Here is a 57671-nt window from a genome sequence, read left to right on the forward strand (position 1 = left end):
GGTGCGCCCACGACCTCTCCCGCCTCGCTGAACGAGGCGGTTGTCAAGACCGTGTTCTACGCCGTGATCGCCACGCTGGCCGTGGCCCCGCTGGCTCTCGGCGACCACGGGTGGTACTACCAACTGCTGGCCACCCGGCCGATGGTATGGCTGGGCGAGATCTCCTACGAGATCTTCCTCATCCACCTGATCACCATGGAGTTCGCGATGGTGTACGTGGTACGGGCGCACGTCTACACCGGCTCGATGCTGTACCTGTTCGTGGCGACAATGGTGCTCACCATCCCGCTGGCCTGGCTGCTGCACCGTTTCACGCGGGTGCGGCAGAACTAGCGGCCGGCGCCGAGCGGGGCCACCGTGGGGACGACGAACTCCTCGATCATCGCCCGCTCGTCGGCCTCGTCGCTGCCCGGAAACAGCAGCAATGACGTCAGAACCCGCACCACCCAGCGCGCCCGGCGTTGCACGACGGCGGGATCCTCCGGGCCCAGCGAGTTCACGAAGGCGGCGGCCAGCGCCGTGATCACCTCGGAGCGCCCGGCCAGCTCCCCGCCGATCGGCGGGCGGCTGGCCGCGAACCACGACGCCAGCGCGGGGCTGTCGCGGACCATCCGCAACACCGCGGTGATGCTCGCGACCAGCCGCTCGCGTGGGTCGTCGATTCCCTCGATCCGCTCCGTGACCGCGCGGCTCAACCGGTGCGTTTCGCGGTGCACATACGCCGTCCGCAGCGCCTCGCGGTTGTCGAAGTAGCGGTACAGCGTCGCGCGGGAACACCCCGCGGCAGTGGCGATTTCGCTCATCCCGATCGTGGTCGGGTCGCGCTCGGTGAAGAGCCGCTCGGCGGCGTCGAGGATCCGGTCCGCGGCCACCTCGACGCGCCGGGTCCCCAGCCAGTCGCCGGGCATCAGGATTTCACCCGGATGGGCACCGACAGCGGGCGCCGCACGTAACTGCCTCCCGCCCAGACTATTCCAGGGTAATCCACGTCGAAGTCAGGGCAGCGGTCCAGCAGCTCGGTCAGCGCAACCCGGGATTGCATGCGGGCCGCGGCCGCGCCCAGGCAGTGGTGCGCGCCGTGGCTGAAAGTGAGGATGTTGCGCGGGCGCCGGGTCACGTCGAGTTCGCCTGCGGTGGGCCCGTATTGGCGTTCGTCGCGGTTGGCCGAACCATAGAGCAGCAACGCCCTGCGCCCGGCTGGGATCGTCGTGTCACCGATCGTCACGTCGCGGGTGACCGTGCGCGCCAGACCCTGCACCGGCGAGGTGAGGCGGAGCAGCTCGTCGACCGCATCGGGGATGAGGCTCGGGTTGTCCACCAACAACTCTCGCTGGTCGGGTCGCTGGGCGAGCAGCGGCACCGATCCGCCCAGCATGCCGGTGACGGTGTCGTTGCCACCGGTGACCATCGTGAAGGTGAACGCCAAAATCGACAGGGTGCCCGAAATGTCGCCGTCGGCACCGACCCCGGCGGCGACCAGGTGGGAAATGGTGTCGTCGCCGGGCTCGGCGCGGCGCCGTTCGATGAGCCCGGTGAAGTAGGCCATCATCGACCCCACCGCATCACCGACGGTTTCCAGCGCACCCCCGACGCCGCCTTCGGCGGTGTTTGCCGCGACGATCGCCTGGGTCCAGCCGTCGAACTGCGCCCAATCCTGCTCGGGCACCCCGAGATAGTGCGCGACCACCATCGACGGCAGCGGCTTGAACAGCTCGGTGACGATGTCGCCGCCGCCGTCCGCGCGCAGCCGCTCGATGCGCTCGACGACGAACTCGCGCACCTTGGGCTCCACCGCCTCGACCTGTCGCGGCGTGAAGCCGCGTGACACCAGTTTGCGGAACTCGGTGTGCGCGGGGGGATCCTGCATCACAAACGGCGGATTATCCTGCAGTCCAATCATTTCCAGGTCGCCATAGCTGACGGTCAGCCCCTGGGCGGAGGAGAAGGTCTCGTGGTCGCGGGCCGCCGCCCAGACGTCGGCATGGCGGGACAGCACGTAGTAGTCGTCCTCGGGATGTTTGGGAGGCACGACGTGGTGAACGGGATCGTGTTCGCGCAGCGCGCGATACATCGGCCAGGGGTTCGGCCACGTCTCGGCGGTGGCGAGCTCGAACCTGACCTGAGGGCTGTGAGACATCAACGCCGTCATGTCTCATTTGTACGACAGTCTCCGCGAGATGTCAACAACCCGCCGAACGTACGGTGTGACCAAGGAGGCAACAAGCGTTCAGCGGGCCGCCGACCCCGTCGGCCGCGGGAGCCTTGACTGCGAGCCTCCCAGCGTCAAACTTGCACCAGACGCAAACTTGCGCGCCCCGCAGCTTTCGCTATTCTGGCGTGCATCGACACCTCATCACCGAAGCGTTCGGGGCACGGACTGCGCGAGCGCAAGAAACTGCAGACCCGCGACGCGCTAGCCGCAGCGGCGGCGCGGTTGGCGCTCGAACGCGGGCTCGACGCGCTGCGGGTCGAAGACATCGCCGCCGCCGCGAACGTCTCAGCGCGCACTTTCAACAATTACTTCGACAGCAAGTACGCGGCGCTGACCGCGCGCTACGTCGATCGAATGCGCCATGCCGCCCTCGCCTTGGAGGAACGCCCGGACGGCGAGCCGCTTTGGGAGGCGATCATCGAAGCTCTGCTGGAACAATGGGGCAGCTACGGTCGCGGGCACACGCAGCCGGACCGGGCGACCATCGCCGAGCTGCGGCTGATCTATGGGGCGCCGGCACTGCAAGGCGACATTCTGGCCGACGCCCTGTCCGTTGGCCACCCGTTCACCGCGGCCGTCGCAGCCCGCGTGGGGGCCGATGCGGACGGGGACCTGTACCCGCGGCTGGTGACTGCGGTCGTTACCGCCGCAACTCAGGCGGCGATCGCCACCTTCCTGGCGGCTGATCCGCCCGTCGCACTGGTACCGCTGCTGCGCCACGCCCTCACCGAAGTCGCCGCCGGTCTGCCTGAGCCGAAGCGAACCGATACCGCATGACCGAGGTGGCCCCGGCTTTCCTCGCACCGGTGAACTGCCGACACGGGGCGCCGATCTGGAGCGAAAAATGAAGCGCGACGGGCTCAAATGGCTGACCGACCCGGGAGCAGGAGATCACCAGTGACAGATGCGAGTGAGCTCGGAATGATCCAGGAGGTCGCTGAACGCTGGGGCAAACTCCTCGGGCAGTGCTCCCCGATGCATATCCCCGACGGCGCCGCCGACCTACCGCTACACGTGACTCACTGGGGTGACACCGGGCCGGACGTCTTACTGGTCCACGGTGGCGTCCAGGGCGGCATCGGTGGCGGCCCGGCCAATTTCGGCGGGCAGCGACCGCTGGCCGATCAGGGATGGCGGCTTAAATTGGTCGACCGCCCCGGCTTTGGGGCCAGCCCGTCGCGCGGGCCTGACAACATGCAGACCGACGCCGAACTGATCGCCGGACTTCTGGGCGACCGCAGCCACCTAATCGGCCACTCGTTTGGCGGTGCCGTGGCGCTGCTCGCAGCGGCCCAGCGTCCCGCAGCGGTCGCCTCGCTGATCCTGATCGAGCCGGCGCTACAGGCGATGGTCGCCGCCGACACCGAAAGTATGGCCGCCCCCGATGTCCAGGAGGGGACCCGGATCGTGGTGGATGCGCTGCTCGAATCCGAGACGCCGGCCGAGTTCGCCCGGTCTTTCGCGCAGCGTCTCGGCAACGGCGCGGCCGAGGGGCCCAACCCGTCTGCGGCAATGCTGGAAGTGGACCCCGCACGCGCCCACGGCCTTGGCTGCTCGCTGCTGCAGGCACAGATGGCGACGCCAGAAGTGTTGACGAGGGCAGCCAAGACCGTCGTCGACGCGCAGCTTGCGGTGTTGGTGATATCCGGAGGGTACACACCGAACCAGGATTCGGTCGGGCGGGCGCTGGCGCGTTTGCTGGCAGGCCGTCACGTCATCGTTCGTTCACCGAATCACTTTGTACAGGAAGAGAACCCAGACGAATTCAACGAGGTCGTCGACGCCTTCATGCGGGACAGCGACGGCGCGCACTAAGCCGGTTGGCGTTGCCGCTCCGATCTGCCGCCACCTGGGCGAATCGATCGAAGCCGCCCGGGCACCGCGGTCACCGCGCTGGCTGTCAGGCACTGCATCAAGGACCAAACCGATTGGGGCCCTCTATCCGAAGACGGCCAGCTCCATGCCTTTGTCGAGCGGCAGGGAAGTGCTGACGTAACCGTTCTCGGGGGTGTGAATGTAGTTGAGGTAGCTTCGCTTCGGGTCGAGGTTGACGTTGTCACCGAGGATGAGTGCGCCGGGCGCCAGGACCGGCTCGAGGATTTTGACGACCTCCAGGTCGAGATCGGGCCAGCCGTCGAGTAACACGAACTGCACCGGGCCTTCGATTGTGGTGAGGGTGCTGCGGGCGTCGCCTTCCAGGATGGTGATCAGGTCAGCGACCCCGGCTTCGGCAAACGTTGCGCGGGCCGCCGCCAGCTTGCGAGAGCTCATCTCGGTGGTGACGATGTGTCCGGTTCCGTTGTCGCGGACGGCGGCTGCCAGGTGCAGTGTCGAGATCCCGTACGACATGCCGTATTCCACGATCGTCGTCGGTTTGACCGCACGAACGAGGCTGTAGAGCAGTCGGCCCGATTCGGGGGCTACGGACAGGTAGTAGTCCTGGCACGCGTCGGCCCGTTCGTCGATCGGGTAGTCAGTAGGAGACATGCCCTGTCGGCGCTTGCTATCCAGCTGCGCATTGGCGAATAGGCGAGTGATGATCGAGGCGTATTGAGGTTGATTGAGGGTCGCAGTCACCCCGCTAGACTAGACGCACCGTTGCGTATTGTCTAGAAAGGCATGGTGTTAGGTGAGCAGTGTGTCCGATATCCCATCGCATCGCGGCAACCGGCACGGGCGCAGTGAGGCCGCACGTGCGGCCGTTCTTCGCGCCGCCGACGACCTACTCGTGGAGAAAGGCTTCATGGCAGTGACCGTCGAGGGCATCGCCAAGGCGGCCGGAGTGGCAAAACAAACCGTCTACCGCTGGTGGAACTCCAAAACCGAGGTCTTGATGGATGCCTTCCTCGAAGACGCGGCCGCCGACCTTGAACCGCCCGACACCGGCACTCTCGAGACTGATCTGCGCGCACACTTGCGCTCCACAGCAGCATTCCTCACCGTCGACGACGCCGGCGCCGTGTATCGCGCACTCGTGGGTCAGGCGCAACACGATCCGGAGCTTGCCAACACATTTCGAGCCCGCTACCTCAGCGATCAGCGAAGTCGAGACCAAAAGCCGTTCGAACGTGCAATCTCTCGCGGTGAGTTATCACCCGACACCGATATGCCCGCGCTGGCGGAGAAGCTCGTGGGGCCCATGCACTATCGGGTAATCGTGACGGGTGAACCGATCGATGACACCTTCATCGACGCCGTTATCGATGACGTCCTGTCGATATGCCATCTTCGGTGGACGCCGGATGCGCCACCGCCGGAGACGCGCACTGCACCAGCACCCGATGGCAAACCCAGGCGTCAGTGCTAGTTAAGAATCGCTAGTTAAGAATCGCCCCGGCATGCCCGGAGATGCTCTTCACCACGCCGTTTGGCAACGTCCAGCAAGCGCGCTCAGATGGCCGCGCCCGGGTTCAGGATGCCCTGCGGGTCCAGCGCAGCCTTGATGCGGCGGTTGAGGTCCATCACCTCGGGGCCCAGGTAGCCGGCCAGCCACGGCCGCTTCAACCGGCCGACGCCGTGTTCGCCGGTGATGGTGCCGCCGAGGCCGACGGCCAGATCCATGATCTCGCCGAAGGCGAGGTGGGCACGCGCGGTCATGGCGGCGTCGGCGGGGTCGTACACGATCAGCGGGTGGGTGTTGCCGTCGCCGGCGTGCGCGATCACCGAGATCATCAGGTCGCGCGCTGCCGCGATCCGTGCGATCCCGGTGACCAGCGCGCCCAGGGCCGGAAGCGGGACCCCGACGTCTTCGAGCAGTAGCGACCCCTTGGTCTCGACGGCGGGAATGCAGAACCGGCGGGCCGCGACAAATGCTTCGCCCTCGTCGGGATCGTCGGTCGCAAACACCTCGGTGGCGCCGTTTTCGGCGAACACCGCGGCCATCACCTCGGCATCGTCGCTGCCGGCCCGGCCGCGCTCGTCCGAGCCGGCCACCAGCATCGCCGCGGCCGAACGGTCCAGGTCCATGTGCAGGGTGTCCTCGACGGCGTTGATCGCCACCGAATCCATGAACTCCAGCATCGAGGGCCGAAGCCGGGCGGTGACGCCGAGCACCGCCTCGACCGCAGCCTCGACCGAGGCGAAGCCGGCCACCACGATGCTGGACGCGTTCTGCTTGGGTACGAGCCGCAACGTCACCTCGGTGACGACGCCCAGCGTGCCTTCACTGCCGACGAACAGCTTGGTCAGCGACAGGCCTGCGACGTCCTTGAGCCGCGGGCCGCCCAGCCGCACCGCGGTGCCGTCGGCCAGCACCACCTGCATGCCCAGCACGTAATCGGTGGTGACGCCGTACTTCACGCAGCACAATCCGCCGGCGTTGGTGGCGATGTTGCCCCCGATGCTGCAGATCTCGTACGACGACGGGTCCGGCGGGTACCAGAGGCCGTGCTCGGCGGCAGCTTTCTTCACCTCGGCGTTGAACAGCCCGGGCTGGCACACGGCGGTCCGGGTCACGGGGTCGACGGAGATGTCACGCATCTTCTCCGTGGACAGCACGATCCCGTTGTCCAGCGCGGTCGCCCCGCCGGACAGGCCGCTGCCGGCCCCCCGCGGCACCACCGGGACGCCGTTGGCGGTGGCCCAGCGCAGCACGGTCTGCACGTCCTCGGTGCGCCGCGGCCGGACCACGGCCAGCGGCTTGCCGGCCGACGGGTCGAGCGCGCGGTCCTGCCGGTAACCCTCGGTCACGGTCGGATCGGTGACCACCATCCCGGCGGGCAGCGCGGCGATCAGACTTGCCAGCGGATCAGGGTTCACGCGCCGATCCTACGGTTGTCCGGCCACCTCCGGGGCCCCGTCGAGCTCGCGCAGCGAGGGCAGCGCGCACGCAACGGCGCCGACCACCAGGATGGGCACCGCCAGCGTCAGGAAGGTGGCCTCGAGCCCGGCGGCGTCGGCCAGCGGGCCGGCGACCAGCAAGCCGAGCGGGCCCGCCGCGTAGGTCAGTCCCGTCATCACCCCGACCACCCGGCCGCGCAGGTGGCGCGGCGCGCGGGTCTGCATGACGTAGTTGTAGATCGGCTGGATCGGCCCGTAGACCAGTCCGGTCACCGCGCACAGCACGAGGATGACCGGCAGCGGCGGCAGGAAGGCGATGCCGGTCGTCGCGGCGCCGAAGGTCAGGGTGGCGGTCAGCACGGCCGTGCGCCGCCGCGTGCGGTTCGAGAGCACGGCGTAGCCGAGCGCGCCCGCCACGCCGCCGACCCCGAGCGCCATCAGCGCCCAGCCCAGCTGGGCGGGCTGGTGATGGTCGCTGAAGTACTTGGGAAACAGCACGCTCTCCATCGGCAGATACAGCGCGGTGACGACCAGGTCGATCAGGCCGAGCGTGCGCAGCACCCGCAGGTTCCAGACGAACCGGACGCCCTCGGCGATCCCGGACGCCAAGCCCTCGGGCCGGGTCGCGTGGTGCGGCCTGCCGGCGCCCTCGAGCCGCAACGCCGCGATGCCGAGGAAGGAGAACCCGAAGCACCCCGCCGTGACCCACATGGTGTTGACGCCGCCCACGGTGGCGATCATCAGCCCGCCGATGCCCGGGCCCAGGATGTACGCGAGGTTGAGGATCGCCTCGTAGACGCTGTTGGTGCGGTCCAGCGACCAGCCGGCGCGGGCGGCGGCCTCCGGCAGCATCGACTGGCGCGCCGTGGCCCCGGCGGGATCGAACGCGGCCGAGAAGAACGCCAGGACGGCGAGCCCGGCGACGTTGACGGCGTGGCCACCGAGGAACCAGGCGAGCAGCGGGACGGCGGCCACGGCCAGCCCCGACAGGGAGTCGGAGACCAGCGACACCGGGCGGCGCCCGAAGAAGTCGACGGCCGTACCGGCCACCAGCGTGGAGATCACCAACGGCACGGTCATGGCGGCGGCCACGATGGACGCGTCGCGCGCGCTGCCGTCGTGCTGCAGGGCCAGCCACGGGAACGCGACGAGCGAAATGCCGGTGCCCCCGGTCGCCGTCATCGTGGCGAACAGGATCAGAAACGCCGGACCGCGGCTGCTGTTTGTCATCGGAGGTCGCGGCTGAATGTAGCGCCAGAGGACGTCGGGAGCCACCGGATTTCGTCGCGGCCACCGCCGGAATGCAGGATGTTCATGTGCTCGCCCACCCGAACACCGGCTGGCCCTTCGGGTCGCCGGTGGGTCCCGGAACCGGATGGCCGGGCGACCCCGCCACGCCGCAGACCCCGGTGGCGGGCGACGCTGCGCGGGTGGCCGCGCTGGCCGCCGAGGCCGGATCCATCCCCGAGCTCGACGCCCTGGTCAGTGTCTGCCGGGCCTGCCCGCGGCTGGTTCAGTGGCGCGAGGACGTCGCCGTCGTCAAGCGCCGCGCGTTTGCCGACCAGCCGTACTGGGGACGCCCGGTGCCGGGCTGGGGGTCGGAGCGGCCGCGGCTGCTGATCGTGGGGCTCGCGCCGGCCGCGCACGGCGCCAACCGGACCGGGCGGATGTTCACCGGCGACCGCTCCGGCGATCAGCTGTATGCGGCGCTGCATCGTGCCGGGCTGGTGAACCAGCCGACCAGTGTGGACGCCGCGGACGGCTTGCGTGCCAATAAGATCCGGATCGTCGCGCCGGTGCGTTGCGCGCCCCCGGCCAATGCCCCTACGCCGGCGGAGCGCGACACGTGCCGGCCGTGGCTGGACGCCGAATGGCGGCTGGTGTCCGACCATGTCCGCGTCATCGTGGCCTTGGGCGGTTTCGCCTGGCAGCTGGCGCTGCAACTGCCCGGGGCCCCGGGGGTGCCGAGGCCGCGTTTCGGACACGGCGTCGTCGCGGAGCTGAGCTCGGGGGTGCGGTTGCTCGGCTGCTACCACCCGAGCCAGCAAAATATGTTCACCGGTAGGTTGACTCCGATGATGCTCGACGACATCTTCAGCAACGCGAGGAAGCTGGCAGAGATCTAGTGACTGACGTTTTGGTTTCCGGCGCCAGTGTGGCCGGTCTCACAGCGGCGTATTGGCTTTCCCACCACGGCTATTCGGTGACCGTGGTCGAACGCCATCCCGGGATCCGGCCCGGCGGTCAGGCGATCGACGTGCGCGGTCCGGCGCTGGTGGTGCTCGAGCGCATGTGGTTGCGGGCGGCCGCCGACCATCTCAGGACACGCATGCGGGGTTCCTCCGTCGTGGACGGCGAGGGCAACGAGCTGTCCCAGGACACCGAATCCACACCTACCGGCGGTCTGATCGCCGGCCCGGACATCGAGCTCCTGCGCGACGACCTCGTCGAATTGCTCTATCAGGCAACGCAATTGAAAGTCAATTTCATCTTCGGCGACAGCATCGTGGCGCTGCACGACGAGGGCAGCTCGGTCGGTGTCACGTTCGAGCGCGCCGCCGCGCGCAACTTCGACCTGGTGATCGGCGCCGACGGGCTGCACTCCAACGTGCGCCGGCTGGTCTTCGGCCCCGAGGAGCAGTTCATCGAGCGGTTGGGGACGCATGCCGCGATCTTCACCGTGCCCAACTTCTTGGACCTCGACTACTGGCAGACCTGGCATTACGGGGACTCCACCATGGCCGGTGTCTACAGCGCCCGCAACAACACCGAGGCGCGGGCCATGCTGGGCTTCATGGATCCCGACCTGCACATCGACTACCGCGACACCGAAGCGCAGTTCGCCGAGTTGGAGCGGCGGATGGCCGGCGATGGCTGGGTGCGGCCGCAGCTGCTGCAGTACATGCGTTCGGCGCCGGACTTCTACTTCGACGAGATGGCGCAGATCAAGATGGAGCGCTGGTGGCAGGGCAGGGTGGTGCTGGTCGGCGACGCCGGTTACTGCTGCTCGCCCCTGTCGGGACAGGGGACCAGCGTCGCGCTGCTCGGCGCCTACATCCTCGCCGGCGAGCTCGCTGCGGCCACCCAGGACGGCGAAGTCGACCACCGACTCGGCTTCATCAATTACCAGCAGGCTTTCCAGGACTATGTGAACCGCAACCAGTGGCTGGTCGTCGACAACATCCCGGGCGGCGCGCCGATCCCCCAGGAGGTGTTCGAGCGCATCGTGCAATCGATCACCATCAAGGACTACTGAGCACCGGGAACGTTCCCGCGACACCGGGTGTTGAGTAGGGCGTGCGTCTTTCCGTTCTTGATCTCGTCCCGGTGCGCACGGACCAGACGACCGGCGACGCGCTGGCGGCCACCGTGCAGCTGGCGCAGGCCGCGGACCGGCTGGGCTTCACCCGCTACTGGGTCGCCGAGCACCACAACATGCCGTCAGTCGGTGCCACCAGCCCGCCGGTCCTGATCGCATATCTGGCCGCGCAGACCTCGCAGCTGCGGCTCGGGTCGGGTGGTGTGATGTTGCCCAACCACGCGCCGCTTGCGGTCGCCGAGCAGTTCGCCCTGCTGGAGGCCGCCGCTCCCGGCCGGATCGACCTGGGCATCGGCCGGGCGCCCGGCTCCGACCCGGTGACGTCGTACGCGCTGCGGGGGACACGGGACGATCGGGACATCGAGAACTTCCCCGAATACCTCGACGATGTGGCGGCGCTGATGAGCGCGCGCGGCGTGGTGGTACCGCTGCGTTCGGGGGAATACCGGCTCAAGGCCACCCCCGCCGCCGCCGGCGAACCGCGGTTGTGGCTGCTGGGCTCGTCGATGTACTCCGCGCATCTGGCGGCCGCCAAGGGTCTGCCATACGTGTTCGCTCACCACTTCTCCGGCAGGGGCACCGAGGAGGCACTCAGCCTCTACCGGTCGCGGTTCAAACCCAGCGCGCATACCCCCGAGCCCGTGACGTTCCTGACGGTGAACGCCGCGGTGGCCGAGACGCGGGACGAGGCGACCGCGCTGATGTTGCCCAACCTGCAGATGATGGCGCGGCTGCGCACCGGGCAGCCGCTCGGGCCGCTGCCGTTGGTCGAGGAGGCCGACGGCGCCGGGCTCACTCCGGAGCAGCAGCGCATCGTCGAGGAAGGGCTGCGGCGCGCCGTACTTGGTTCGCCCGCTGAGGCCGCCGACCAGCTGCGCGCGCTGGCCGAACAGTTCGATGTCGATGAGGTGATGGTGCACCCGGTCGCGTCGGCCCACCGCGGCACGGATCCTCGGACCGCGCCGGCGCGGGTGGCGACCCTGGAACTGCTGGCCAAGGAGTTGTTCTGACGGATCAGTCGACGACCCCGACGTGCGACCAACTGGTTCCATGGTGCCGGGCCCGACCGGCGATCCACACTTCGAGCTCGTCCGCGGGCAGCGGCGGGCTGTGCACGAAACCCTGAGTGATGGTGCAGCCGTACCGGCGCAGGGCGTTCAGCGTGATCTCGTCTTCGACCCCTTCGGCGACGAGGTCGGCACCCAAGCTGTGTGCCAGCGCCACGGTGGACCGCACGATCGCGACGGAGCGCGGATCGTGGGCCAGGCGGGCCACGAAGACCCGGTCGAGCTTGAGCTCGTCGACGGACACGTCCTGCAGGCGCGCCAGCGACGACCAGCCGGTGCCGTAATCGTCGAGCGAGATGCGGAGCCCGAGGCGCTGCAACTCGGCCACTGTGTTCCGCGACCGCACCGAGTCGACCAGCGCGCTCTCGGTGATCTCGACGATCAGCGCGTCGGAGGGCAGCCGCTGCGACCGCAGCAGCCGCTCGATGGTGCCCACCAATTCGAGATCGAGCAGGTTGGTCGTCGAGAGGTTCACCGCGACGGCCAGGGTCAACCCCTGCTCTCGCCAGATCCGAAGTTGTTGCAGGGCAAGCGTGAACGTGCGGTTCGCGATTTTGCGCATCAGCCCCGCGCGTTCGGCGGCGGGCAGGAACTCCTCGGGTGACAACAGCCCGCGGGTGGGATGCTGCCAGCGCAGCAGCGCCTCTACGCTGTGTACGCTGCCGTCGAGCGCGTTGACCTTGGGCTGGTAGTACAGCGTCAGCTCGTCGCCGTTCAACAGCGCGGCGCGGATCTCCTCGACGACATTCGGGTCGTTGTCCCGGTAGGTCTCGAACGTCGAGTCGTACACGGCGATCTTGCTTTTGACCGATTCGGCCTGGGGGATCGCCGTCTCGGCGCGGGTGAGCAACTCCTGCGGGTGGTCGCAGTGGTCGGGGCACAGCGCGATGGCGATGCGAGCGTCGACCTGCAGGGTGATCGGATCCAGCGCGAACGGTTCACTGAGGGCCTCGAGCAGACGGCCGGCCTGGGCGCGCGCGGTGATGAGGTCGGATCCCTCCGCCAGCAGGACCGCGAACTCGTCGTCGCTGACGCGGGCGAGCAGATCCTCGTCGCGGACGGTCTTGGCGAGCCGCTTCGCGATGTTGCGCAGCAGCTCGTCGCCGAAGCGTTGACCGACCGAGTCGTTGATCTCCCGGAACTCGTGGAGCGTGAGCAACAGCAGCGCCTGGCGTGCCGACGCCGCCGGCGCGCAGTCCGACGAGGCGGTCAGCGCGGTCGCCAGGGAGCGCCGGTTCGGCAATCCGGTCACGTCGTCGGTCATGGCGTGTTTGTGGTTCTCGGCCAAGACGCTGATGTCACGGAAGGTGACGGAGAAACGTGCGGCGGTTGCGACCAGACTCAGCGCCGCCAGGGTCGCGGCCAGCCGCGAGTCGTGGGCCAGAACCACGACCCCCAGCGCCACCACGGTGCAGGCGATCGGCTTGACGTACGGCTCGATTCCCTGTCCCTGCTTGGCCGGCACCGACGACGATCGGGCCCAGCTGGCGCTGGCCACCAGCAGCGACGACAGGGGCCACAGGGCGTCCAGTGTGGAGCCGACACGGTAGGAACCGGCCGAGGTCTCGAAAAGATAGGCCGTGTCGGCCACCGCGAACAGGGCCAGGCCCGCTACCAGAAACAACCAGCGAAAGTTGTTGCGCCAGCCGATGATCGGCATGATGCCGGCGGCCAGGGTGAGCAGGATGAGATCGCCCCACGGATAGACCAGGCCCACGAGGACGGTCGCCGGGGCGCGGGTGGCGGCGGCGTGGAACGGCCCGGCCCGCAGCGCCGCCGCCACCGCGGCCACGGTCAGCGCGCAGACCAGGCAATCCAGTCGGAGGGGTACCGGCACCCGCTTGAGCCGGGCCCGCATCAGCAGCACCAGTCCGGCGTAGACGAACGGGTAGTAGGCCAGGTATTCCGGATCGGCGACCGAGGGGGACTGCCCCGCCGGCACACGCAGCGCGTAGACCACGTCGCCCATGGCCGACAACGCCATCCCGGCGGCGATCAGTGCCCAGGCCGACCGGTCCTCGACGACGCGATACGCGCGCAGGCCGATCAACGCGGCGGCCGAGAGATTCAGCGCCGGATAAAGAGCGCTCGACAGCACGCTGTGGCCGGCGTCCGGGTCCAGGATGCTCAAGGCGGTATACGCGGTGACGCCGAATGCCAAGGCCACCAGCGCAACCTGGACCGACGACGGCGGCCAGCGAGCGGTGGTGGACGCTTCGGCGCTCTGGTCCCGAGACGGCGCGGCGGCGCCGGCGATCAGCGCCGGCGTGGCGACCGCGGAGGCCCCGGGAAGCGTCAGCGCATCGGTCGAGTCGTCGGACGGGGAGAATGGTGCGTCGGGCACGAAGCTGCGGATGCATTGGCCGCCTTCGCGTTTGGCGGCATACATGGCCAGGTCGGCATGCCGCAGGAGCTGATCGACGGTGCAATCCGACGCGGGGCCGGCCGCCGTCAGACCGATGCTCGGCCGCGCTTCCACGGGCACCCCGTCGATCACCACAGCCGCGTTGAACGCGTCGAGGATGCGCTGCGCTACCGCCTGCGCTTCCTCGACCGAACCCTCGACCAGCACCGCGAATTCGTCTCCGCCGAGGCGCGCGACAATGCCGGATCCCTTCAGCGAGGCGCTGAGCCGCTCGGCCACCCGGATCAGCAGCTCGTCGCCGGCCGGATGGCCCAGCGCGTCGTTGACCGATTTGAAGTTGTCGAGGTCGAGGCACAGGACCGCAATCGGTGCCGCGTCGTCACCCCGCCGGGCGACCCCCTGTTCCAGCCGATGCAGGAACTGTGCCCGATTGGGCAGCCCGGTCAGGCTGTCGCGGAACGCTTCTCGCGCCACTTCGGCCAGCAGGGCCTGGTTTTCGACGAGCACCACGAATTGTCGCAGCAGCACCGCGGCCACCAGGATGCCCAGCAGCGCCGCCATCACGCTGTGCTGCGTCCGGGCCACGTTGTGTACCCACCCGAGCACGGCGGCGACCAGCAGCGGCAGGTAGGGCAGCCACATCCGGATGCGAAACCTCATGACGTCCCGGGGCGCAACCATGGGCTTCTCGGTGACACTCGCGATGGCGGCCACCGCCATCAGGCCCAGCCCGGCCACCCGCCCCAGGTCGGCCAGCGCGCCGGCGTGATAGCTGCCCAACCCCGTCTCGAACACCACGGTGATGTCGGCGACGGCGATCAACGTGGCGCCGGCGGCCAACAGGCCCCGGCTCGGAAGGTCACCGGGTCGGACCCGCGACAACATCAGAAGACCCGTCGTCATGATGACGACGTCGGCGAATACCTGGGCGAGCGTGGGCAGCCGCGAACCCGTGTTCTCGCCCAGTTGCTTCTCGATGACGAAGACCCACGAGATCACGAAGAGCGAGGTCGCCAGGATGAGGCCGTCGAGGACCAGACGCCGGGGGCTATGGCGAGACACATGGGATAAGAGGGTCAAGGACATCATGACGCCGACCGGGTACACGAGCAGCGTCACCTCGGCCGTTGCCGGATGTACCGCGTGTTCGAGTTGCGGCCGGACGTCGTAGACGGCCCAGATGACCTCGCCGACCGCCCAGCCCAGGAGGGCCGTCGTCAGGGACAGCCAGCCGATTCTGCGGCGCAGATCGCCGCGGCGGGCGGCGTAGCCGGCGCACACCGCCGCGAATATCAGGCACAGCACCGACACCGCCTCGTCGACCGGCAGGGTCGCATACGCGCCGCGCAACCCGAAAATCGTCGAGGCGACCACGCACGCGGCCGCCAGGCCGTACACGCCGGCGATCAGCCAAACCACGGGGGCGGGCAGTCCCAACCGCCGCCACGGATTGCCCGTCCAGCGTGTCATAGCCGCTCCAGCCGATTCCGCCCCGCTGTGATTTTATATGCGCGTTATGGCGCGCTGCTCGCATTAAACCGCTTTTGCCGTCCCGGGTTGGCGGATTCGCGGCGGGTCGCCCGATTAGTGCGGTGTCAGCGCAAAGATCGATATGGGCCGCGACGTCCGGTCTTGGTAATTGCTGTAGCGGTTGGCGTTGTTCTGGTTCACAACCGCCCACAACCGCGGGTAGTCGGCATCACCGGGGCTGACCTGCCGCGCCGTCACCGCGAACCGTCTGGGGCCGACGTTGATCTCGCAGTCCGGGTGCTTGCGCAGGTTGTGGTACCAAGCGGGGTTGGTGTCGGCGCCCGCCTTGGAGGCAACGATCAGATACGAGTCCCCGTCTTTGGCATAGGTCAGCGTCGTGGTGCGCGGCCGACCCGTCTTAGCCCCGGTCGTGTGCAGCAGCAGGCTCGGGGGCATCCCCGGGATCCGGTGCCCGATCCGGCCGTTCGTCTTCTGGTAGATCGTGTCGTGGATGCGCAGCATCGGTATCAGCGCGAATTGCTCGAACGAACTCGAAATGCCCATAGCTCAGTCTTGCTGATTCGCATCGATCCGGGTGAGGGCCTCCCTGAGGAGCCGCCCGGTCGATTCCCGGTCGGGGTCGCGGCGCAGCAGCATCCCCCTGGCGACCGAGAGCTTGTCGCCCGTGCGCCGCGGCAGCACATGCAGATGGATGTGGAAGACCGTCTGGAAGGCCGCACGGCCGTCGTTGATCGCCAGGTTGGTCGCGTCGGCCAGTTCCGTGGCACGCGCGGCCTGCGCGATGCGCTGGCCGACGGTCGCCATACCCGCCAGCGTCTCGGCCGGGGTGTCGGTGAGGTCGGCGCTGTGCCGCTTCGGGATCACCAGGGTGTGGCCCCGGGTGAACGGCCGGATGTCGAGAATCGCGAGGTAGTCGTCGTCTTCGTAGATCCGGATGGCCGGCGCCTGGCCGGCGACGATCGCGCAAAACACGCAGGACATGTCGCCCACGGTACTGGTCGGTCGGTTGTGGGTGGCCCCGGACCAGTCAGGGCCCGGACCCGCGGGAAAGTTACGCTGCGGCGGTGAAAGATCTCGCCTTCGCCGGCGCCGCGGCACAGGCGCGGATGCTGGCCGACGGCACCGTGACCGCACCGGATTTGCTCGAGGTCTACCTGGACCGGATCGCGCGCCTCGACAGCGAGCTGCGTTGTTACCGGGTGGTGCTGGCCGACAGCGCACGGTACGAGGCCGCGGTGGCGCAGGATCGCCTGGATGCCGGCGAGCGGCGGCCCCTGCTCGGCGTACCGATCGCGATCAAAGACGATGTCGACGTCGCCGGCCAGGTGACGACCTACGGCAGCGGGGGGCACCGGCCCGCCGTGACCGACGACGCGGAAGTCGTCCGGCGACTTCGCGCCGCGGGCGCGGTCGTCCTCGGCAAAACCAATGTGCCCGAGCTGATGATGATGCCGTACACCGAGTCCCTCACCTTCGGCGCCACCCGCAACCCGTGGAACCCGCGACGCACCCCGGGCGGCAGCAGCGGCGGCAGCGCCGCCGCGGTGGCTGCGGGCCTTGCGCCGCTGGCGCTGGGTTCCGACGGCGGCGGCTCCATCCGCATCCCGGCGACCTGGTGTGGCTTGTTCGGCCTGAAACCGCAGCGCGATCGCGTGTCGCTGGAGCCCCACGACGACGCCTGGTATGGCCTGAGCGTCAACGGGCCGATCGCAAGGTCCGTCCGGGACGCCGCGCTGTTCCTGGACGCGACCTCGTCGGTGCCGGGCCCCGAGGGCGAGTTCGTTTCCGCAGCGGCCCGCGATCCGGGCCGGCTGCGAATCGCGTTGAGCACCAAAGTTCCCACACCGCTGCCCGTGCGGGTCGGCAGGGAGGAGCTGGCGGCGGTCGACCAGGCCGGCATGTTGCTGCGGGAGCTGGGCCACGAGGTTGTGCGACGCGATCCCGAGTATCCAGCGGCGGCGATCTTCGCGAACTACCTGCCGCGATACCTGCGCGGCATCAGCGACGACGCCGATGCACAAGCCCACCCGGAGCGTTTGGAACCGCGCACCCGCAACCTGGCGCGCCTGGGATCCTTCTTCTCCGACCGGCGGATGGCGGCCGTGCGCGCCGCCGAGCCGGCGGTCAGCGCCCGGATCCAGTCGATCTTCGACGACGTCGACGTAGTGATCACCCCGGGCAACGCGTCGGGCCCGTCCCGCATCGGCGCCTACCAACGCCGAGGTGCGGTGTCGACGCTGTTGCTGGTCGCGCAGGCCGTTCCCTACCAACAGATCTGGAATCTGACGGGGCAGCCGGCCGCCGTGGTGCCATGGGATTTCGACGGCGACGGGCTGCCCTTGTCGGTGCAGCTCGTCGGCCGCCCCTACGACGAGGCGACGCTGCTCTCGTTGTCCGCTCAGATCGAGACGGCGCGCCCGTGGTCCCACCGGCGCCCGCCGGTTTCATGACGCGCCCGGCTACGCCGCGCTCGCGATCGCCGCGGTGATTCGCGGCGACCCGCTTCGCCCGGCTACGCCGCGCTCGCGATCGCCGCGCGCCAGGCTTGTAGCTTCGTCTCTAGGCGCACGGCGTGGGCCGGGCTCGTCGACGGCAGCCGCTCGTAGCGGACCCCTTCGACCGCATGCGCCAGCCTGCGGTACAACTCGGCGGCCTTCGCCCCGTTGAAATAGACCCGAGTGATCCGGGGGAACTCAGCGAAGAGTCGTTGAAAATCGTTGACTGCCAATTCGTTCGGGTCGATCCGCGCGTCAGCGCTGCCGACGCGCCGGCATTCGCGCACCACGTCCCAAAGGGCGACACCATGCGAGCGCAGTGCGCTCAGCCGTGCGTCGTACGGTGCGTCCGGGCAGAATCCGAAGAGCTCACCGGCTATCGGCCAGAAGGCATTTCGTGGGTTGGCGTAGTACTGGCGCACGGTCAGCGATTGCGTGCTGGGAAACGAGCCGAGGAACAGCAAGCGGGCATGGTCGTCGACCACCGGCGGGAAGCCCTGCAGCAGCGGTGTGCTCATCGCCCCCCATCATCGCCTGCCCGCGTTGTACGTTGTCGTCGTGGAGGGCCACGGCGCCGCTGGGGGCGATCAAGACATCGACGATCTGCTGGAGGGGCTCGAAGGCGCCGCGCGCACCGAGCGGGCCGAGCTGGTGCGCTGGCTGCTCGGGCAGGGCGTCACCGCCGACGAGATCCGGTCGACCAGCCCGCCGCTGCTGCTGGCCACCCGCCACCTCATCGGCGACGACGGCACGTACGTGTCCACCCGGGAGATCAGCGAGACGCACGGCATCGACCTGACGCTGCTGCAACGGGTGCAGCGCGCCATCGGACTGGTCCGCGTCGACGACCCCGACGCGGTCGTGCACATGCGCGCCGACGGTGAAGCCGCGGCGCACGCGCAGCAGTTCGTCGAGCTGGGCCTCGACCCCGATCAGCTGGTGCTGGTGGTCCGGGTGCTCGCCGAAGGGTTGTCCCGCGCCGCCGAGGTCATGCGGTACACGGCGCTGTCGGCCATCATGCGGCCCGGCGCCAGCGAGGTGGAAATCGCCAAGAGCTCAAAGGAATTGGTGGGCCGCATCGCACCGATGCTGGGTCCGATGATTCAGGACATGCTCTTCATGCAGCTGCGCCACATGATGGAGACCGAAGCGATCAACGCGGCGGAGCGGGCCGCCGGCAAGCCCCTGCCCGGCGCGCGGGAGGTCACCGTCGGCTTCGCCGACCTCGTCGGCTTCACCCGGATGGGCGAGGCGGTGTCGGCCGAGGAGCTGGGCCAGGTGGCCAACCGGCTGGCCGACCTCGCCCGCGACGTGACCGTTCCGCCTGTGCGGTTCATCAAGACGATCGGCGACGCGGTGATGTTCGTGTGCCCCGAACCCGTGCCGCTGTTGGACGTTCTGCTGAAACTTGTCGACGCCGTGGACACTGACAACGAGTTCCCCCGGTTGCGGGCGGGTGTTGCCTCCGGGATGGCGGTCAGCCGGGCCGGTGACTGGTTCGGCAGCCCGGTCAACGTGGCGAGCCGGGTCACCGACGTCGCGCGTCCGGGCGCCGTGCTGGTCGCGGACTCGGTGTGGGAGACCATCGACGGCAGCGGCGAGTTTCAGGGGTCCTTCGCCGGCGCGCGTCGCTTCAAGGGCATCAAAAGCGAGGTCAAGGTTTTCCGGGTCCGGCGAGGAACGTGAGAGACCGCCCCCACGCATGGGCAGGCCCGGGCGACTCAGGGGGGCGGGGACGCCGACTTGCGCGGGTCCAACGCGGCCGGTTTGCTACCCCATTCCGGCGCTTTGAATTGGTCGCTTCCGGGCCTGCTTCGCTACCAAAAATACAGCGCCAACCACCCCTGATCAACGCTTTTGTCATTCCCTGACGCGCTCGTCAAACGGAAGAGCCGCGGGCCGTGTCCCCGGACCCGGCGCACGCGGCCGTTCACCGCGAGCGAACGACCTTCTGCAAGTGATGAAACGATGTAATCATGTAATCATGAAATCGAATCACATCCACGGACGGCGGCACGGCCGTCCCGGCGGCTGGCAGCAAGCCCAGCAGCCCGACGCCACCGACGCCGCCGAATGGTTCGCCGGCCGGCTGCCCGAAGCCTGGTTCGAGGGTGACCCGACGGTCGTCGTCGACCGCGAAGAGATCACCGTCGTCGGAAAGCTCGCCGAACCCTCCGAGCAAGAGGAAAGCGAGGCCCGCGCGGCCGGACGGGCCTCGCGGTTCCGCGAAGAGACCCGCTCGGAGCGCATGCGGATCGCCGACGAAGCGCAGGACCGCTACGGGCGCAAGGTCTCCTGGGGCGTCGAGGTCGGCTCCGAGCGAATCTTGTTCACGCACATCGCGGTTCCGGTGATGACGCGGCTGAAGCAGCCCGAGCGCCAGGTACTCGACACGTTGGTCGACGCCGGCGTGGCCCGCTCCCGCGCCGATGCGCTGGCATGGTCGGTTCGGCTCGTGGGTGAGCACGCCGAGGAGTGGCTGGCGAAGCTGCGTGACGCAATGTCCACGGTCGACGACCTCCGCGCGCAGGGCCCGGATCTCCAGCAGCCGTGAGCCCGGGCGGCGTCGGCCACTAGTCGGCGGTGATCTTGCCGGCGATCTTGTCGGCGATCGCGGTGCCCTGGTTGCTGATGTGGTACCCACACGCGTTGACGTCGACCACCACGTTGTTGGCCACGCTCATCGCGCGCTGGCACTCCCAACCGTCCGCGCCCTCCTGGGAGTCCATCACCGCGATCTTCGGCGGCGCACCCTGCACCTGCGCAAAGGCCCAGCGGTAGGTGTTGCCCTTGTTGGTGACGGTCACCGTCTGGCCGGCGCAGGCCTTCCACTTGTCCGCGGAACTCTGCAGGAAGCTGTTGGCCTTCTCGGCGGAGGGAAAAGCCACCACGGCCTGGTTGACCCAGTGGTCGTAGTTGTCTCCGGGTTCGGACGACACCACGCCGCTCACGCCTGTGTAGCCGGTGCCCGCGTACACCGGGTCCTGGGTCGTGTAGAGCGCTCCCTGGCAGTCCGGCAGTGACAACGTCACCGCAGACGCGTCCATCGACTGCATCGGCTTTCCGGGCTGCATGGCCGAGGAGCCCATTACCGAGTTGACCTCCGCGGGGCCCAGCAGCAGGGCGCCGAGGCGCCCGGCCGGTATCGGGTCCGGGGGCGCAACCAGCCTGGGCCGCAGCACGAGCCAGAGGGCCGCCCCGCTGACCACGACCACCAGCACCCCGGCGACGGCGGCGACGATCGGCCAAGGGCTTCGCCCCGGTTTCGGCGGGGGCCGGTTCCAGGCCGGCGGGCCGGTCGACGGTGCGCCGGGCGGCGCGCCCCAGTTGCCACTGCCGTAGAAGGCGGGTGCCGGCGGCGGAGGATAGGCCGAGGGCATCGGGGGTGTCGCCGCCGGAACGGGGGGTGGAGCGGCCGCGACCGTGTCGGGCAGGGTGGCTTCCCGGCTGCGCCGCAAGAGGGCCAGGGCCTGATTCTGGTCGGGGTCGTCCAGGGCTTCGTGCGCGGCCAGGGCCAGATCACCGGCACTGGCGTAGCGTTCCTCCGGCTTTTTCGCCATGCCCCGCGCGATCACCGCGTCGAAGGCCGTCGGGACGCCCGGGCGCGTGACGCTGGGCTGCGGGATGGGGTCCATGAGGTGGGCGGTCACCAGGGCTCCCGCGCTGTCGCACTGGTAGGGCGCCGCTCCGGTGAGGCATTCGTGCAGGACGCAGGCGAGCGCGTAGATGTCGGCGCGGTAGGTCACTTCGTCGCTCGTAAACCGTTCGGGCGCCATGTATTTCCAGGTACCCACCGCCGTGCCCAGCTGAGTGATCTTCTCGTCGGTTGCTGCGCTGGCGATGCCGAAGTCGACCAGGTACGCGAAGTCGTCGCGGGTCACCAGGATGTTCTGCGGTTTGACGTCGCGGTGCATCACCCCGGCGGCGTGGGCGGCGTCGAGGGCCGAGGCGATCTGGGTGACGATCGCGACCGCTCGCGGCGGGGTCAGGGGGCCGAAGCGCCTGAGCACGCTGTCCAGGTCGGTGCCCTCGACAAGGCGCATCTCCAGAAACATCTGACCGTCGATCTCGCCGTAGTCGTGAATCGGCACGACGTGGGGTTCCTGCAAACGCCCGGCGATGCGAGCCTCGCGCTTCATCCGCTCCCGGAAGACGGGGTCCTTGCTGAACTGTGCCGAGAGCAGCTTGACCGCCACGGTCCACCCTTTGACGGCGTGCTCGGCCTCGTACACCTCGCCCATGCCACCGCGGCCCAGCAGCCTCTTCAGGTGGTAGGGGCCGAAGGTCGAGCCCACTCGAGAGGACTGTTCGTCGACCATCTCCGATCCTCCCAAAACGCCCTGGGGGCGCCGGCCAGGCCGGCGATTCCCGGGCGGGCCGGTCGGGGCAAGCCCGCATCCAGCAACCATGACGGTAAGCCTCCGCCCGGTCGGTCGCACGATAACCCGCGACATTCGTCGAGCGTGTCGGAGCCTGACGTTCGAGGTCAGGCCCTCGTCATCGCGTAATAGGCGCCCCGCCTGGCCAGTAACTCGACGTGGCTGCCTTGTTCGACGATCCGCCCCGCCTCGACGACGAGAATGCGGTCGGCGTCGCGGATGGTCGAAAGCCTGTGGGCGATAATGAAACTCGTTCTGTCCTGACGAAGCTCGCGCGTGGCGCGCCGCACCAGCGCCTCGGTGCGTGTATCGACCGCGCTGGTCGCCTCGTCCAGGATCAGCAGCTGCGGGCGGGCCAGGAACGCGCGGGCGATGGTGATCAACTGCTTCTCGCCGGCGCTGATGCTGCCGCCGTCGCCGCTTACTCGCGTCTGGTAGCCGCCGGGCAGCGTGTGCACGAACTGGTCGACGTAAGCGGCCCTGGCCGCCTCGGTCACCTCGTCCTCCCGGGCCTCCGGGCGCCCGTAGGCGATGTTCTGCGCGATCGTCCCGTCGAACAACCAGGTGTCCTGTAACACCATGCCGATGCGTGACCGCAGCGAATGCCTGCTCACCGTGGCGATGTCAACCCCGTCGATCAGGATCTGGCCGGCGCCGACGTCGTAGAACCGCATCAGCAGGTTCACCAGGGTGGTCTTGCCGGCTCCCGTGGCCCCCACGATCGCCACCGTGCTGCCCGGCTCGGCCACCATCGAAAGGTCGTGGATCACCGGAGCTCCGGGACGGTAGCCGAAGCTCACGTTCCGGAACTCGACGCGGCCGCCGGCCTGCCCGCGGGCGTCGGGCACCGGCAACGCCGCCGCCGGGTTCGGCGACTCCTCGGGCTCGTCGAGCAGGTTGAAGACCCGCTCGGCGCTGGCCACCCCGGACTGCAGGCTGTTGTACATCCCCGCGACCTGGCTCAGCGGCGAATTGAATTGCCGCACGTATTGAATGAACGCCTGGATGTTGCCCAGGGTGATCTGCCCGGTCGCGATCTGCAGGCCGCCCAGCACGGCGACCGCGACGTAGCCGAGGTTGCCGATGAACGCCGTCGCCGGCGCCACCAGGCCCGAGACGAACTGCGCGCCGAAGCTGGCCTGGTACACGTCGTCGTTGAGTCTGCGGAACTGTTCACGCGCGGCGGCCCGGTGACCGAACGTCCTGACGACCGTGAATCCGCTGTAGGTCTCCTCGATATGGGCGTTGAGACGCCCGACGCTGGTCCACTGGGCCGCGAACAGGCGCTGCGAGCGCCGCGCGATCGCCCGCGTCGCCAGCAGCGACATCGGCACGGTGAGGAGGGCGATCAGGGTCAACACCGGTGAGATGGACAGCATCATCGCCAGTACCGCCGCCACGGTCAGGATCGAGGTCAGCAGCTGGCTGATCGTCATCGACACCGAGGACTGGACGTTGTCGATGTCGTTGGTGACCCGGCTCAGCACCTCGCCGCGTTGACGCCCGTCGAAGTACGACAGCGGCAGCCGGTGGATCTTGTCCTCGACGTCGCCGCGCAACGCGACCATGGTGCGTTGCACGGTGACGTTGAGCAGCCGCGCCTGCGCCCAGATGAGCAGGGCGGAAACCAGGTACAGCGCCAGCGCCAGCGTCAGCGTCCGCGCCACCGCGCCGAAGTCGACGCCCTTGCCCGGCACCACGTTCATCCCCGAGAGCAGGTCGGCGAACGCCCGGTCGCCGCGGGCGCGGGCCGCGGCGACGGCCTGGGCCTTGGTGATGCCGGCCGGTAGCCGTCGCCCGATGACGCCGTTGAACAACAGGTCGGTGGCGTGGCCGAGGATGCGCGGCACGATGACGCCGATCGCCGTGCCGGTGACCCCCATCATCAGCACCGCGATGGTCGGCCCCCGTTGCGGCGCCAACAGTCTCACCAGCCGGGTTGCCGGAGCCCAGAAATCGGGGGACCGCGCCGCCGGGACCGCGTCCGCGCGGGGTTTCTGGTTCGCCGAGGTCATGGAATGCCCCCGACCTCCGCGCCCACCGACTGTGAGTCCGCAAATTCCGCGTAGGTTGCGCAGTCGGCCAGCAGCGATTCGTGGCTGCCCGCACCCACCACGCGCCCGTGGTCGACGACGATCACCTGGTCGGCGCGCGCCGCGGTCGAAATCCGTTGGGTGACAAGGATGACCGTGGCGTCGGCGGACGCCTCGCGCAGCGACGCGCGCACCCGCGCTTCGGTGTGGACGTCGAGCGCGGCGAAGGCGTCATCGAACAGGTAGATGGCCGGCCGACGGATGACGGCCCTCGCGATCGCCAGGCGCTGCCGTTGGCCGCCGGACAAGTTGATGCCGCCTTGGGCGACGCGCATGTGCAGCCCGTCCGGGTGCGCGCGGACGAACCCCTCGGCGTCGGCCAATCGCAGTGCGTCCCACATCTGTTCCTCGGTGACCGGTCGTTGCGGCGTCGCGCCGTAGCGCAGGTTGTCCGCGACGGTCCCGGAGAACAGGTAGCCGCGCTGGGGGACGAGCCCGATCGCCGACCAGAGGCGCTCGGTGTGGTAGTCGCGGACGTCGACGTCGTCCACGAGCACCGCGCCCGCGGCGACGTCGTAGAGCCTGCAGATCAGCGACACCAGCGTCGACTTCCCCGACCCGGTGCTGCCGACGACGGCGGTGGTGGTGCCGGGCACAGCCGTCAGCGAGACATCTTGCAGCACTGGGCGATCGGCTCCCGGATAGGTGAACGTGGCGCCGTCAACCCGCACCACGCCGGTGATCCCACCTTCGGGGTACTTCGGGTTCTGCGGGTTCTCGACCGCGGCACGGGTCGACAGCACCTCGGTGATGCGTTCGGCGCACACCGCGGCGCGCGGCAGCACCACCAGGGTCATCGTCGCCATCAGCACCGCCATCAGGATCTGCGTGAAGTACGCCAGGAACGCGGTGAGCGAGCCGACCTGCATCTGACCGCGGTCGATGCGCAGCCCGCCGAACCAGATCAGCGCGACGCTGGAGACGTTGATCGTCAGCGTGGTCACCGGCAGCATGACCGCCTGCCAGTTGCCCACGGTGAGCGCGGTCGTCGACAGCGCGCGGTTCGCGCGGGCGAAGCGGTCACGTTCGAAGTCTTCGCGGCCGAACGCCCGTACCACCCGAACACCGGAAAGTTGGTCGCGCATAACCCGATTGATGCCGTCGATCAGGCCCTGCATTCGGCGCAGCAGCGGCAGCATGTGCGACATGACCCAGTAATTCGCGATGCCCATGACCGGAACGCTGACCAGCAGCAGCCAGGTCAGCGCGGCCTCCTGATGGATGGCCATGAAGATCCCGCCGACGCACATGATCGGCGCGGTCACCAGCACGGTCCCCGTGATCTGGACCAGGTACTGGATCTGCCGGACGTCGTTGGTGCTGCGCGTCAACAGGGTGGGGGCGCCGAAGCGGTCGGTCTCTTGCTCGGAGAACCCGGTGACGTGATCGAACACCGCCCCACGCAGGTCGCGCCCGAATCCCATCCCCGTTCGCGACCCGAAGTAGACCGCCCCGACCGCGCACAGGCCCTGCAAGGCGGTCACCGAGAGCATCACCAGCCCGAGCCGGACGATGGTCGCGGTGTCACCCTTGGCGACGCCGTCGTCGATGATCGTGGCGTTGACCGTCGGCAGATACAGCGACGCCAGGGTGCTGATCGACTGCAGCGTCATCAGCACCGCCACCAGCCGGCGGTACGGCCGGATGTACTGGCGCAGCAGTGCCAGGAGCATTGGGTAACTGTCGCACACGGCGTGGCGCGCGCCCGTCAGCCACCGCGTGGTGGCTTCCGCAACCGCCCGCGGGGCCCGCCGGGTCGAAACGCCTGATCAGACGGTGCGTCGGTGGTTGACCCGCGGGGCTGCCGCTACAGTGCATCGTGTGGACCAGCAGCAGGCCGACGAAGAGCAGACAAGAGCGGGAAGCCGTGCGCCGTGACCTCAGGACGCTGGCTCTCGTCGCGTCAGCCTTGACGATAGCGATGCCGGCGGTCGCGGCCTGTTCGGATTCCGGGGGAAACAAGCCGGGGGCGACCGCGTCGTCGGCGCCCGAAAACGGGGAGGGCCGCCACGGGCCGATGTTCCCACAGTGCGGGGGCATCAGCGATCAGACCGTGACCGAACTGACCAAGGTCACCGGGCTGATCAACACGGCGCGGAACTCGGTCGGTTGCCAGTGGCTTGCGGGCGGTGGCATCTTGGGCCCCCACTTCTCCTTCTCCTGGTATCGCGGCAGCCCGATCGGGCGTGAACGCAAGACCGAGGAGTTGTCGCGCGCAAGCGTCGACGACATCAACATCGACGGCCACGGCGGTTTCATCGCCGTGGGAAACGAGCCCAACCTGGGCGACTCCCTTTGTGAGGTGGGCATCCAGTTCCAGGATGACTTCATCGAGTGGTCGATCAGCTTCAGCCAGAAACCGTTCCCGCCGCCGTGCGACATCGCCAAAGAGCTGGCCCGTCAGTCGATTGCGAACTCGAAATGAATCATTGGATGTGTCCGGGTCGGCGCGGCAGGACCTACGTCCGCGCCTTTGCGATCGTCGCGATCGCCGCGCTGGTGCTGTTGACGGGTTGTTCGAGGTCGGTCGGCGGGACGGCCACCAAGGCCGGCGGCAACGTTCCGCGCAACAACAATTCGCAGCAGCAGTACCCCAACCTGCTCAAGGAATGTGAGGTCTTGACCAGCGACATCCTGGCCAAGACCGTCGGTGCCGACCCGCTGGACATCCAGAGCACCTTCGTCGGCGCCATCTGCCGGTGGCAGGCCGCCAACCCGGCCGGTCTGATCGACATCACCCGGTTCTGGTTCGAGCAGGGCAGCCTGGGCAACGAGCGCAAGGTCGCCGAGTTCTTGAAGTACAAGATCGAGAACCGGGCCATTCAGGGCATCGAGTCGATCGTGATGCACACCGACGACGCGAACGGCGCCTGCGGGGTGGCCAGCGACGCCGCCGGAGTGGTCGGCTGGTGGGTCAATCCCCAGGCGCCGGGCATCGACGCCTGCGGGCAGGCCGTCAAGCTGATGGAGCTGACGCTGGCCACCAACTCCTGACCTCAGCGCAGGACGTGGAAGCCGATCAGGGCGGCGCGGCCGAGTTCCAGGCCTTTCCACGGGCACGGCACGGTGAGCACCGCGATCGCCGACGTCGGAAACTTTGCCGATATGCGTTCCACGGCATCGGTGTCGGTTCCGTCGTCACCGGCCAGGCCGAGCGCCACCGCAGACGTCGTCGGCTCGTGACCCACGACGAGCAGCGTATTCACGGTGTCGTCGACCTCGGTGATTTCGTCGATCACCGTCCCGGGGCTCGCGTCGTAAAGCCGGTCGAGGTAGCGCACGGGGGCATCGATACGCGTCTGCGCCAGGGTCTGGCGGGTCCGCACCGCGGTCGAGCACAGCACCTCGTCGATGGCCGGTGCGTTCGCCCGCAGCCAGTCCCCGGCCAGCCCGGCCTCTCGGACCCCGCGCGGCGCGAGCGGCCGGTCGTGGTCGGCGACGCCGGCCGGGTAGTCGGATTTCGCATGCCGCATCAACAGCAGAGTGCGCTGATCGTTCACGGACGGTAACGCTAATCAATGTGGTGCGTGCACTGCCACCACTCGGGGTCGTCGGCGTCTCGACGTCCATCGGTGACGTGCCGGTGCTCGGGGTGCGACGGACGCCGTCGCCGCAGCGGGAGTTGCTGCTTTGCAAACTGTTTCGGTGCGCAGATGTCATTGCCGGGGCCGCGGGCCGTCCGGGGCGTTGCCGGCCTGTCGCGGACGGCCGCCGCGCCGAGCGGCTACCGCACTGGCTGGTGAGGTCGCGGTCTCGCCGGCGCGGTCCGACCGCTCGCCCCGGTCACGGGCGTCTCGAATTGTGCACGCAGGCTTGCCGGTGCACGTCCCGCGTCTTGTCGGTGTGCCGACTTAAGCTCGCGGTGCATTGACAGTCACGCAACGAAGGGGGCCGACGGGATGCGATTCCTGCACACCGCCGACTGGCAGCTGGGCATGACCCGGCACTTCCTCGCCGGTGACGCACAGCCCCGGTATTCGGCGGCCCGCCGCGACGCGGTGGCCGGTCTGGGGAGGCTGGCGGACGAGGTGGGCGCCGAGTTCGTGGTGGTGGCCGGTGACGTCTTCGAACACAACCAGTTGTCCCCGCAGGTGGTGGGGCAGTCCCTGGAAGCCATGCGCGCCATCGGGATTCCGGTCTACCTGCTTCCCGGCAACCACGATCCGCTGGACGCGTCATCGGTGTACACCAGCGCGCTCTTTCTCGCGGAACGGCCCGAGAACGTCGTGGTGCTCGACCGGCCCGGCGTTCATCAGGTCCGGCCCGGGGTGGAGATAGTCGCCGTGCCGTGGCGGTCCAAGGTCCCCACCACCGACATGGTCACCGAAGTCCTCGAGGGGCTGTCACCGGCACCGGCAACCCGGGTGCTGGTCGCCCACGGCGGCGTCGACGTGCTCGACCCCGATCGCGCCAAGCCCTCACTGATCCGGCTCGCCGGCGTCGACGCCGCATTGGCCCGCGGCGCGATCCACTACGTGGCATTGGGCGACAAACACTCGCTCACCGAGGTCGGCGGCAGCGGCCGCATGTGGTATCCGGGTTCACCGGAGGTCACCAACTACGACGACGTGGAATCCAACCCGGGGCATGTCCTGATCGTCGACATCGACGAGGGCGACTCGCGGCGCCCCGTTTCCGTGGTCCCGCGGCGCGTGGGGAACTGGCGGTTCGTCACGCTGCGCGGCCAGGTGGACACCAGCCGCGACATCGCCGATCTCGACATGAACCTGGACCTGATGACCGAGAAGGATCGGACCGTGGTGCGGTTGGCGCTGACCGGTTCGATGACGGTTACCGACCGCGCCGCGCTGGACGCATGCCTGGACAGGTACTCGCGGCTGTTCGCCTGGCTGGGGCTGTGGGAGCGCCATACCGACCTGACGGTGGTCCCCGCCGATGGCGAGTTCAACGACCTCGGAATCGGCGGATTCGCCGCATCGGCCGTCGAGGAGCTGGTCGCGACCGCCCGCGAGGGCGACTCCGCGTCCGCCGCCGACGCGCAAGCCGCCCTGGGACTGTTGCTGCGCCTCACCGACCGGGGGGCCGCGTGAAGCTGCACCGGTTGACGCTGACCAATTATCGTGGCATCAAACACCGCGAGATCGAGTTCCCCGACCGCGGTGTCGTGGTGGTCTCGGGCGCCAACGAGGTCGGCAAGTCGTCGATGATCGAGGCCCTTGACCTCCTGCTGGAATCCAGGGACCGCTCGACGAAGAAGGAAGTCAAGCAGGTAAAACCCACCGACTGCGATGTCGGCTCCGAGGTGGGAGCGGAGATCAGTTGTGGCTCTTATCGTTTCGTGTACCGCAAGCGGTTCCACAAAAAATGCGAAACCGAGCTGACGGTGCTGACCCCGCGCCGCGAGCAGCTGACCGGCGACGAGGCGCACGAGCGGGTCAGGGCGATGCTGGCCGAGACGGTGGACAACGATCTGTGGCATGCCCAGCGGGTGCTGCAGGCCGCGTCGACTTCGGCGGTGAATCTGTCGGAGTGCGATGCGCTTTCGCGCGCTTTGGATGTTGCGGCCGAGCATTCGGGCGCCGACGCGGCGCTGTCCGGCGCCGAGCCGTTGCTGATCGAACGGATCGACGCCGAGTACGCCCGGTATTTCACCCCGACCGGCCGTCCCACCGGCGAATGGGGTGAGGCGATCTCCGGGCTGAAGGACGCCGCGGCCGCGGTGGAGGAACATGCGGCGGCGGTGGCCGAGGTCGACGAGCGGGTGAGCCGCCATGCCGCCCTCACCGAGCAGGTGGCCGAACTCTCGCAGCAGCGGATCACTGCCGGGCCGCGCCTGGCGGCCGCGCAGGCGGCCGCGGGCAGGGTCGCCGAACTCGCCGCCCAGGCGCGCGAGGCCCAGCTGGTCGCCACCGCCGCGGCCGCGACCAGTGCCACCGCGGCCGCCGCCCACGCGGGGCGCTTGCGGCTGCTGGCCGAAATCGACTCCCGCACAGCGGCTGTCACAGCGGCCGAGGTTGAAGCGCGGGCCGCCGCCGACGCGCACGCGGCGGCGGGCGCGGAGGCCGCGGCCCGCAACGCCGAAATCGAACAGGCGGCCACGGTCCTCAGCGGTCTGCAACGTCGCACCGATTCCGCCCGGCGCGCCGTCGAACAGCTCACCAACCGCCACGAAGCCGACCGGTTGGGCGCCCGACTGGACAAGATCGAGGCGCTACGGCGCGAGCGCGGTCGGGTCTGTGCCGAGCTCACCGCCGTCACCGTCACCGAGGAGATACTGCGGCGGATCGAGGACGCGGCGGCCGCCGTCGACCGCATCGGTGCACAGTTGTCGCTGATCTCGGCGGCAGTCGAATTCACCGCCGTCGCGGACCTCGAGATTGCCTCCGGCGACCAGAAGGTGACGCTCCCGGCGGGCCAGAGCTGGTCGATCACCGCCACCGGCCCGACCGCCGTCGAGGTCGCCGGTGTCTTGACGGCGCGGGTGGTCCCCGGCGCCAGTACGCTCGATGTCCGCGCGAAATATGCCGCGGCACAAGAGGATCTGATCAGTGCCCTGGCGGCCGGCGCAGTGGCCGACCTCGAAGCCGCGCGGGTCGCCGATCAGCGGCGCCGCGAGTTGCAGGCCGCTCGTGACCAACTCGGCGCGACACTGGCTGGACTGTGCGGGGATGAATCGGCTGATCAGATGCGGATGCGCCTGGCGCAGTTGCGCGCCGACCAACCCGATGGGCCCTACGTGGTCGGGATGGACCTTGCGGCCGCCCAGACCGAGCTCTCGGCGGCCGAGGCGAGTCGCTTGACCGCCGACGACGAGTGCGAGGCCCGGCGTTGCGCGGCGGTCTCCGCCGCCGCGCTGCTCACGGAATCGGCTACCCGGGCCACGGTCGCGCAGAACACGTTGCAGGCTCAACGAACCGAACTGGCCGCGGCCACCGGCCGGCTCGCCCGGGAGCGGGCATCGGCCACTGACGAGGACCTCGCGGTGGCGGCGCAGAACGCATCGCGTGCATCGCAGGACGCGGAACAACGGCGGGCCGAGCTGGCCGCCGAACTGGAGGCGGCGGAACCCGACGCGGTGGCGGCAGAACTCGCCGCGGCGGAACAAGCCGCGGAATCCCTCCGCGACCGCTACGAAGAAGCCGCCGGCGCGTTGCGGCGCATCGCGATCGAGCTGTCGGTCATCGGCGGTGAGGGCCGCCAGGGCAAGCTCGATGCCGCGACATCGGAACTCGAGCAGGCCACCAGCCGGCACGCGCGGGTCGGGGGCCGGGCGCGGGCCGCGCAGCTGCTGCGTACGGTCATGGCGCGCCACCGCGACGCCACCAGGCTGCGTTACGTCGAGCCCTACCGTTCCGAACTGCAGCGGCTGGGCCGCCCGGTCTTCGGGCCGACTTTCGAGGTCGACGTCGACAGCGACCTGTGCATCCGGAGTCGGACCCTGGAGGGGGTCACCGTGCCCTACGACTCGCTGTCGGGCGGGGCCAAAGAGCAACTCGGCATCCTGGCGAGGCTCGCGGGCGCGGCCCTGGTGGCCAAGGAGGACACCGTGCCCGTAGTGGTCGACGACGCGCTGGGTTTCACCGACCCGGACCGGCTGGTGAGGATGGGCGAGCTTTTCGACACCGTCGGCGCCCACGGGCAGGTGATCGTGCTGACGTGCAGCCCCGACCGGTACGACGCCGTCAAGGGCGCGCACCGTATCGACCTGAACACCTGCTGAGCAGCGCCGGCGCCCCGCCGAAGCGCTGCGCTGGTGATTGTCGGCGGTCTCGGCAGAATGGAACCATGGCGGGCCGACCTCGATGACCATGAACGCGAAGCGGCGCCGCATGCAGGAAAGGCTGACGAAACTGCCCGGCGTGCGCGCGGTACGGCGGCCGATATCGCCGGGCAGCGCCGAGAAGTTCGACCTTTACTACGTGCGCGCGGGTCGTAAATCCCCCCATCCGCTGGTCATCATCCCCGGCGGGCCGGGCGTGGCGTCGGTGCGGATGTATAGGGGCTTGCGGCGGCGAGCCGCCGCGGCCGGGCTCGACGTCATCATGATCGAGCACCGAGGCGTGGGGATGTCGCGTCACCGCGACTCGGGCGCCGACCTGCCCCCGCAGGCGATGACCGTGAACCAGGTCGTCGACGACGTGGCCGCGGTTCTCGACGACGCGCACGTGGATTCGGCCGTCCTCTACGGCACCTCGTACGGGACGTACATCGCCGCCGGGGTCGGCGTGCGCCATCCCGGCCGGGTGCACGCGATGATCCTCGATTCGCCGCTGCTGTCGCGGCACGACATCGTGATCGTGCGGCAGGCGATCCGCCGGCTCCTGCTCAAAGGCGGCAGTTCCGAAACCGCGGCCCTGGCCCCCAAAATGCGCAGGCTGGTCGATGCCGGCGTGATGAACGCGGCGGCGACACAGGTCGTCGCGACGGTCTACGGATACGGCGGCGCCGCGTTGCTCGATCGGCAGCTCGACCTGCTGCTGGACGGGCGCAAACTGCTGTGGGGCGCGATATCCCGCTTCGTCCACCTGGGTCAGTTGCCGTACCGGTACGAGGAAGACCTGGTGAGCCGCATCGCTTTCCGCGAACTGGACTACGCTCCGGAGCCCGACGGCCTGCCGCTCGATCCCGCCGTGGCTGAGCGCGAGACCCGCACGCAGACCGCCGCTTTCGAGGACGAGCCGTACGACCTGGTGGCCGAGCTGCCGCGGTTCGACTGGCCCACCGTGGTGATCTCGGGAGGCCGCGACCTGATCACCCCGCCCGCGGTGGCCCGGCGTGTTGCGGCACTGATTCCCAATGCGGCGCTGATCACGCTGCCGACGATGGCCCACAGCGCGCTGGATTTTCGCGAACCGGCTGCCCTGACGATCGCCGGCGCGGTGGTGCGCGGCGAGCTCAACGGGCTTGCCGCGCAGGCGCCGAAGCTCGATGCGCTGCCGGCACGCCCGGAGGTGCGGTTGTTGTGGAAGGCGGTCGAGCTGGCCGCCGTCGCCGAGGGCGCCCTCCCGGTTCCGGCGCTGTTGCGGCGCCGGATCAGTTTCGCATGAACCCGATCGCCGCATAGTTCAGGTCGGCCAGCCCGGCCGCGCCGAAGTTGGCCAGGGTGCTGCGCACCGCGACGTCGCCGGGGGACTGGGTCAGGGGTAGGCTGAAGCCCTCCGCCCAGATCAGCTTGTCGAGATCGTTGGCCAACTCCCGCGCCTTGGCGGGGTCGAGTTCTTCGAGGGTGCGTTCGATTCCGGCGTCGATCTGCGGGCTGCCGATCTTGCCGAAGTTGCTTTCGCCGTCCGACTTGTAGATCTGGGTCAACGCCGAGAGCGGGAAAGCGTCTCCCTGCCAACCGAATTGCGCAATGTCGAATGCGCCGACGTTGATGTAGTTGGTGAAGAAGCCATTGCCGGACCTGGCGACGAGTTCGAGCTTGACGCCGATCCGCGCCAGGCTGTGCTGGGCGATCTGCGCGAACTGTCGGCTGCCCTGCGCGTCGTAGAACAGGTCGCGGATCACCAGGGGGCGGCCGTTTTTCTCTCGGAACTGGCCGTTCATCTTCCAGCCCAGCGCGTCGAGCTCGCGCCCCGCCCCGGCCGGGTCGTAGGGGACGATGGCGCTGTTGTCCTGATACCCCTTCTGTCCGGCTACGTAGATGTGATTGCCCAACGCCACCGGATCACCGGTGAGGCCGTACTGGACAACCTTGGCGATGGTCTGCCGGTCGATGCCCTTCGAGACGGCCACGCGTAACGCCCTGTCGGACAAGATGGAACCGGCGGCACCGTTGAACGTGAAGTGAGACCAGCTCGGCGCGGGGGCGCTGCGGATCGAGATGCCCTTGGTGCGCCGTGCGATGGTCAGCTGGTCGACGGTGCCTACGCCGACCGCGTCGATCGTATTGTTCTGCAGCGCCGGCAATCGCGCCGCGTCGTCGAGAACCAGGTAGGTGATGGTGTCCAGGCGCGGCCGTTCACCCCACCATTTCGGGTTGCGGCTCAACGTGATTCGCTGTGTGGTCCGGTCCAGCGACGAGACGATGAAGGGGCCCGCCGACGGGCCGGGTCCCTCGAGCTGGCCTTTGTTGAACACCTCGGGCGTGGCCGTCATGCTGCGGGGCAGCAGCATGCCGTTGCCGGCGAACATGCCTCGCCACTCGGCGTAGGGCTTGGCGAAGGTGACCACGGCCTGCCTGTCGTCGGCCCCCCGGGTGACCGACGCGACCCGGTCGGCGCCGTTCGGCCCGGCAATCTCGAAGGTCTTGTCGGCGCCGCTGGTCGCGTGGATCTGGCTGGCGATGTCCTCCCAGGTGACCGGTGTGCCGTCGGACCACATCGCTTTGGGATTGATGGTGTAGGTGATGACTTGCGGCGCGGTGCCCGTGAGTTCGATGTTGGTGAAGTAGTCGGTGTCGACCGTCGTGGAGCCGTCCGGCCCGATCACGAACGCCCGCGGCATGGTGGCCTTCATCATCGCGGCGACTTCGGCGGAGTTGCCGTCGATGTGCAAAATGTTGAAGTTGGGGGGAAAGTCGCTGAGCGCCAGGCGCAGACCGCCCCCGTCTTGCAGTGTGGCGGGATCTTGCGGGTTGATGTCGCTGGTCGTTCCGACCTTGGCCGCGTGGCCGCCCGGCGGTGTGAGGTCGATCGCCGGTGAACATCCGGATACCGCAAGTGCCGCAACGAAGATCGCGGACGTCGTCCGGCCGCGGCGGCGCTGTCGGTGAGTCGGTGTCCACTGCCTGCATTTCGCTCGGAATGACGCCGTCAACGCAGCCCATGCCGCGCCGGCTCGCCCGCCCCGGTCAGACACGTCGGCTCGGATCCGGCTGCGGCACCGCGGCCAGCAGCCGCCGCGTGTAGTCGTGCTGCGGATCGTCGAAGACCTGCAGGCTGTCGCCCTGCTCCACGATGACGCCGGCATGCATCACGACCACGTCGTGCGCCAGATGTTTGACGACCGAGAGGTCATGTGAGACAAAGAGATACGACAGGCTGAACTCGTCCTGCAGGTCGAGCAGCAGGTTGATGATGCCCGCCTGAATGGAGACGTCGAGGGCGGACACCGGTTCGTCGAGCGCCAGGATCTTCGGTTGCAGGGCCAGCGCCCGCGCGATGCCGATGCGCTGCTTTTGCCCGCCGGAGAACTCGGCGGGGTAGCGCGTCGCGTCCGCGCGGCGCAGTCCCACGATATCGAGCAGCTCGGCGACTCGCGCATTGGTGTCGTTCTTGCTGAATTGGTTGGCCCGCAACGGCTCGGCGAGCAACTCGAAGACGGGCAGGCGCGGATCCAGAGAAGCCACCGGGTCCTGGAACACGACCTGGATGTCGCGGCGCAGCGCTCGCCGCCGCGGCGGGCCGAGCGTGGCGGCATCGTTGCCCAGCACTTCGATGTATCCCGACTGCGGACGCGCGAGTTCCAGGATTTCGTGCAAAATGGTCGACTTGCCCGAGCCGGATTCGCCAACGATGGCCAGGGTGCGGCCCTGCCGCAACTCGAAACTGACGCCGTCCACCGCACGGACCTCGCCGACGGTGCGACGCAGCACCACACCCTTGACCAGCGAGTAGGTCTTGACCAGATCTTGCACCCGCAAGACGATCGGCGACTTGCCGGGATGTGTGGGGCTCCCCGCCGTGCTGACGCCGTAGATGTCTGCGGCGCTGCGCCCGTCGACCTCGTCGGTGCGGATGCAGGCGGCGTGGTGATCGAGCCCCACCGGCAGCAACTCGGGCTCGTCGGCGCGGCACTCGGGGATCGCCAGCGGGCAGCGTGGCGCGAAAGGGCAGCCCGGCTCCAGCGCCGAGAGCGAGGGCGGCGCACCGGGTATGGGCACCAGCCGGGTGCCCTGAGCGGCATCCAGCCGCGGAACCGAACCCAGCAATCCCACCGTGTAGGGCATCCGGCGGTCGCGGTAGAGGTCGGCGACCGAGGCGGACTCGACGACGCGCCCCGCGTACATCACCAGCGCCCGGTCGGCGAACTCGGCCACCACCCCGAGGTCATGGGTGATGATCAGCACCCCGGCTCCGGTGACCTCACGCGCGGTCTTGAGCACGTCCAGGATCTGCGCCTGCACGGTGACATCGAGCGCGGTGGTGGGCTCGTCGCAGATCAGCAGGTCGGGGTCGTTGGCGATCGCGATGGCGATGACCACCCGCTGCCGTTCGCCGCCGGACAGTTCGTGCGGGAACGCGCGGGCCCGTCGCCGCGGTTGCGCGATGCCGACCAGCTCGAGCAGCTCCACGGCGCGCCCGCGGGCTGCCTTCTTGCCGACCCTGGGCTGGTGGACCTCGATCGCCTCGGCGATCTGGTCGCCGACGGTGTAGACGGGGGTCAGGGCGGACATCGGATCCTGGAACACCATCCCGACCGTCTTGCCGCGAAACCGTGACAAGGCGTCGTCGGCGAGTCCGAGCACCTCGGTCTCCTGCAACCGGACCGACCCTCGGGTGCGAGCGTACTCCGGGAGCAGACCCACCACCGCCATCGCCGAAACCGACTTGCCCGAACCGGATTCGCCGACCATGGCTACGACCTCGCCGGGTTCGATGCTGTAGCTGATGCCACGCACCGCTCGCACGGGTTGGCCGTCGGTGGGGAAGACGACGGACAGGTCGCTGACCTCGAGCAGCGGGCTCATCCCACGCCGCCGCGCAGCGTCTGGCTGCCGGGGTCCAGCGCGTCGCGCAGGCCGTCACCGGTCAGGTTGGCGCACACCAAGATCAACACCAGGACGCCCGCGGGGAACAGGAACACCCAGGGGAAGGTGGTCGCCGACTGGGTGCCGTTGGCGATCAGGGTGCCCAGCGACACGTCGGGCGGTTGGACCCCGAAACCGAGGAAGCTGAGCCCGGTCTCGGCCAGGATGGCCGACGCGACGTTGAGCGCGGCGTCGATGATCAGGATGGACGCCACGTTGGGCACCACGTGCCCAAGGATGATCCGGCGACTGGACACACCCATATACCTTGCGGCGCGAATGAATTCGCGCTCGCGCAGGCTCATGGTCATGCCGCGCACCATGCGCGAGCTGACCATCCAGCCGAAGCCGGCCAGCAGCAGCACCAGCAGCAGGATGCTGGCCGAGTTCTTGGTTCGCGGTGTGACGATCGCGATCAGGATGAAGCTGGGCACCACGAGGAGCAGGTCGACCACCCACATCAGCGCCCTGTCGCGCCAGCCGCCGAAGTACCCCGATATCGACCCGACTGTGGCGGCGATGCCGGTGGAGATCACCGCGACACAGACGCCGATCAACATCGACTTCTGCATTCCCCGCACGATCTGCGCCAGCAGGTCTTGGCCCAGCGCGTTGGTGCCGAGCCAGTGGCGGCCGTTCGGTGGCTGCAGCAGCGCGTCGAAGTCGAGGTCGTCGTAGGAGTAAGGCAGCACCGAGGGCAGCGTGTAACAGCCGACGAACAGCAGCACCAGCAAGGTCAGCGACACCACGGCCGACCGGTTGCGCGCGAACCTGCGCAACACCAGGGTGCGACGCGAGGTGAAAGCCGCCACCTGCGAACCGGAAACGCCGTGGGCGCCGTCGATTCGGGCCTCGGAGGTCATGACACCCTGACCCTGGGGTCGAGCGCCGCGTAGAAGACGTCGGAGAGCAGACCTGCCAGCAACACCACGGCGCCGGAGAACAGCGTGATCGCCGCGATGATGTTGGTGTCCTGGGTCGCGATGCCCTGCACCAGCCATTCGCCCATGCCGTGCCAGCCGAAGATCTTCTCCACGAATACCGCGCCGGTGACCAGTCCGGCCACCCCGTAAGCGAACAGCGTCGCCAGTGGGATGAGTGCGGTGCGCAGTCCGTGCTTGAGCAGCGCGCGGCGGCGGGTCAGCCCCTTGGCGCGGGCCGTGCGGATGAAGTCCTGTCCGAGGACGTCGAGCATCGCGTTGCGCTGGTAGCGGCTGTATCCCGCGGCGGCGATCAGCGCCAAGGTCAGCGAAGGCAGCACCAGGTGCCGCAGGCGGTCGAGCAGCACCGGCCAGGCACCGCCGCCCACGCCCGGTGACGTCTCCCCGGTGTAGTCGAAGAGGTGCATGTCCAGGCCCCAATTCACGCGCAACGCACCGAGGATGAGCAGGTTGGCGACGACGAACGACGGCGTGCTGAGCACGACCAGCGCCACCATGGTCACAACGCGGTCGCTCAGCCGGTACTGGCGGATGGCGCCCCACGCCCCGGCCACGACGCCCAGCACCGTGCCCACCACCGAACCGACCACCAACAGTCGCAGCGTGACGCCGACGCGGCGCCCGAGGGTGGCGCCGACGGGCTGGCCGGTAATGGTGGTGCCGAAGTCGCCACGCAGGGCGTGCGAGGCCCAGTGCACGTAGCGCAGCGGGATCGGCATGTCCAGACCGAGCGCGTGGGCTTTGGCGTCGATCACGGCCTGCGGCGGCCGCGGGCTGCGTTGCAACAGGCTGTCCAACGGCGAGAAGGCGAACGACGTCAGGCAGTAGGTCAGAAACGACGCCAGCGCCAGCAGCACGATGTAGTTGATCAACCTGCGCGCCAGGAAGCGGATCATGACCCGTCGCCCCGCCCGTGTCGCATTGGGACAGGTTAACGAGCGTGCTGAACGGCGTCGCGCCCAATGGGGCCGGCGCGGCGCCGACCGTGGTTTCGATCCGCTTGATTCCCATGGGTGAAACGCGGCCGGGCAAACGTTAAGATCCACCGCGACATTGACCCGCGTGGCAAACCCCGCCGCGATGTTCCCCGGAGGCCTGGATGACGGTTACCGACGACTACCTGGCCAACAACGACACCTACGCGAGCACCTTCACGGGCCCGCTCCCGCTGCCGCCGAGCAAACACGTCGCGGTGGTGGCGTGCATGGACGCGCGGCTCGACGTCTACCGCATCCTGGGAATCCACGAGGGAGAAGCCCACGTCATCCGCAACGCCGGGGGAGTCGTCACCGACGACACCATCCGTTCGCTGGCCATCAGCCAGCGGCTGCTGGGGACACAGGAGATCATCCTCATCCATCACACCGACTGCGGGATGCTCACCTTCACCGACGACGACTTCAAGCGCGCCATCCAGGAGGAGACCGGTCTCAAGCCGCCGTGGGCGGCCGAGGCCTTCGGGGACCTTGCCGAAGACGTCCGGCAGTCGATGCGCCGCATCGAGGGCAGCCCGTTCGTGACCAAGCACGCGTCCCTGCGCGGGTTCGTCTTCGACGTCGCGACCGGCAAGTTGTCGGAGGTCACGCTTTAGCGCCACCCTGGCCGCGTCGTCGCAGGGTGCGACCGATTGCCCGAGGTGGGTGGCACAATCCTCACCGTGCGCATGTCAGCTAAGGCGGAGTACGCGGTCCGGGCGATGGTTCAGCTCGCCACGGCCGGCAGTGGCACGCTGGTGAAAACCGATGACTTGGCGCAGGCCCAGGGCATACCGCCGCAATTTCTCGTCGACATCCTGACCAACCTGCGCACCGATCGACTGGTGCGCAGCCATCGCGGGCGCGAGGGCGGCTACGAACTGGCCCGTCCGGGCAGCGAGATCAGCATCGCCGACGTGCTGCGATGCATCGACGGACCGTTGGCCAGTGTCCGCGACATCGGGCTGGGCGATCTGCCGTACTCCGGGCCCACCGCGTCGCTCACCGACGTGTGGCGGGCGCTGCGGGCCAGCATGCGGTCGGTGCTGGAGGAGACCACCCTCGCCGACGTCGCCGCCGGTGCCCTGCCCGAGCACGTCGCGCGACTCGCCGACGACTACCGCAAGCAGGAGAGCACGCGGCACGGCTCGCGGCGTGGCGACGACTGACCCCGGAAGCCCTTACCCGCCCGATCCGTAGGGCCGGGTGAGGATCTCCATCGCGTGCCCGGAGGGATCCAGAAAATACACCCCGCGGCCGCCGTCGTTGTGGTTGATCTCGGCGGGACGCGTGGCGCCCGGGTCGGCCCAGTGCTGCAGGCCGCGCGAGGAGATCTTGCCGTAGATGGTGTCGAACTCCTGCTCGGAGACCAGGAAAGCGTAATGCTGCCGGGCAATGTCACTGCCCTCGGCGACGTCCGAGTAGTCAAGGCTCGCACCGTGGGCGAGCTCGACGACCATGAAGTGGCCGAACGGCTTTGGGCTCGGCAAGCCGAACAGCTCGGCGAGGAATTCCGCGGATTCGTGTTTGTCGCGCGAGGCGACGATGGTGTGGTTGAAGCTGACGGTCATGATCCTTTTCAGTCAACCACCGGTGGCGCCACGCGACAATGCGCCGGAAAACGGAGGGCTACTTCGGCGCCGTGAATTCCAGGGCGATGTTGTCGGGGTCGCGAAACTCGAGGATGTATGACGGCCCGATGTCCTTGACGGGCTCGCGGGCCACGCCGACCTCGTCGAGATGCGCTGCGGCGGAATCTAGCTCGTCCCTGCTGCCGAGCCGGAACGCGATGTGGTCGAGGCCCACACGATTCTCGTCGAAACGGTCCGCCGCCACCGGCCGCAGCCCGAGAAGCGTGCCGCCCAGGTCATAGATGACGCCGCCGAACAGGAACTTCAGCTGGTCGCGAGTCGCCTCGTCGGCGTTATCGGGAACTTCGAGCAACACCGGCCAACCGAAGACGCTCTCGTAGAAGCGCCGGGACCGCTCGATATCGGTGACGGTCAGCCGGACGTGCGCGATCGACATGCTGGTAAAGCCCATCGGAGCCATGCTGCCAGAATCGCGTCTGTGCAGATAGCCATGACGATGCCGGTGATGGAACCGGACCTGGACGCGACCGTGCTGGAAGACTGGGCCCGCGCGATCGACGAGGCCCCCTTTTCCTCTCTGTGCTGGGGCGAGCGCATCGCCTTCGACAACCCCGACAACCTGACGTTGCTCGGTGCGCTTGCCGCGTGGACCCGTCGGGTGCGGCTGGTGACCACCGTGATCGTCCCGCAACTGCACGACCCGGTGATGCTGGCAAAGGGCCTGGCCAGCGGCGACATGCTCAGTGGCGGGCGTCTGACCGTCGGAGTCGGCGTTGGCGGCAGGCAGGAGGACTATCACGCGGTGGGTGCCGACCTGCGGACACAGACGATGCGTGGCATGGCCGAACGGGTGGCGGTGATGAAGCGGGTCTGGGCCGGCGAGAAGATCACCGATTCGACGCTGCCGGTCGGGCCGGCGCCGGTGCAGCCCGGCGGTCCGCCGCTGCTGGTGGGCAGCATCGGGCCGAAAACGGTCCGCAGCGCTTCTGCCTGGGCCGACGGGCTGGCCGGCACAACGTTGGACCTCGACGTGGCCAAGCAGAACGAGCTGTTCGACGTGGCACGAGAGGCCTGGGCGCAGGCCGGCAAGCCCCGGCCGCACCTGGTGACGTCGTTCTGGTTCGCGTTCGGGCCACCCGAGCGCTCCCGCGCGCAGGTGCACCGGCACCTGCGTCGCTACATGAACTGGATCCCGGCCGAGTACGTCGACGCCATGGCCCCGACGACGGGTTGGGCCGGCGACGAAGACGACTTGCTGGCGGTGCTGCGGCGGTTCGAAGCGATCGGCACGGACGAGGTGCAGCTGATCCCGACGAGTTCGGACATCGACCAGCTCCGGCGCGCCGCCGACGTGGCTGCCCGGCTTTGAGCGGGCTTCAGGCCGGTCAGGCCGTCGCGAGCTCTTCGCCCGCTGCCGGCTGCTGCGGAGGTTGTCCCTTGCGCAGGGTCGCCAGCAACTCGCGATAGGGGCCGACGAGGTAGACGGTGTCGCCGCCGCGGAGCCAGGCGTCGCGGCGCGGGTGCAGCTCGACGGGCGCGTCATGGCGGGTGATCGCGATGACGCGGGTCTGGGTCGAGAGCTCGAACATCTTGAGCCCGTCGAGTTCGCTGCCGGGCGCCACGTGCATGCCGCCGACCATGAACGAGCGCTGCCCGACCGAGAAGGTGCCCAGCACCTGCAGGCCCATCGCGGCGCCGATGAACCACGGTGCGGCCAGTTCGACGGTGGACCGGACATTCTCGAAACCGAACCGCTGCGCCACCGCGGCCCCCAGCTCGCGGTCGTAGACGCGCAGCACGAGGGGCACGTCCGGCCGCACGACGTCGGGCATCACCCGGGGGCCCAACATCTCGCGCAGCACGATGCCCGTCTCGATGTTGACCATGTCGTCCTGGGTGAGCACCGCCACCGCGCGGGCTCTGCCGACACCCGCCGCCACGAGCGTCTGGCGCAGCGTCGCGTCCCCGAAGATCACCGGCACGTCGAGGTCGGCCGCCGACGACAGGAAGCGGTTGTTCTCGTCGCGCTCGACGACCGCGACGTCGTATCCCGCCGCGGTCAGGTCGGCGACCACCCGGCTGCCGAAGGAACCCAGCCCGACGACGATGACGTGGTTGCGCAGATGGCGCGCGCGGCGCCGTCCGGCCGAGTGGGCGAAGCGCCGCGACAACAGCAGGTCGGCGATGAACGCGACCAGGAGCGCGGTGGTGGTGACACCGGCGAACATCAGCATGATGCTGAACAGCCGCAGCCACGTGGGCTGGTGCAGGAAGCTGAAGTCGCCGTAGCCCACGGTCGCGATCGTCTCGGTGCTGAAATACAGTGCGTCCAGCCACGTCATCCTCGGATGCGGCTGATAGCTGAAACGCAGGATGACCGTCGACCCGATCAGCAGGCACGCCGCGGCGCCCAGAGCTCGAATGAACATCGGGTTGACGTCGTCGCGCAGGGCCCTGGCGGTGTCGATGACGCGCCGCAGCCAGGGTCCGCGGGAGCGTGTGACGTTCGGCCGCGGCACGTTGATGCCGCGCTCGGCCAGCTCGTCGACGGTGCCGATCATCGCGGTCCAGTCGCCGGCGCGGACGGGCAGGTCGCGCCCGGGGCACGACACCACCACGCCGGGGGTGTCCGAGTTCTCGCCGTGGATCACGGCCACGGGCGCCAGATCGCCATAGATCTCGCGCAGCGTCGCGTCCCGCGGCGCCTCCGCGCCGGAGACGACGAACTTGATGCCCGCGGCCTCGAACGGGTGCGCGGTGTGCGCCAGGCATGCCTCGACGACCGACGGGGCCGTGAGGTCGGCGACGTCGAGGATCGCGCCCGGTCGCCGGTCGGCCGCCATCGCGGTGCGCAGCACGTCATTGGCCAGCCGCCCGACCACCCGGACTTCGGGGTTGGCTTTCCTTGCGAGCAAGGCGATTTCGAGGTTCGTCGCGTCGTCGTCGCCGGCGCAGATCACCGCGTGGGCGTCGGCGATGCCGGCGTTGGTCAGTCCGGCGGCGGTTTCCAGCTTGACGACGTGCACGCCGGCGTTGTTCAGTTCCTCGACGATGGTCTTCGCCAGCGAGTCGTCGCCGCTGACGATGATGTGGCGCTGCATATCTACCTGCTCTCGCTGACGCTGGCGTCCATTGACCCCTACGACTATCAGACACCGCGGCGGTTCCTGCCAGCGAAAAGCGCCAGTCGGCCCGGGACGCGATACTGGGCGGCGTGCCTTTCATCGAACGCGTCGCCTCGCGCGAGATCTATCGGAACAGCTGGATGGTCCTGCGCGAAGACGACATCCGGCGTCCCGACGGGAGCCTGGGGATCTACAGCGTCGTCGACAAGCCGACGTACGCGCTGGTCCTGCCCTACGACGGGCGCCGCTTCCGGTTGGTCGAGCAGTTCCGCTATCCGCTGGGCGTTCGGCGCTGGGAGTTCCCGCAGGGCACCGCTCCGGGTTTGGCGGACCACGATCCCACCGAGCTGGCCGCGCGCGAGTTGCGCGAGGAGACGGGTCTGCGCGCGGAATCGCTGGAATTGCTCGGCCGGCTCGACGTCGCGGCGGGAATGACCAGCCAGCGCGGGTGGGTGTTTTTGGCCACCGGGATCATCGAGGGCGAATCGGAGCTCGAGCACGAGGAGCAGGACCTGCGCAGCTCCTGGTTCTCGCGCGAGGAGGTCGAGGAGATGATGCGATCGGGAGTGATGACCGACGCGCAGTCCATCGCCGCCTATGGCATGTTTCTCTTGCGGCGGCCGTGATGTCGTGTCACTTGACCACCGCGGCTCTGCGCCGAAACCCGATGCGGCGCAGAGCCGGCGGCAAGTTCTGTCAGAAGGCGAGTTCTTTCTCAGAAATAGTGCCGGCGGCCGCCGACGGCGCGCCCGGTGCTGCCCAGGACCGCCAGGATCGCGCCGATGACGACGAGGATGATCCCGATGGTCCACAGGATGGATATCTTGAGCAGGAAGCCCGCAATCAGCAAAGCGATGCCGAGGATGATCATGGTGCGCCCTCCGTGGGGTGATTGGCGGATGACGAGCGGGTCGGTTGACCCGACGCCGATGTCAAGTCGACCACCCCTTAGGGGGGTAGCAATACACCCCTAAGGAGGTAATGTCCGCGACATGGTGCCTCCGACGTCCCGCGCGCCGATCACGATCGCACTCGTCGACGACTACGACATCGTCGTCAAGGGCGTGGCCAACATGCTCGACCCGTACCGCGACCGCGTCGTGATCGCAGAGCTCGACTCCACGATGCCTGTCGACGACGAAGTGGACATCGTCTTATACGACTCGTTCGCCCAGCCCGAGTCCGACCACGAAGAGATCAGCGTGCTGGTCGCCAATCCCCGCGCTCATCGAGTCGTGGTGTACACCTGGAACTTTCACCCCGACTTGATCGAAAGCGCGCGGCACCACGGCGCCGACGGCTACTTGTCCAAGGCCCTTCCCGCGCGCGAGTTGGTCGCCGCGTTGGAGGCCGTCCATTCCGGCGAGGAGGTGGTCAGCGAGGTGGCCGCACGGGCCCGCAGCGCGCCGGGACTGGACTGGCCGGGCCGCGGCGAAGGGCTCAGTGACCGTGAGGCGGAGATCCTCGCCCTGATCACCCAGGGCAAAAGCAACGCCGACGTGGCACGGCTGACGTACCTGAGCCCGAACACCGTGAAGTCCTATATCCGCACGATCTACCGCAAGCTTGGCGTCGGCAGCCGCACCCAGGCGGTGCTGTGGGGGGTGAATCACGGTTTCACCCCGGACCATCACCGCATCGAGCACTGGCGTGGCGGCCCCTGAGAAGCCGGCGAGCCGCGTCTGCCGTCACCTCAATCCTGTTGCTAATCAGTCTCTTTGACGATCAGCCGGACGGCGCGGGCGTCATGGACGCTATGTAGTAGACCTCGTGCCCGGTAGGGTATCCGCCGCCGTTGGTGGCGATGTGCACGTGGTCGTAGTGGTTGAGGGTTTCGTTGCCGTAGTCGGCGGTCCAGCTGCCCGCCCCGACGCCCGGGTAGATCTTCTGCCGCCAGATGACGTGGTTGATATCCCACCGCTTCGCGTTCGCCAAGGCGTACCCGGCGATCTGGTTGCCGAGCTCAATGCCCTCGGGGCTGGCGTGGTCGGGGATCATCACGTCGATCGCCAGCCCGTTGGGATGCCATGGCAGCGGGTCCTGGCGGTAGCCGTAGATGGTGGTGATCTGAGGGAACAGCACGCTGATTGCGCGGGCCGCCCAGATGGTCTTGACCTGCAACCGGTCTTCGGACGCGACGCCGGGGGGCAGCGGGAACTGGAATTGCTGGGCGGTGATGGACGCGGTCGGCGCCAGCGCGGCCAGCGATTCGGCCTCGGCGGGACTGGCGGTGTGCGGCGCACCCATAGGCGCCGGCGCCGCCGGCGCCGAGGCCACCGCTGTCGTCGGTGCCGCGGCCGCGCTCGTGGGGGCCGCCGCCGGGGGCGCGGGAGAACAGCAGCGGGGCTTGGTCTGCTGGGCGTAGACCATGGCGGCGGAGACGGCCAGCGACACCGCGATGGCCAGCCACCGACTCGCTCCGTTGGCCAAAACCCTGGTGCTCACGAGCAGCAGCTTAACCCCGGGTGTGACGCGCGTTACAAATTTTGCGGGGTCTGGGTGCGCGGGCGTCAAAGCGATGATCTCGCCGTCATCTGGCAGGCGTGTGCGGGACCGTCCGCCGAGGGTGATGTTGGAACCGACGAGTCCCCCGGGGTCGCATCCGCCTAATGCGGTCAGGCGAGCCGCCGCCCCGTGACGAAGTGAAACGATCCGTGAAATATTGCTCATTGATGGGTGGCTTCGCAGGTCCGGCGCGCACAATGCGCCCCATGAACACTGCAAATCCGTCGTTGACGGTGACTTTTCATAATCCGAAGTTCAAGGCCACAGGGCTTACGACTGCCAGCTTGGCAGCTGGGATGAAGGGCCGCGAGAAGCTTGGCGTGCCGTATATCGCTGTCGATGGCGTCGAACACGAAGGCGACTGGGGCGCCCCGACTCGCATCGACATCACGCCCGGCAGCCACCAGATCGAGGTGTATTTCAAACTCAAGGGACTACCCGTGAAACGCGGAAAGGGTAAGGCCGACTTCACCGCATCCGAGGGCGACGTATCAGTCCGCGCCGACTTCGGCCAGATGGTCACGACCACCGAAGTCACGGTGCCCGGGCAAGCGCCGATTCGTAAGAAGCGCATGTACATCTGACACCGTGACGCCCGCAGCGCTGCAATCCGGTGCAACCCGGGTCCTCCGGATCACACGCTCCTGCCGCCGCGCTCGTGGCTGTCGTTGTCACAGATGGCCGGGTCGAACAGGGGCGACGCCGGGCTGTGCCCGATAGGCCTCCGAGTAATCGCCCGGCTGTTCGGCGAGCTGGTCCAGCTTCTCCACGAACGCGGCCCACGTGTAGACGAGCTCGCGGGGTCGTTGAGATACCTGAAGTCGGTGGCCCACAACTCTGCCTTCTCTACGACACCTTTGAACGCCTGGGTGTCTGTGTAGTGGTAGACGATGGTCACGCCCATTGTGGTGACTGCTTTCCCGCAGCTGCTACTAAGAAGTGACGGCGAAGATGCGCCATTCACCGGGTACGCCCTTCAGTTGGTGCGTGCCCCGGTCTTCGAATTCCAGCCCTGACCCGATAACCAGGTCGCGCAGCGTACTCGACACGAGTACCTCATTCGGCCCTGCCAGTGCGCTCACGCGCGCCCCGATGTGCACGGCGATACCGCCGATGTCCTCGTCGCGTAGCTCGCATTCGCCGGTGTGCAGCCCGGCGCGCACCTGGATGCCGAGTGCTTGCAAGGCGTCGCGGATCGCCATGGCGCAGCGGATCGCTCGCTGCGGGCCGTCGAACACCGCCAGGAAACCGTCTCCGGAGGTGTTCACCTCGCGGCCTCGAAACCGAGTCAGCTGCGACCTGACGATGGCATCGTGCGCATCGAGCAACGCATGCCAGTCCCGGTCGCCCAACGTTGCGGCGCGGCGTGTCGAGTCCACGATGTCGGTGAAAAGCACCGTTGCCAGCACCCGGTCGTCGGCCACTTCGGCTTGGTGGCCGGTAAGGAACGCGGCGATCTCTTGGAACGACTCGCGCCATGGTTCGACGAAGTGATACATGTTGCGGCCCGGCAGTTCGACGTACTTCGCGCCCGGTATGTGGTCCGCGATGTACTTGCCCATCGCGGGCACGAGTATCGCGTCTTCGGTGTGGTGGACGACCATGGTCGGCACGCGGATCGTCGGAAGAACCGCTCGCACATCCACTTCGGACAAAAGTGGCACCATCCGAGTTACCGTTGCTGGGCTCGCCGCCAGACGCTCCATCCGGGCGAACGTCGCCCGGATCTCCTCGTTCCACGACATGTCCGGATTCAAGACATGCTGCCACTCGCCCGTGCCCCACATCGCCACAATCCCGGCGATGACTTCCTGGGGGTCGGCGACGCTCGACGTATCCGCGTTGCCCTCAAGCACGACCAGCGCGCTGGTGCGGGACGGATGCGTCGCCGCGAACAGCGCAGCCGTCCCGAACGCGCCGTCCCACGCAAGGAGGACCGCTTCGCTGCTCCCGAGATCGTCGAGCACCGCGGTGATGCTGTCTGCCCATTGCTCCAAGGTCGGCAGCGCGCCCGGCGCGACGGGATCGGATGCTCCCGTGCCCGGCTGGTCGAAGAAGACGAGCCGACCGAGCGACGTCATCGCATCGACCCACCCTTGAAGGGACGGCAGCTCCGGAATTAGCTCGCAGCACGTGAACCAATTCGGGACGAACACGATGTCGCGAGGACCTTCGCGTGACGTGCGATAGGCGACGCGCAGATCCCCGTTCAGCGCGTAGCGCGTCTCCGAGAACATTGCGGAAGTGTAAGCCCAGGATCGGCCCGAGTTTCGATGTCACGCAACCGGCGCGGCCTGTCACACGGGGCTGACCGTGGTGCGGTTACCGTGGTGCCGTCTAGGTGCCCGTTATTTCACGTGTATTGCACGGTCTTACGTTTGCGCTGTTCAGACAGTGCCCCCGGCAGGATTCGAACCTGCGGCCTTCTGCTCCGGAGGCAGACGCTCTATCCCCTGAGCTACGGGGGCGCGACAACTTTGTTGCTGCACCATCGGGCCCGAACAGACTAACGCATCGCGGTGGCTGCTTCGTCACCGCGACGGATTCGGGGCGCGAGCGCCCCAGCCAATAGGATGGACGCTCGTGACCCCCGCTGACCTGGCTGAGCTGCTCAGAACCACCGCCGCCGCGGTGCTGGCCGAGCGCGGGCTGGATGCTGCGGCTTTGCCGCAGTCCGTCACCGTGGAGCGGCCCCGCAACCCCGAGCACGGCGATTACGCCAGCAACCTGGCGCTGCAGCTGGGCAAGAAGGTCGGCGCGAGCCCGCGTGAACTCGCCGGATGGCTTGCCGACGCGCTCTCGCGGACCGACGGCGTCGCCTCGGCCGAGGTCGCCGGGCCGGGCTTCATCAACCTTCGACTGGAGGCCTCGGCCCAGGCCGTCGTCGTCAACAACGTCATCGACGCCGGCGACACCTACGGGCACTCCGATGCGCTGGCGGGGCAGAAGATCAACCTCGAGTTCGTCTCGGCCAACCCCACCGGGCCCATCCACATCGGCGGCACCCGCTGGGCGGCCGTCGGCGACGCGCTGGGACGGTTGCTGTCCACCCAGGCCGCGGACGTGGAGCGCGAGTACTACTTCAACGACCACGGCGCCCAGATCGACCGGTTCGCCAACTCGCTGATCGCCGCGGCCAAGGGGGAGCCAACGCCGGAGGACGGCTACGCCGGCGACTACATCAACGACATCGCCGCCCAGGTGCTGCAGAAGGCGCCCGACGCGCTGAGCCTGCCGCAGGCCGAGATGCACGAGACCTTCCGCGAAATCGGCGTCGACATGATGTTCACCCACATCAAGGAGACGCTGCACGAGTTCGGCACCGACTTCGACGTGTACACGCACGAGGATTCGATGCACAGCAGCGGCCGGGTCGACGAGGCCATCGCCCGGCTGCGCCAGACCGGCAACATCTACGAGAAGGACGGCGCAACCTGGTTGCGTACCAGCGCTTTCGGCGACGATAAGGACCGTGTCGTGATCAAGAGCGATGGCAAGCCGGCTTACATCGCCGGCGACATCGCCTACTACCTGGACAAGCGGCAGCGCGGCTTCGACCTGTGCATCTACATGCTCGGGGCCGACCACCACGGCTACATCGCCCGGCTCAAGGCCGTGGCAGCCGCCTTCGGCGAGGACCCCGCGACCGTCGAGGTGCTCATCGGGCAGATGGTCAACCTCCTCCGGGACGGCCAGCCGGTCCGGATGAGCAAGCGGGCCGGAACGGTGATCACCCTCGACGACCTCGTCGAGGCCATCGGCGTCGATGCCGCGCGGTACAGCCTGATCCGGTCGTCGGTGGACACCCCAATCGACATCGACCTGGCGCTGTGGTCGTCGGCGTCCAACGAGAACCCGGTCTACTACGTGCAATACGCGCATGCCCGGCTCTCGGCGCTGGCCCGCAACGCCGCCGAGCTGGGCCTGATCCCCGACACCGGGCATCTCGAGCTGCTCGACCACGACAAAGAGGGCACGCTGCTGCGCACCATCGGGGAATTCCCGCGCGTGCTGAAAACCGCGGCGTCCCTGCGGGAGCCGCACCGGGTGTGCCGCTACCTCGAAGACCTGGCCGGCGACTACCACCGCTTCTACGACTCGTGCCGGGTGCTGCCCCAGGGCGACGAGCAACCGACCGAGCTCCACACCGCCCGCCTGGCGCTGTGCCAGGCCACCCGCCAGGTCATCGCCAACGGCCTGACGATACTGGGAGTCACCGCCCCGGAGCGCATGTGAACGTCCACCCCGCCGGCCCCCGGCACGCCGAAGACGCCCGCAGCCCCGGCAGCCCGCCGCGGCCGCAATCCCCAGAAGAGGTGCTGCGACTGGCGCCGAACGTATGGCCGCGCAACATGGTTCGCGACGGCAGTGGCGTGGCCTCCCTCGCGGGGGTGCCGGTGACCCGGCTTGCCCAGGAGTACGGCACGCCGCTGTTCGTCATCGACGAGGACGATTTCCGCTCGCGCTGCAAGGAGATGGTGTCGGCGTTCGGCGGTGGGCAGAACGTGTGCTATGCGGCCAAGGCCTTCCTGTCCACCGAGATTGCCCGCTGGGTCGACCAGGAGGGCCTGTCGCTGGACGTATCCACCGGCGGTGAGCTCGCGGTCGCGTTGCACGCCGACTTCCCGCCCGAGCGAATCACCCTGCACGGCAACAACAAGTCCGTCGCGGAATTGACGGCCGCGGTCAAGGCCGGTGTCGGGCATGTCGTCGTGGACTCGATGATCGAAATCGAGCGGTTGGACCAGATCGCCGGCGAGGCCGGCGTCGTCCAGGACGTCTTCGTACGGCTCACCGTCGGCGTCGAGGCACACACGCACGAGTTCATCTCGACCGCGCACGAGGACCAGAAGTTCGGGCTCTCGTTGGCCAGCGGCGCGGCGATGGGCGCGGTGCGGCGGGTATTCGCCGCCGACCACCTGCGACTCGTCGGGTTGCACAGCCACATCGGTTCCCAGATCTTCGACGTGGACGGCTTCGAGGTCGCCGCCCGCCGCGTCATCGGGCTGCTGCAGGAGATCGTCGAGGAGTTCGGCGTCGACAAGACCGCGCAGATCTCGACCGTAGATCTCGGTGGCGGCCTGGGCATTTCGTATCTGTCGACCGATGACCCGCCGCCGGTGGCCGAGTTGGCGGCCAAGCTGACCGCGATCGTGCGCGACGCGTCGGCGGCGGTGGGCCTGCCGACGCCACGGCTGGTGGTCGAACCGGGCCGCGCGATCGCCGGGCCCGGGACCATCACGCTCTACGAGGTCGGGACCGTGAAGGACGTCGACGTCAGCGCGACGGCTCAGCGGCGCTACGTCAGCGTCGACGGCGGCATGAGCGACAACATCCGTACCGCGCTCTACGACGCGCAGTACGACGCGCGATTGGTGTCCCGCGTCAGCGACGCGCCCGCGACCCTGGCTCGCATCGTCGGGAAGCATTGCGAGAGCGGCGATATCGTCGTGCGCGACGCCTGGGTGCCCGACGATCTGCGGCCCGGCGACCTGCTCGCGGTGGCCGCGACCGGTGCCTACTGTTATTCGCTCTCCAGCCGCTACAACATGCTGGGCCGGCCCGCCGTGGTGGCGGTGTGTGCCGGGCAGGCCCGCTTGATTCTGCGCCGTGAGACGGTTGACGATCTATTGAGTCTGGAAGTGAGGTGAACCGTGTCCGGTGACGAAAGGCCGGTCGGCGTAGCGGTGCTCGGGTTGGGCAACGTCGGTAGTGAAGTCGTCCGGATCATCCAGGAAGGTGCGGACGACCTCGCCGCCCGGGTCGGCGCGCCGTTGGTGCTACGCGGCATCGGGGTGCGCCGCGTCGCGGCCGACCGCGGAGTCCCCATCGAACTCCTCACCGACAATATCGAAGAACTCGTCACCCGCGAGGACGTCGACATCGTCGTCGAGGTGATGGGACCGGTCGAGCCCTCACGCAAGGCGATCCTGTCCGCGCTCGAACACGGCAAGTCCGTCGTCACCGCCAATAAGGCGTTGCTGTCGGTCTCCACCGGCGAGCTGGCGCAGGCGGCCGAAAGCGCCAACGTCGACCTGTATTTCGAGGCGGCGGTCGCGGGAGCGATCCCGGTCATCCGTCCGCTCACCCAGTCGCTTTCCGGTGACACGGTGCTGCGGGTGGCCGGCATCGTCAACGGCACCACGAACTACATCCTGTCCGAGATGGACAGCACCGGCGCGAACTACGATGCCGCGCTGGCCGATGCCGGCGCGCTGGGGTACGCCGAGGCCGACCCCACCGCCGACGTCGAGGGCTACGACGCCGCGGCCAAGGCCGCGATCCTGGCGTCCATCGCCTTTCACACCCGGGTGACCGCCGACGACGTCTACCGTGAGGGCATCACCAAGATCACCCCGGCCGACTTCGCCTCGGCGCGGGCGCTCGGCTGCACCATCAAGTTGCTGTCTATCTGCGAGCGCATTGCGGGCGACGATGGCCAGGAACGGGTTTCGGCCCGCGTATACCCGGCGCTGGTGCCGCTGTCGCATCCGCTGGCCACGGTCAGCGGGGCATTCAACGCCGTGGTCGTCGAGGCCGCGGCCGCGGGGCGCCTGATGTTCTACGGTCAGGGAGCCGGCGGCGCGCCCACCGCGTCGGCGGTGACCGGCGACCTGGTGATGGCCGCCCGCAACCGGGTTCTGGGCAGCCGGGGGCCCAAGGAGTCGAAGTATGCTCAACTGGCCGTCGCGCCAATGGGTTTGATCACGACCCGCTACTACCTGAGCATCAACGTCGCCGATAAGCCCGGTGTGTTGTCCACCGTGGCGGCCGAATTCGCCAAGCGCGAGGTGAGCATCGCCGAGGTTCGCCAGGAGGGCGTGGTGGATGAGGGCGGCCGGCGGGTGGGTGCGCGCATCGTCGTGGTCACCCACAGCGCCACCGACGCCGCCCTCTCCGAAACCGTCGATGCGCTGGCCGATTTGGACGTGGTGCAGCGGGTGGCCAGCGTGCTGCGGCTGGAAGGGACCGGGCTGTGAGCGCCCCGCGCACAGCCGTTCATCAGCCCTGGCCGGGCCTGATCGCGGCCTACCGCGACCGGCTGCCGGTCGGCGACGACTGGACTCCGGTGACCCTGCTCGAGGGCGGCACCCCGCTGATCCCCGCGCCCCGCCTCTCACAGATGACCGGCTGCACGGTCCATCTCAAGGTCGAGGGCCTCAATCCCACCGGGTCCTTCAAGGACCGCGGAATGACGATGGCCGTCACCGACGCGCTGGCTCGAGGGCAGCAGGCCGTGCTGTGCGCGTCGACGGGAAACACCTCGGCGTCCGCGGCGGCGTACGCCGCGCGTGCCGGGATCACCTGCGCGGTGCTGATACCGCAGGGCAAGATCGCGATGGGCAAGCTGGCGCAGGCCGTGATGCACGGCGCCAAGATCATCCAGATCGACGGCAACTTCGACGACTGCCTGGAACTCGCCCGCAAGATGGCCGCCGACTTTCCGACGATCTCCCTGGTCAACTCCGTCAACCCGGTCCGCATCGAGGGGCAGAAGACCGCGGCGTTCGAGATAGTGGACGCGCTCGGCTACGCGCCGGACGTGCACGCCCTGCCGGTCGGCAATGCGGGCAACATCACCGCGTACTGGAAGGGTTACACCGAGTACCGCCACGAAGGTCTGATCGACAAGTTGCCGCGCATGCTGGGCACGCAGGCCGCCGGCGCGGCGCCCCTGGTTCACGGCGCGCCCGTCAGCCACCCGGAGACCATCGCGACCGCGATCCGCATCGGCGCGCCGGCGTCCTGGACGGCCGCCGTCCAGGCCCAGCAGCAGTCCAACGGACGCTTCCTGGCGGCCACCGACGACGAGATCCTGGCCGCGTACCACCTCGTCGCACAGTCCGAGGGAGTGTTCGTCGAACCCGCGTCGGCCGCCAGCATCGCCGGTCTGCTCAAGTCCGTTGAGGACGGCTGGGTGGCGCGCGGATCGACGGTGGTCTGCACGGTCACCGGCAACGGCCTCAAGGACCCCGACACCGCGCTGCAGGACATGCCGGTGGTCTCCGCTCTTCCGGTCGACCCGGTGTTGGTGGTCGAGAAACTGGGACTGGCCTAAGTGGCCCAGATGCTGCCGGCCGGGCTCGTGGCGAGCGCCGTGGTATCCGCCTCGAGCGCCAACCTCGGTCCCGGTTTCGACAGCCTCGGCCTGGCGCTGAGCCTGACCGACGAGATCGTCTTGGAAACAACGCATTCCGGCTTGAGCGTGATCGTCGAAGGAGAGGGGGCCGACCAGGTCCCACTGGGCCCCGACCATCTGGTGGTCCGTGCCATCGAGTGCGCGTTCAATGCCCTGGGAACCCGCGCGCCGGGATTGGTGGTGCGCTGCCGCAACGCCATTCCGCATTCACGCGGCCTGGGTTCCTCCGCCGCGGCGGTGGTGAGTGGCTTGGCCGCGGTCAATGGTCTTGTGGCACAGGTTGATTGCGAGAGATTGAGCACCGGCCAGCTGATCCAGCTGGCGTCGGAGTTCGAGGGCCATCCGGACAACGCGGCCGCGGCCGTGCTCGGTGGAGCGGTGGTCTCGTGGACCGACCGCACCGACGAAGGTCCCCGCTACGCGGCCGTCTCGCTGCGGTTGCACCCCGACATCCGCCTGTACTCTGCGATACCCGAGGAACGCTCGTTGACCGCGGAGACCCGCGTCCTGCTGCCCACCCGGGTCAGCCACGACGACGCCGCCTTCAACGTCAGCCGAGCGGCGTTGCTGGTGGTGGCACTGACCGAACGCCCCGACATGCTGATGGCGGCCACCGAAGACGTGCTGCACCAACCGCAACGCGCACCGGCGATGGCGGCCTCGGCGGAATATTTGCGGCTGCTGCGGCGTCATAACGTGGCAGCGACGCTTTCGGGGGCGGGTCCCTCGCTGATCGCATTGACCACAGCGACGGAGTTGCCCACGGAAGCGGTGGAGTATGGTGCCGCGCACGGATTCACCATCACGGAGATGACGGCGGGCGAAGGTGTTCGCTGGGCCCCGGGCGTCACAGTCCCAGGTTGATCCACACCGTGGCCGGAGGGTTTGCTTGCTTAAGCCAAAGATGCGGGCTATCCTCGGACGCGTCCAGCAATCGCAGGATCTGCATCTGCAAACATACTGCTTGCCGCTAGGACAACACCAATTCTTCTCGTGGACGAGGTTCGCCGCTCTCTCCGCCAAATCCAGGCGATCAACGTTGCAGAGTCGACTATTGGGCGCACTCGGCAATTTGGCTGAATGCAACGACCCCCCTATGACGTGATCAGCGGGGGAAGAAAGGAAATCCGTGACTGATACGGACCTGTTCACGGCTGACGAAAGTACCGACAGCGCTGCGCTGTCGAACGCCGTGACCAATGACACCCCAGACGCCAAACGTGAGATACCGTCCGGCGCACTGTCCACGATGGTGCTGCCTGAGCTGCGCGCACTCGCCAATCGAGCCGGTGTCAAGGGCACATCCGGCATGCGCAAGAACGAGCTGATCGCCGCGATCAAGGAGATTAGGGGAGAGGCCAACGGAACCTCCGCCAACGGCGGTTCCGCTGCGGACAGCGTCAAGACAGACACTGCAGACGCCGCAGACGCCTCAGACACCGCGGGCGCCGCAGCGCCGGCCCCCCACACCGAGCAGAACGGCTCGTCGACCGAGGCTCCACGCCGCGAACGGCGCGGAGCGTCCCGCGAAGCGGGATCGGCCGCCAACGGCGCCGAGGGCGAAGCCTCCAGCCGCCGCGAAAACCACCGGGAGTCCGCGTCCGGCAACCGCCAGGAAGCCAAACAGGACACCAAGACCGACGAGCGCGGGCCGGACGCCGGCAACGACCAGAGCGGCGACCAGCAGGGCTCCGGCCAGCAGTCGCGCGGCGGCTCCAACCAGAACCAGCAAGACGACGACGGTGAGGGACGCCAGGGTCGGCGGGGACGTCGCTTCCGCGACCGCCGGCGCCGCGGCGAACGGTCGGGCGAGGGCGGTAACGAAGCCGAGCTCCGGGACGACGACGTCGTCCAGCCGGTGGCCGGAATCCTTGACGTTCTCGACAATTACGCATTCGTGCGCACGTCCGGCTACCTGGCTGGTCCGCACGACGTCTACGTGTCGATGAACATGGTGCGCAAGAACGGTCTGCGCCGCGGCGATGCGGTGACCGGCGCCGTCCGGGTGCCGCGGGACGGCGAGCAGCCGAACCAGCGGCAGAAGTTCAACCCGTTGGTACGCCTGGACACCGTCAACGGCGGCTCGGTCGAAGACGCCAAGAAGCGTCCCGATTTCAGCAAGTTGACGCCCCTGTATCCCAACCAGCGCCTGCGCCTGGAAACCACTCCCGACCGGCTGACCACCCGGGTCATCGACCTGATCATGCCGATCGGCAAGGGGCAGCGTGCGCTGATCGTGTCCCCGCCGAAGGCGGGTAAGACGACCATCCTGCAGGACATCGCCAACGCGATCACCAAGAACAACCCGGAATGCCACCTCATGGTCGTGCTCGTCGACGAGCGTCCGGAGGAGGTCACCGACATGACGCGCTCGGTCAAGGGCGAGGTCATCGCCTCGACGTTCGACCGGCCGCCGTCAGACCACACGTCGGTCGCCGAGCTGGCCATCGAGCGGGCCAAGCGCCTCGTCGAGCAGGGCAAGGACGTCGTCGTGCTGCTCGACTCGATCACCCGCCTCGGGCGCGCCTACAACAACGCGTCCCCGGCGTCGGGGCGCATCCTGTCCGGTGGTGTGGACTCCACGGCCCTCTACCCGCCGAAGCGCTTCCTCGGCGCCGCCCGCAACATCGAGGAAGGCGGCTCGTTGACGATCATCGCCACCGCGATGGTCGAGACCGGATCCACCGGTGACACAGTGATCTTCGAAGAGTTCAAGGGCACGGGTAACGCCGAGCTCAAGCTCGACCGCAAGATCTCCGAACGACGGGTCTTCCCGGCGGTCGACGTCAACCCGTCCGGCACCCGCAAGGACGAGCTGCTGCTGTCGCCCGACGAGTTCGCGATCGTGCACAAGCTGCGCCGCGTCCTGTCCGGTCTGGATTCCCACCAGGCCATCGACCTGCTGATGAGCCAGCTGCGCAAGACCAAGAACAACTACGAATTCCTGGTCCAGGTGTCCAAGACGACACCCGGATCGATGGACAACGACTAACGCCGGCCGGGAATGCCCAGGCGCACCCCGCTGTTTTGGGAAGACAGTGGTTGACCTGGCATAATCGATGCCCGACAAGACCTGAAGAGGACAGCATGAAATCTGACATCCACCCCGCTTACGCGGAGACCACCGTGTTGTGCGGCTGCGGCAACACCTTCCAGACGCGCAGCACCAAAGAGGGTGGGCGCATCGTCGTCGAGGTCTGCTCGCAGTGTCACCCGTTCTACACCGGCAAGCAGAAGATCCTCGACAGCGGTGGCCGCGTGGCACGCTTCGAGAAGCGGTACGGCAAGCGCAAGGGCGGCGCCGCCCCGGAGAACACCGACAAGTAGCTGGATTGCCGACGCCCGAACTGTGCGGGTCCACGCACAGGCCGGGCGTCGGTTCGCGTTCGCGGGACTTCGGCTTTTGGCGGCACTCAGCGCGGGACGTGACGGGGCAGGAGGTGTGACATGACCCAGCCGGTGCAGACTATCGACGTGCTGCTGGCCGAACACGCCGAACTCGAGCGGCGGCTGGCGGACCCCGAACTGCACAGCGACCCCGC

Annotated in this window: 52 protein-coding genes and 1 tRNA gene (2 of these 53 only partly in view); 29 read left to right on the forward strand and 24 right to left on the reverse strand. The window is 68.4% G+C overall.

What is annotated here, in order from left to right; genetic code table 11:
* Positions 1 to 333, forward strand: the 3' portion of a protein-coding gene (locus G6N48_RS01030) for an acyltransferase family protein (protein ID WP_085269014.1). It extends 810 nt beyond the left edge of the window; the window shows 333 of its 1143 coding nt (coding positions 811-1143); the start codon falls outside the window, past its left edge; it ends in the stop codon at positions 331 to 333.
* On the opposite strand, the gene G6N48_RS01035 is transcribed toward G6N48_RS01030, so the two are convergent.
* Positions 330 to 908 (reverse strand): TetR/AcrR family transcriptional regulator, encoded by a 579-nt coding sequence (locus G6N48_RS01035; protein ID WP_085269013.1) that lies wholly within the window; start codon positions 906 to 908, stop codon positions 330 to 332. The genes G6N48_RS01030 and G6N48_RS01035 overlap by 4 nt on opposite strands.
* Positions 908 to 2149 carry a cytochrome P450 gene (locus G6N48_RS01040; protein ID WP_163670765.1) on the reverse strand — a complete coding sequence of 414 codons (1242 nt, stop codon included), beginning with the start codon at positions 2147 to 2149 and terminating at the stop codon, positions 908 to 910. Before G6N48_RS01040 ends, G6N48_RS01035 begins: the two co-directional genes overlap by 1 nt.
* A 246-nt stretch (positions 2150 to 2395) precedes the next feature.
* On the opposite strand from G6N48_RS01040, the gene G6N48_RS01045 reads away from it, so the two are divergent.
* Complete coding sequence (locus tag G6N48_RS01045) at positions 2396 to 2989, forward strand: TetR/AcrR family transcriptional regulator (protein ID WP_269475427.1); 594 nt, start codon at positions 2396 to 2398, stop codon at positions 2987 to 2989.
* 144 nt (positions 2990 to 3133) lie between these two features.
* Positions 3134 to 4027: an alpha/beta fold hydrolase gene (locus tag G6N48_RS01050; protein ID WP_161494206.1), complete on the forward strand. Its 894-nt coding sequence runs from the start codon at positions 3134 to 3136 to the stop codon at positions 4025 to 4027.
* Positions 4028 to 4150: 123 nt separating this feature from the next.
* Here the strand turns inward: G6N48_RS01050 and G6N48_RS01055 are convergent, their stop codons facing one another.
* A complete protein-coding gene (locus G6N48_RS01055; protein ID WP_085269010.1) occupies positions 4151 to 4789 on the reverse strand; it encodes an O-methyltransferase in 639 nt (212 codons plus the stop codon).
* A gap of 52 nt (positions 4790 to 4841) precedes the next feature.
* Here G6N48_RS01055 and G6N48_RS01060 point away from each other — a divergent pair, with 52 nt between their 5' ends.
* Positions 4842 to 5519 (forward strand): TetR/AcrR family transcriptional regulator, encoded by a 678-nt coding sequence (locus G6N48_RS01060; RefSeq protein ID WP_085269009.1) that lies wholly within the window; start codon positions 4842 to 4844, stop codon positions 5517 to 5519.
* Positions 5520 to 5602: 83 nt separating this feature from the next.
* Here the strand turns inward: G6N48_RS01060 and G6N48_RS01065 are convergent, their stop codons facing one another.
* Together G6N48_RS01065 and G6N48_RS01070 are read right to left on the reverse strand one after the other, a co-directional pair.
* Positions 5603 to 6970, reverse strand: a complete 1368-nt coding sequence (locus G6N48_RS01065; protein ID WP_085269008.1) for an FAD-binding oxidoreductase — start codon at positions 6968 to 6970, stop codon at positions 5603 to 5605.
* 9 nt (positions 6971 to 6979) lie between these two features.
* The gene (locus G6N48_RS01070) at positions 6980 to 8221 is read right to left on the reverse strand and encodes an MFS transporter (RefSeq protein ID WP_085269007.1); all 1242 of its coding nucleotides are present in this window, start codon (positions 8219 to 8221) and stop codon (positions 6980 to 6982) included.
* A 71-nt stretch (positions 8222 to 8292) separates the two neighbouring features.
* Here G6N48_RS01070 and G6N48_RS01075 point away from each other — a divergent pair, with 71 nt between their 5' ends.
* From G6N48_RS01075 to G6N48_RS01085, 3 genes are read left to right on the forward strand one after another with little or no spacing between them, the layout of a single operon-like run.
* Complete coding sequence (locus G6N48_RS01075; protein WP_085269006.1) at positions 8293 to 9117, forward strand: uracil-DNA glycosylase; 825 nt, start codon at positions 8293 to 8295, stop codon at positions 9115 to 9117.
* A complete protein-coding gene (locus G6N48_RS01080) occupies positions 9117 to 10247 on the forward strand; it encodes an FAD-binding protein (protein ID WP_085269005.1) in 1131 nt (376 codons plus the stop codon). The genes G6N48_RS01075 and G6N48_RS01080 overlap by 1 nt, the downstream gene beginning before the upstream one ends.
* A gap of 41 nt (positions 10248 to 10288) precedes the next feature.
* Positions 10289 to 11320, forward strand: a complete 1032-nt coding sequence (locus G6N48_RS01085) for an LLM class flavin-dependent oxidoreductase (RefSeq protein ID WP_085269004.1) — start codon at positions 10289 to 10291, stop codon at positions 11318 to 11320.
* Positions 11321 to 11324: 4 nt separating this feature from the next.
* Here the strand turns inward: G6N48_RS01085 and G6N48_RS01090 are convergent, their stop codons facing one another.
* The 3 genes from G6N48_RS01090 to G6N48_RS01100 form a co-directional block, all read right to left on the reverse strand.
* Complete coding sequence (locus G6N48_RS01090) at positions 11325 to 15212, reverse strand: diguanylate cyclase domain-containing protein (RefSeq protein WP_179969835.1); 3888 nt, start codon at positions 15210 to 15212, stop codon at positions 11325 to 11327.
* A gap of 114 nt (positions 15213 to 15326) precedes the next feature.
* Positions 15327 to 15776 (reverse strand): nitroreductase family deazaflavin-dependent oxidoreductase, encoded by a 450-nt coding sequence (locus G6N48_RS01095; RefSeq protein ID WP_085269003.1) that lies wholly within the window; start codon positions 15774 to 15776, stop codon positions 15327 to 15329.
* Between the two features lie 3 nt (positions 15777 to 15779).
* Entirely contained in the window at positions 15780 to 16214 is a 435-nt protein-coding gene (locus G6N48_RS01100; RefSeq protein ID WP_085269002.1) for an HIT family protein, read from the reverse strand.
* Between the two features lie 83 nt (positions 16215 to 16297).
* Between G6N48_RS01100 and G6N48_RS01105 the strand changes: the two genes are divergently transcribed.
* Positions 16298 to 17683, forward strand: a complete 1386-nt coding sequence (locus G6N48_RS01105; RefSeq protein WP_085269001.1) for an amidase — start codon at positions 16298 to 16300, stop codon at positions 17681 to 17683.
* 62 nt (positions 17684 to 17745) lie between these two features.
* Here the strand turns inward: G6N48_RS01105 and G6N48_RS01110 are convergent, their stop codons facing one another.
* Complete coding sequence (locus tag G6N48_RS01110; protein WP_085269000.1) at positions 17746 to 18246, reverse strand: DNA-deoxyinosine glycosylase; 501 nt, start codon at positions 18244 to 18246, stop codon at positions 17746 to 17748.
* Positions 18247 to 18286: 40 nt separating this feature from the next.
* Here G6N48_RS01110 and G6N48_RS01115 point away from each other — a divergent pair, with 40 nt between their 5' ends.
* Together G6N48_RS01115 and G6N48_RS01120 are read left to right on the forward strand one after the other, a co-directional pair.
* Positions 18287 to 19414, forward strand: a complete 1128-nt coding sequence (locus G6N48_RS01115) for an adenylate/guanylate cyclase domain-containing protein (protein WP_179969836.1) — start codon at positions 18287 to 18289, stop codon at positions 19412 to 19414.
* Positions 19415 to 19712: 298 nt separating this feature from the next.
* Positions 19713 to 20282, forward strand: coding sequence for a hypothetical protein (locus tag G6N48_RS01120; RefSeq protein WP_085268998.1), 570 nt, complete (start codon positions 19713 to 19715; stop codon positions 20280 to 20282).
* Between the two features lie 19 nt (positions 20283 to 20301).
* Here the strand turns inward: G6N48_RS01120 and G6N48_RS01125 are convergent, their stop codons facing one another.
* From G6N48_RS01125 to G6N48_RS01135, 3 genes are all read right to left on the reverse strand, one after another.
* A complete protein-coding gene (locus tag G6N48_RS01125) occupies positions 20302 to 22047 on the reverse strand; it encodes a serine/threonine-protein kinase PknH/PknJ (protein WP_085268997.1) in 1746 nt (581 codons plus the stop codon).
* A 167-nt stretch (positions 22048 to 22214) separates the two neighbouring features.
* A complete protein-coding gene (locus G6N48_RS01130) occupies positions 22215 to 24122 on the reverse strand; it encodes an ABC transporter ATP-binding protein (protein WP_085268996.1) in 1908 nt (635 codons plus the stop codon).
* Positions 24119 to 25873, reverse strand: a complete 1755-nt coding sequence (locus tag G6N48_RS01135; protein WP_085268995.1) for an ABC transporter ATP-binding protein — start codon at positions 25871 to 25873, stop codon at positions 24119 to 24121. The genes G6N48_RS01130 and G6N48_RS01135 overlap by 4 nt, the downstream gene beginning before the upstream one ends.
* Positions 25874 to 26067: 194 nt before the next feature.
* On the opposite strand from G6N48_RS01135, the gene G6N48_RS01140 reads away from it, so the two are divergent.
* Both G6N48_RS01140 and G6N48_RS01145 read left to right on the forward strand, forming a co-directional pair.
* Complete coding sequence (locus G6N48_RS01140) at positions 26068 to 26625, forward strand: DUF3558 domain-containing protein (RefSeq protein WP_085268994.1); 558 nt, start codon at positions 26068 to 26070, stop codon at positions 26623 to 26625.
* An 8-nt stretch (positions 26626 to 26633) separates the two neighbouring features.
* Positions 26634 to 27194, forward strand: a complete 561-nt coding sequence (locus tag G6N48_RS01145; RefSeq protein WP_085268993.1) for a DUF3558 domain-containing protein — start codon at positions 26634 to 26636, stop codon at positions 27192 to 27194.
* A 2-nt stretch (positions 27195 to 27196) separates the two neighbouring features.
* On the opposite strand, the gene G6N48_RS01150 is transcribed toward G6N48_RS01145, so the two are convergent.
* Positions 27197 to 27700 carry a SixA phosphatase family protein gene (locus G6N48_RS01150; RefSeq protein WP_139825743.1) on the reverse strand — a complete coding sequence of 168 codons (504 nt, stop codon included), beginning with the start codon at positions 27698 to 27700 and terminating at the stop codon, positions 27197 to 27199.
* Positions 27701 to 28099: 399 nt separating this feature from the next.
* Between G6N48_RS01150 and G6N48_RS01155 the strand changes: the two genes are divergently transcribed.
* The 3 genes from G6N48_RS01155 to G6N48_RS01165 all read left to right on the forward strand — a co-directional run bounded on the left by G6N48_RS01155 (position 28100) and on the right by G6N48_RS01165 (position 33208).
* Entirely contained in the window at positions 28100 to 29251 is a 1152-nt protein-coding gene (locus G6N48_RS01155; protein WP_085268992.1) for a metallophosphoesterase family protein, read from the forward strand.
* Positions 29248 to 31881 carry an AAA family ATPase gene (locus G6N48_RS01160; RefSeq protein ID WP_085268991.1) on the forward strand — a complete coding sequence of 878 codons (2634 nt, stop codon included), beginning with the start codon at positions 29248 to 29250 and terminating at the stop codon, positions 31879 to 31881. The genes G6N48_RS01155 and G6N48_RS01160 overlap by 4 nt, the downstream gene beginning before the upstream one ends.
* A gap of 82 nt (positions 31882 to 31963) precedes the next feature.
* A complete protein-coding gene (locus G6N48_RS01165) occupies positions 31964 to 33208 on the forward strand; it encodes an alpha/beta fold hydrolase (RefSeq protein ID WP_085268990.1) in 1245 nt (414 codons plus the stop codon).
* Here G6N48_RS01165 and G6N48_RS01170 read toward each other — a convergent pair.
* The 4 genes from G6N48_RS01170 to G6N48_RS01185 all read right to left on the reverse strand — a co-directional run bounded on the left by G6N48_RS01170 (position 33195) and on the right by G6N48_RS01185 (position 38689).
* Positions 33195 to 34796 carry an ABC transporter family substrate-binding protein gene (locus tag G6N48_RS01170; RefSeq protein ID WP_372511169.1) on the reverse strand — a complete coding sequence of 534 codons (1602 nt, stop codon included), beginning with the start codon at positions 34794 to 34796 and terminating at the stop codon, positions 33195 to 33197. The genes G6N48_RS01165 and G6N48_RS01170 overlap by 14 nt on opposite strands.
* Positions 34797 to 34953: 157 nt before the next feature.
* On the reverse strand, positions 34954 to 36792 hold the full coding sequence (locus G6N48_RS01175) for a dipeptide ABC transporter ATP-binding protein (RefSeq protein ID WP_085268988.1): 1839 nt from the start codon (positions 36790 to 36792) through the stop codon (positions 34954 to 34956).
* Positions 36789 to 37664 (reverse strand): ABC transporter permease, encoded by an 876-nt coding sequence (locus tag G6N48_RS01180; protein WP_139825749.1) that lies wholly within the window; start codon positions 37662 to 37664, stop codon positions 36789 to 36791. The genes G6N48_RS01175 and G6N48_RS01180 overlap by 4 nt, the downstream gene beginning before the upstream one ends.
* A gap of 47 nt (positions 37665 to 37711) precedes the next feature.
* The gene (locus G6N48_RS01185) at positions 37712 to 38689 is read right to left on the reverse strand and encodes an ABC transporter permease (protein ID WP_085268986.1); all 978 of its coding nucleotides are present in this window, start codon (positions 38687 to 38689) and stop codon (positions 37712 to 37714) included.
* Between the two features lie 203 nt (positions 38690 to 38892).
* On the opposite strand from G6N48_RS01185, the gene G6N48_RS01190 reads away from it, so the two are divergent.
* Entirely contained in the window at positions 38893 to 39384 is a 492-nt protein-coding gene (locus tag G6N48_RS01190) for a beta-class carbonic anhydrase (protein ID WP_085268985.1), read from the forward strand.
* A gap of 66 nt (positions 39385 to 39450) precedes the next feature.
* A complete protein-coding gene (locus G6N48_RS01195; protein WP_085269049.1) occupies positions 39451 to 39936 on the forward strand; it encodes an Rrf2 family transcriptional regulator in 486 nt (161 codons plus the stop codon).
* Positions 39937 to 39948: 12 nt separating this feature from the next.
* On the opposite strand, the gene G6N48_RS01200 is transcribed toward G6N48_RS01195, so the two are convergent.
* Together G6N48_RS01200 and G6N48_RS01205 are read right to left on the reverse strand one after the other, a co-directional pair.
* Positions 39949 to 40338, reverse strand: coding sequence for a VOC family protein (locus tag G6N48_RS01200; protein ID WP_085268984.1), 390 nt, complete (start codon positions 40336 to 40338; stop codon positions 39949 to 39951).
* A gap of 58 nt (positions 40339 to 40396) precedes the next feature.
* Entirely contained in the window at positions 40397 to 40810 is a 414-nt protein-coding gene (locus G6N48_RS01205) for a VOC family protein (RefSeq protein WP_085269048.1), read from the reverse strand.
* 39 nt (positions 40811 to 40849) lie between these two features.
* On the opposite strand from G6N48_RS01205, the gene G6N48_RS01210 reads away from it, so the two are divergent.
* Positions 40850 to 41728, forward strand: coding sequence for an LLM class flavin-dependent oxidoreductase (locus G6N48_RS01210; protein WP_085268983.1), 879 nt, complete (start codon positions 40850 to 40852; stop codon positions 41726 to 41728).
* Between the two features lie 16 nt (positions 41729 to 41744).
* Here the strand turns inward: G6N48_RS01210 and G6N48_RS01215 are convergent, their stop codons facing one another.
* Positions 41745 to 43460: an NAD-binding protein gene (locus tag G6N48_RS01215; RefSeq protein ID WP_085268982.1), complete on the reverse strand. Its 1716-nt coding sequence runs from the start codon at positions 43458 to 43460 to the stop codon at positions 41745 to 41747.
* Positions 43461 to 43573: 113 nt separating this feature from the next.
* Here G6N48_RS01215 and G6N48_RS01220 point away from each other — a divergent pair, with 113 nt between their 5' ends.
* Complete coding sequence (locus tag G6N48_RS01220) at positions 43574 to 44110, forward strand: NUDIX domain-containing protein (RefSeq protein WP_085268981.1); 537 nt, start codon at positions 43574 to 43576, stop codon at positions 44108 to 44110.
* A gap of 89 nt (positions 44111 to 44199) precedes the next feature.
* Here the strand turns inward: G6N48_RS01220 and G6N48_RS27625 are convergent, their stop codons facing one another.
* Positions 44200 to 44355: a DUF6131 family protein gene (locus tag G6N48_RS27625; RefSeq protein WP_169718432.1), complete on the reverse strand. Its 156-nt coding sequence runs from the start codon at positions 44353 to 44355 to the stop codon at positions 44200 to 44202.
* Positions 44356 to 44476: 121 nt separating this feature from the next.
* Here G6N48_RS27625 and G6N48_RS01225 point away from each other — a divergent pair, with 121 nt between their 5' ends.
* Complete coding sequence (locus tag G6N48_RS01225) at positions 44477 to 45148, forward strand: LuxR C-terminal-related transcriptional regulator (protein ID WP_139825742.1); 672 nt, start codon at positions 44477 to 44479, stop codon at positions 45146 to 45148.
* 61 nt (positions 45149 to 45209) lie between these two features.
* On the opposite strand, the gene G6N48_RS01230 is transcribed toward G6N48_RS01225, so the two are convergent.
* Positions 45210 to 45929, reverse strand: a complete 720-nt coding sequence (locus G6N48_RS01230) for a glycoside hydrolase (protein WP_085268980.1) — start codon at positions 45927 to 45929, stop codon at positions 45210 to 45212.
* A 266-nt stretch (positions 45930 to 46195) separates the two neighbouring features.
* On the opposite strand from G6N48_RS01230, the gene G6N48_RS01235 reads away from it, so the two are divergent.
* Complete coding sequence (locus tag G6N48_RS01235; RefSeq protein WP_139825741.1) at positions 46196 to 46573, forward strand: hypothetical protein; 378 nt, start codon at positions 46196 to 46198, stop codon at positions 46571 to 46573.
* A 348-nt stretch (positions 46574 to 46921) separates the two neighbouring features.
* On the opposite strand, the gene G6N48_RS01240 is transcribed toward G6N48_RS01235, so the two are convergent.
* Together G6N48_RS01240 and G6N48_RS01245 are read right to left on the reverse strand one after the other, a co-directional pair.
* Positions 46922 to 48226 (reverse strand): adenylate/guanylate cyclase domain-containing protein, encoded by a 1305-nt coding sequence (locus G6N48_RS01240; protein ID WP_085268977.1) that lies wholly within the window; start codon positions 48224 to 48226, stop codon positions 46922 to 46924.
* 158 nt (positions 48227 to 48384) lie between these two features.
* Positions 48385 to 48457 (reverse strand) — tRNA-Arg (locus G6N48_RS01245).
* A 115-nt stretch (positions 48458 to 48572) separates the two neighbouring features.
* Between G6N48_RS01245 and argS the strand changes: the two genes are divergently transcribed.
* The 8 genes from argS to prfA form a co-directional block, all read left to right on the forward strand.
* Positions 48573 to 50225, forward strand: a complete 1653-nt coding sequence (gene argS, locus G6N48_RS01250) for an arginine--tRNA ligase (protein WP_085268976.1) — start codon at positions 48573 to 48575, stop codon at positions 50223 to 50225.
* Positions 50222 to 51640 (forward strand): diaminopimelate decarboxylase, encoded by a 1419-nt coding sequence (lysA, locus tag G6N48_RS01255; RefSeq protein WP_085268975.1) that lies wholly within the window; start codon positions 50222 to 50224, stop codon positions 51638 to 51640. Before argS ends, lysA begins: the two co-directional genes overlap by 4 nt.
* A gap of 3 nt (positions 51641 to 51643) precedes the next feature.
* Positions 51644 to 52969: a homoserine dehydrogenase gene (locus tag G6N48_RS01260; protein ID WP_085268974.1), complete on the forward strand. Its 1326-nt coding sequence runs from the start codon at positions 51644 to 51646 to the stop codon at positions 52967 to 52969.
* The gene (gene thrC / locus G6N48_RS01265; RefSeq protein WP_085268973.1) at positions 52966 to 54048 is read left to right on the forward strand and encodes a threonine synthase; all 1083 of its coding nucleotides are present in this window, start codon (positions 52966 to 52968) and stop codon (positions 54046 to 54048) included. Before G6N48_RS01260 ends, thrC begins: the two co-directional genes overlap by 4 nt.
* Before the next feature lie 9 nt (positions 54049 to 54057).
* Positions 54058 to 54993: a homoserine kinase gene (thrB, locus tag G6N48_RS01270; RefSeq protein ID WP_085269046.1), complete on the forward strand. Its 936-nt coding sequence runs from the start codon at positions 54058 to 54060 to the stop codon at positions 54991 to 54993.
* A 265-nt stretch (positions 54994 to 55258) separates the two neighbouring features.
* Positions 55259 to 57121 (forward strand): transcription termination factor Rho, encoded by a 1863-nt coding sequence (gene rho / locus G6N48_RS01275; protein ID WP_085268972.1) that lies wholly within the window; start codon positions 55259 to 55261, stop codon positions 57119 to 57121.
* A 95-nt stretch (positions 57122 to 57216) separates the two neighbouring features.
* Entirely contained in the window at positions 57217 to 57456 is a 240-nt protein-coding gene (rpmE, locus tag G6N48_RS01280) for a 50S ribosomal protein L31 (RefSeq protein WP_085268971.1), read from the forward strand.
* A 120-nt stretch (positions 57457 to 57576) separates the two neighbouring features.
* Positions 57577 to 57671 carry the start of a peptide chain release factor 1 gene (gene prfA, locus G6N48_RS01285; protein ID WP_085268970.1) on the forward strand. The gene runs 979 nt beyond the window's last position, so the window shows 95 of its 1074 coding nt (coding positions 1-95); the start codon lies at positions 57577 to 57579; its stop codon lies off the right edge, out of view.

Origin of the sequence: Mycobacterium parmense (genome assembly GCF_010730575.1) — a bacterium.
In the GTDB taxonomy this organism is placed as follows: domain Bacteria; phylum Actinomycetota; class Actinomycetes; order Mycobacteriales; family Mycobacteriaceae; genus Mycobacterium; species Mycobacterium parmense.

Excerpts from the sequence above, each read along its gene's own strand:
- G6N48_RS01035 (WP_085269013.1), bottom strand. The coding sequence starts at position 908 with ATGCCCGGCGACTGGCTGGGGACCCGGCGCGTCGAGGTGGCCGCGGAC.
- G6N48_RS01040 (WP_163670765.1), bottom strand. The coding sequence starts at position 2,149 with ATGACGGCGTTGATGTCTCACAGCCCTCAGGTCAGGTTCGAGCTCGCC.
- G6N48_RS01050 (WP_161494206.1), top strand. The coding sequence starts at position 3,134 with ATGATCCAGGAGGTCGCTGAACGCTGGGGCAAACTCCTCGGGCAGTGC.
- G6N48_RS01070 (WP_085269007.1), bottom strand. The coding sequence starts at position 8,221 with ATGACAAACAGCAGCCGCGGTCCGGCGTTTCTGATCCTGTTCGCCACG.
- G6N48_RS01075 (WP_085269006.1), top strand. The coding sequence starts at position 8,293 with ATGCAGGATGTTCATGTGCTCGCCCACCCGAACACCGGCTGGCCCTTC.
- G6N48_RS01090 (WP_179969835.1), bottom strand. The coding sequence starts at position 15,212 with ATGACACGCTGGACGGGCAATCCGTGGCGGCGGTTGGGACTGCCCGCC.
- G6N48_RS01095 (WP_085269003.1), bottom strand. The coding sequence starts at position 15,776 with ATGGGCATTTCGAGTTCGTTCGAGCAATTCGCGCTGATACCGATGCTG.
- G6N48_RS01100 (WP_085269002.1), bottom strand. The coding sequence starts at position 16,214 with ATGTCCTGCGTGTTTTGCGCGATCGTCGCCGGCCAGGCGCCGGCCATC.
- G6N48_RS01110 (WP_085269000.1), bottom strand. The coding sequence starts at position 18,246 with ATGAGCACACCGCTGCTGCAGGGCTTCCCGCCGGTGGTCGACGACCAT.
- G6N48_RS01120 (WP_085268998.1), top strand. The coding sequence starts at position 19,713 with ATGAAATCGAATCACATCCACGGACGGCGGCACGGCCGTCCCGGCGGC.
- G6N48_RS01125 (WP_085268997.1), bottom strand. The coding sequence starts at position 22,047 with ATGGTCGACGAACAGTCCTCTCGAGTGGGCTCGACCTTCGGCCCCTAC.
- G6N48_RS01130 (WP_085268996.1), bottom strand. The coding sequence starts at position 24,122 with ATGACCTCGGCGAACCAGAAACCCCGCGCGGACGCGGTCCCGGCGGCG.
- G6N48_RS01135 (WP_085268995.1), bottom strand. The coding sequence starts at position 25,873 with ATGCTCCTGGCACTGCTGCGCCAGTACATCCGGCCGTACCGCCGGCTG.
- G6N48_RS01145 (WP_085268993.1), top strand. The coding sequence starts at position 26,634 with ATGTGTCCGGGTCGGCGCGGCAGGACCTACGTCCGCGCCTTTGCGATC.
- G6N48_RS01155 (WP_085268992.1), top strand. The coding sequence starts at position 28,100 with ATGCGATTCCTGCACACCGCCGACTGGCAGCTGGGCATGACCCGGCAC.
- G6N48_RS01165 (WP_085268990.1), top strand. The coding sequence starts at position 31,964 with ATGACCATGAACGCGAAGCGGCGCCGCATGCAGGAAAGGCTGACGAAA.
- G6N48_RS01175 (WP_085268988.1), bottom strand. The coding sequence starts at position 36,792 with ATGAGCCCGCTGCTCGAGGTCAGCGACCTGTCCGTCGTCTTCCCCACC.
- G6N48_RS01185 (WP_085268986.1), bottom strand. The coding sequence starts at position 38,689 with ATGATCCGCTTCCTGGCGCGCAGGTTGATCAACTACATCGTGCTGCTG.
- G6N48_RS01190 (WP_085268985.1), top strand. The coding sequence starts at position 38,893 with ATGACGGTTACCGACGACTACCTGGCCAACAACGACACCTACGCGAGC.
- G6N48_RS01200 (WP_085268984.1), bottom strand. The coding sequence starts at position 40,338 with ATGACCGTCAGCTTCAACCACACCATCGTCGCCTCGCGCGACAAACAC.
- G6N48_RS01205 (WP_085269048.1), bottom strand. The coding sequence starts at position 40,810 with ATGGGCTTTACCAGCATGTCGATCGCGCACGTCCGGCTGACCGTCACC.
- G6N48_RS01210 (WP_085268983.1), top strand. The coding sequence starts at position 40,850 with ATGACGATGCCGGTGATGGAACCGGACCTGGACGCGACCGTGCTGGAA.
- G6N48_RS01215 (WP_085268982.1), bottom strand. The coding sequence starts at position 43,460 with ATGCAGCGCCACATCATCGTCAGCGGCGACGACTCGCTGGCGAAGACC.
- G6N48_RS27625 (WP_169718432.1), bottom strand. The coding sequence starts at position 44,355 with ATGATCATCCTCGGCATCGCTTTGCTGATTGCGGGCTTCCTGCTCAAG.
- G6N48_RS01225 (WP_139825742.1), top strand. The coding sequence starts at position 44,477 with ATGGTGCCTCCGACGTCCCGCGCGCCGATCACGATCGCACTCGTCGAC.
- G6N48_RS01235 (WP_139825741.1), top strand. The coding sequence starts at position 46,196 with ATGAACACTGCAAATCCGTCGTTGACGGTGACTTTTCATAATCCGAAG.
- G6N48_RS01240 (WP_085268977.1), bottom strand. The coding sequence starts at position 48,226 with ATGTTCTCGGAGACGCGCTACGCGCTGAACGGGGATCTGCGCGTCGCC.
- thrB (WP_085269046.1), top strand. The coding sequence starts at position 54,058 with ATGCTGCCGGCCGGGCTCGTGGCGAGCGCCGTGGTATCCGCCTCGAGC.
- rpmE (WP_085268971.1), top strand. The coding sequence starts at position 57,217 with ATGAAATCTGACATCCACCCCGCTTACGCGGAGACCACCGTGTTGTGC.